This window comes from Pseudomonas sp. PDM04, from assembly GCF_014851765.1.
GTDB lineage: Bacteria > Pseudomonadota > Gammaproteobacteria > Pseudomonadales > Pseudomonadaceae > Aquipseudomonas.
Map to the genome: position 1 here is coordinate 512,774 of NZ_JACVAI010000002.1, position 57,671 is coordinate 570,444.

The window sequence follows — 57,671 nt, forward strand, 5'->3', positions numbered from 1 at the left end:
CACCATGCCCAGGCTCGAGCGGATCCGCACCAATTGCCGGGTGTCGGACACCAGCGGTGCACCGGGGCGTGTGTGGTTGAGTTGAATGCTCTCGCCGTCCACCAGAATGCGCCCCTGGTCGGGCACTTCGAGCATGTTGATGCAACGCAGCAAGGTACTTTTGCCCGAGCCGCTGGCGCCGATCAGCGAGATCACATCGCCTTCACGCGCCGTCAGCGAAACTCCCTTGAGCACCTCGATATTGCCGAAGCGTTTGTGCAACTGGTCGACTTCGATCATGGTCCTGGCCACCGCCGGCTCAGCCGCCGCTGCACTGTGGGTCACCGAAGCAAGGCGCGGTCGCGGCGCTTCGCCGTGCAGCACGCGGACGAAATCGCGAATGCGCTGGCAGGCCTGCGCGAGGCGCTCTTCACCCAGGGTGAACGAGAGCCGGACAAACCCCTGCGCGGGCTCACCGAACGCCGCCGCGTCCAGCACCGAGACCTTGGCCTCGCGCAACAGACGCCAGGCGAACTCCAGCGAGGTCAGCCCGGTGGCGCGCACGTCGATCAGCACGAACATGCCGGCATCGGGGGTCAGCACCGAAATGCCCGGACAATCCGCCAGCCCGGCCACAACCAGATCACGCCGGTGGCGATAGATGTCACGCATGCCGTGGGTGACTTCGTCATGGGCCTGCACCGCCTTCAGCGCGGCTTCCATGACGAATCCCGGCAAGCCGTAGAGCATGCTCAGCACCAGGTTTTCGGCGTGGGCCACCAAGGCCTGGTCGGCAACGATCCAGCCCGTGCGCCAGCCGGTCATAGCATGGGATTTCGACAGGCTGCCGATCACCACGCAGCGTTCCGCCATCCCGGGCAACGCCGCCAGGCTCACGTGTTCGCGCTCGAACGCCAGGCTCTCGTACACCTCGTCCACCACCACCCACAGGTCATGGGCGATGGCGAGGTCGGCGATGCCCTGCAGCTCTTCGCGGCTCAGCACCACGCCGGTGGGGTTGTTGGGGTTGGACAGGAAAATGGCGCGGGTGCGCGGGGTGATGGCCTTGGCGAGCACGGCGGCGTCGAGCCGAAAACCGGCATCCGCCGAACACGGCACCCGCACCAGGGTGGCGCCGGAGGCCTTGAGCGTCGCCTCGTAGGTCACGTACATCGGGTCGAGGGCAATCACCTCGTCGCCCGCGTTGAGCAGGCACATCGACGTGGCGAACAATGCGTTCTGCGCACCGGCGACGATGATCACGTTGGACGCCTGCAACTCACGGTCGAACAGCTTGCCGTAGCGCTCGGCAATGGCCTCGCGCAGCGCCTGGCGACCGGCGATCTCGGTGTAGTGGGTGTCGCCTTCGCGCAAGGCCTGGACCGCTGCCTCGGTGATGAAATCGGGGGTGGGGAAATCCGGGTCGCCCACGCTGAGGATGATCACATCCTCGCCCCGACGCTTGGCTTCGTACGCCGCGTTGTGAATATCCCAGGCGGCAACGCCATCGCCTGCAATCCGCTCAACAAAGGGTGAAAACCGCATGCCAGTGCCTCGTTCGAAGGGAAGAAACGCAAGCCCGCAACCAACCGGGGGGTGGTGGAGCCAACATAGTCGAAGCTGAACACTCGTTCAACAGAAAAGTCCGGCGTGTTCGCGTTCAGCGTAAACAGGTCGTTTTCACGACAGTCGAGCCGTTTTACGCGGAAAACGTAGATCCCCTGCAGGCGCGAGCTGGCCTGCGAATGGTCGTCAATGATGACGCCGGTCGCCTGAGTGCCCGCGTTGTCCGCAGGTATCTGGCGAGCAAGCTCGCTCTTGCAGTTACATCAGCGCGCAGGCGTGCCTGAGCTCGATCAGGGTCACGCCGGCCTGGGCAAAACCACGGCACAGGTCGCGCTCCAGTTCACCGAGGCTCTGCGGCTCGTAAACGGTGCAACCGAAGGCTCGGGCCAGCAGTGCGAAATCGGGGTTGCGGGGCAACACGCCGACCGGCTCGATATCGAGGCTGAGCATGTCGTCGCGGATCTGCCCCAGTGCGTCGTTGTTCCACAGCAGCACTACCAGCGGGCTGTCCAGTTCTTCGACGGCAGTGGCCAGTTCCTGCACGGTGTAAAGGAAGCCGCCGTCCCCCACCAGCACCAGGCCGGGTCGCTGCGGTGCGCCGAACTTGGCGCCGATACCGGCGGGCAGGCCATAACCGAGGGTGCCGTAGCCGGTGGGGTGCAACCAGCTGCGGATGCCCCGGCTGGCAAACGCATAGTTGCCGGTGTAGGCCAGTTGAGTCATGTCGCTGCTGATGAACGTATCGGCGGGCACCGCGGCGGCGATGCGGTCGAGAATGCGCTGGTGCAACGCTTGCAGTTCACCGTGGCCGGCTCGCACGGCGTCTTTCAGACGGGCTACCGCGTCGACCGCTGCGCGGGATTCGCGCGCGGTGTCGGGCAGTCGCGTCAGCAAGGCACCCAGGGTCTGTTGCGCGTCGCCCTGCAAGGCGACGGCACAGGGGTAGAAATCGTTGAACTTGCGCGGATCGATGTCGATGCGGATCACCTCACCGCTCAACGGCAGCCGCTCGCGCCAGTAATCGGTATCGGCCATTTCCGTGCCGACCGCCAGCACCACGTCGGCTTGCGCGATCAGTTCCCAACCCGGTTGAACACACAGACTCGCGCCGGCCAGCAAGGGCGCATCCGACGCCAGGCCTTTGCCGGCGACGCTGGTAAACAGCGGTGCGCCGAGGCGTTCGCTCAGGACCTGCAATTCGGCACCCGCCGCCAATGCCCCGCCGCCGGCGATGATTATCGGCCGCTGACTGCCCAGCAGGCGTCGTGCCGCTTCATCCAGCACTTGGGCAGCGGGCAGGCCGCGTCCAGGACGACGCACCACCTCGCCGCTCCAGTCACGACCGATCGCCCCGGACAACACGTCCAGCGGCACGGAAATATGCACCGGCCGTGGCCGTTCGCTGTCGAACACGGCAAAGGCACGGGCGATCAGCTCGGGCAGATCGTCGGTGCTCAAGGCCACCGCCGAAAACGCGGTGATGGGTGCCGTGATTGCCCGTTGATCCTGGGTCTCGTGCAGGCACCCCCAGCCTTTGCCGAGGCTGGCGGTGTGGTTGACGCTGGAGATCACCAGCATCGGGATCGAGTCGGCGTAGGCTTGACCGATGGCCGTCGCCGCGTTGGTGACGCCAGGGCCGGTGATGACGAAGCACACCCCCGGTTTGCCGCTGATCCGCGCGTAGCCGTCGGCCATGAACCCGGCGCCCTGTTCATGACGGGTCAGCACATGGCGGATGCCGCTGCCGGGCAAGCCGCGATACAGCTCAAGGGTGTGCACACCGGGAATGCCGAACACGGTATCGACCCCGTAGTTGGCCAGCAGACGCACCAGGGCCTGGCCGCCAGTGAGGGTCGTGGATGAAGCTTGCCGGGTCGATTGTGAACTCATGCCAGCCCTCGTCTTGTTGTGCTGTTGAGGTGGAAGATGCTGTCGATATTAAACACTCGTTCAACAGTGAGGCAATCTTTTCCTGTGTCGCGAAAAAATCTCACGAAAGGCAATTAATTCATTGATTTACAAAGGTTTTATAGAAAACAGCAGCACTGCCGGGCGGCGCCTGTTACATCTTCGAACATTCAGGCGGCCAAGGACGCGGCGCCAGTGAACAGGTACCCCGCCCCATGGATGGTGATGATCAACTCGGGTTCGGCCGGGTTGTCATGCAGCTTGCGCCGCAGGCGTCCGACCAGCACGTCGATGGAGCGATCGTTGGGCAGCCATTCGCGGTTGCGCAACTGGTCCATCAACTGGTCGCGGCTCAAGGTCAGGCCACTGTTGCGCATGAACAGATTGAGCAACTGGAACTCGCCGTGGCTGAGCAGGGTTTCGCGACCGTCACCGGCCTGCAGGCGCCGACGATCGGTGTCGAGGGTCCAGCCGGCAAACCGCTTGAGGTGTGAGTCGGGCTGGATCAGCGGCCGTGTCGGCTGCACACGACGCAGCAGGTTGCGGGCGCGGGCCACCAGTTCGCGAGGGAGCACGGGGTGGATCAGGTAATCGTCGGCGCCACCTTCCAGCGCCGCGAGGCGTTCGCCGTCATCGCCCACCAGGATGATCCCGACCTCGGAACGCTCGCGCCACTGGCGCGTCAGGGCCAGGGCGTCCGGCCACTGCGCGTCGAGCAGCACCAGCCCGACCGTGGCCCCATCGAGGCACGCTTCGGCCTGATCGACCGAGCCCGCCACGTGGACCTCGAACCCGTGCGGGTCGAGGCTCATCCGCAACGGTTGGTGGACCTGCGGATCGTCACTCGCAATCAGCACACAACCCGTCATGACCTGGCTCCTGTTCGTATTTTTTTGGAATTTTGCGAAGCAGTGTCTGCACTCTAGCGCTTGCTGAACACTCGATCAACAAGAAACGATCACGCCTGGACGAAGCGTCGATAACCGCCCATTTGCAGGCCATCGACCCATGCCTCGCAAATCTGCACACCCTGGGCCGGGGTGAACGTACTGGGGTTGAGCCCGCATTCCAGCCACAAGCCGTCGAGCAAGGCGCTCAGGCCGATGGCCGCCAGGCCGCTGTCGAAGGCGTCCCAGCCCTCCTCCTGGGCCAACAGGCGTAAAGCGTCTCCCATGATCGTGCGGTACTCGCCATAGGAATGATCGTGGGCGCGGTTGATCGCATCGGCGGTTTTCACCGCACCCCAGAACGCCAGCCAGGCTTCGAGCAGTTCCGGGTCGAGCATGCGCGGGGAGAACGACGCCTCGAAGAACGCCGACAGATGCTGACGTGCACCGTCGCCCGCATTCGCCACCGACTCGCGCAACAGGCTCATCACCTGCCCGGTGATGTGCAGGTAGGCGTCGGCCACCAGTTCATCCTTGCCAGCGTAGTGATGGCTGATCAACCCCACCGACACCCCGGCCTCGGCGCAGATCTTGCGGATCGAGGTGCCGACAAAACCGTACTTTTTCAGACACGTCAGCGTCGCGGCCACCAGATTGGCCTTGCGCAGTTCGGGGTCCATGCGCAGGAAACGCGCTTCCTCAGCCATAGTGTTCCAGCCCTTCAGAAATTCGATGCCTGACGGTACAGCATTGCGTCAGCGCAGGGGATACAACGCCTCGTCGAACTGCGCCAGGCGCGGGAAAACCAGCGGCGAATCCTGTTCCAGATGTGTCAGGCGCCGATGGTAATCGGTCAGGAACTGCTCGCGCGCTGCGGCGCTGATGTAGGGCACGTGCCAGGCCACAAACGGCGCCAGGACGTCCAGGCCGACGTACGCCAGCGTGCCGCGCAGCAGCGGGCGCAGCATGTCTTCCAGTGGCCCGTGGATCGCACCTTCACCGAACATGTGCTCGCGCCCGCCGAGGGTTACGGTGACCAGTGCCTTCTTGCCCGCCAGGCCGCCCTGATCGTAGAAGCGCTTGCCGCCGTAACAGACGCCGGACACCAGCACCCGGTCGATCCAGCCCTTGAGGATGGCCGGCACGGAGAACCAGTAGATCGGAAAATTCAGAATCAGCAGGTCGGCCCACAGCAGCTTGTCCAGTTCCTGCTGGATGTCCGGGGCCAGGCTCTGGCGCTTGACGCTCAGCCGCTGTTCGAGGGCGTACACCAGATAGTCGGGGTTGTCCCGCTCGGAAAAGTCTTCGGCGCTGGCCACCGGGTTCCAGTTCATCGCGTACAGATCGGAGACCTGCACAGTGTGACCCTGAGCCTCCAGGGTCTGTACCGCCTGATCGCGCAACGCGCTGGTGAAGGACTGCGGTTCGGGGTGGGCGTGGAGCATCAGTACATTCATGGGGGCCGCCTTTTGGCATTCGATTTCAGGGTCGTGCATCAGGCCAGGCGGATCAGTGCATCCACCGCCACCGCGCCTTCGGCATTGACCAGCAAAGGGTTCACATCCAGCTCCAGCAAGCGCTCGGCATTCTCGACGGCGTAATCCGCCACCGCCCGGATCGCCCGTACCAGCGCCGGCATATCCACCGCCGGCCCGCCACGAAAACCGCTGAACAACGGCGCGCAACGCAACCCCAGGAGCGCGTCGTGAATGGCCTGATCGGTGGTGGGCAACAACAGGCTGCGACTGTCCTTGAGCAGCTCGACCAGAATCCCGCCGGCGCCGATCACCAGCGCCAGGCCGAAGCCGGTTTCGCGCTTGATGCCGACGATCAGTTCCGCCAGCGGCGCTGGCGCCATGCGCTCGAGCAGTACCTGATCGAAGACCAGGGTCGGTGCCCGCTGCGCCAAGTCGTTGCGCATGCACTCGAGCGCGCAACTCAACGCGTGCTCGTCCTTGAGGTTGAGGGCGACGCCACCGGCTTCGGTCTTGTGCGGCAGGTCGGCGCTGACCACCTTGAGCACCAGCGGATAACCGAGGCTGCGCGCCTGCTCCAGGGCCTGATCAGGGCGGCACAGGCGCGCATCGGGCAACGGCAGGCCGAACGGGCGCAAGGCTTGTTTCGATTGCCACTCATCCAGGCATTTCCCCTCCCCGGGCGACGCTGGCGGACAGATCAGCGCCAGCGCCGATTCGCCACCCTCGAGCACGGCATCGCGGCACGCGCGGTAATGGGCGATGCGTGCCCAGGCGGCCAGCCCGTCCTCGACCCCTTGCAGCGCCGCAATGCCACGGGCATGCAAGCGCTCGCGGGCACTGGCCGGCAGCAGTTCGGGGAACGCCGAGGTGACAAAACCGGTCTTGCCGTAGCGTTGCAGCCCTTCGCAAAACAGCTCCAGCAGCAGGTCGCATTCCTTGCGTTCGCCGGTGAATTCGGCGGGATAGTCGAGCACCAGCAACGCCGCATCAGCCGGGGTACGCAGGACCGTATCGAGCATGTTTCCCAGGGCCTCGCGGTCCCCCCAGATCGCCGTCGTGAAGTCCAGCGGGTTGACCAGGTTGGCGTAGCCGGGCAGTACCTGCGCCAACTCATCACGCTGATGGGCCGCGAGTTTGGGCAAGCTCAGTTGATTGCGTTCGGCGTAGTCGGCGATCAGTCCCGCATCGCCACCGGAGCAGGCCAGCGCGATCAGGCTCGGGCCCTCCGGCAATCGGCCGCAGGCTGCGGCCTTGAGGGTTTCGACAAAACTCACCGGGCCGCTGACGCGGATCACCCCGAGGCGCTCGAACAGGCTGTCGTACAGCGCATCGGAACCGGCCAGCGAGCTGGTGTGGCTGAGCGCAAGCTCGGCGCCGATTTGCGATACGCCGGTTTTCAGGGCAATCACCGGGATGCCTTTTTCCAGTGCCTTGTGCGCGACGCGGGCAAAGCCGGGCACGTTCTTCAGCCCTTCCAGATGCAAACCGATGGCGGTGACCCGGGGCTCGTCGAGCAAGGCATCCATCAGCTCGGCCACCCCCAGTTGCGCCTGATTGCCCACCGACGCCATGTAGGCCAGCGGCAGCGAACGGTCGCTCATCGACAGGTTGTAGGCGAAGTTGCCGCTCTGGGTCAGGATCGCCACGCCCTTCTCTACCGTCTTGCCACCATGGGCCACCGGCCACAGGGCGACGTTGTGCAGGTAGTCGAGCAGGCCGTAGCAGTTGGGACCCAGCAGCGCCATGTCGCCAGCGGCCTGCAACAGCTGCTGTTGCAGCGCCGCCCCTGACTCGCCGATTTCGGCGAACCCGGAGGCATAACAGATCGCCCCGCCCGCGCCCCTGGCGGCCAGCTCAGCGACGCAGCTCAGCGTATGCTCGCGGTGGGTGGCGATGAACACTCCGTCCGGTGCGCACGGCAGTTCGGCAATCGACGCCACGCAAGGAATGCCTTCCAGGCTGCTGTGCTGCGGGTTGACCAGCCACATCGGGCCGGCAAAACCGCCCTCGGCGCAGCGCTTGAGCGCCCGCGCCATGCTGCGTCCGCCCACGAACGCCAGGTGACGCGGCGCGAGCAGGCGCTTGAGGTTGTCTGTGATCGACATGGGATTCTCCTTGGCCAATCAGCGCAGCAGCGGCCGCAGCAGCTCGCGGGAAATGATGTGACGCTGGATCTCCGAGGTTCCCTCCCAGATCCGCTCGATTCGCGCATTGCGCCAGATGCGCTCCACCGGACTCTCGTCCATCAGGCCCATGCCGCCGAAAATCTGCACCGCCTCATCCGCCGCGCGGCCCAGCACTTCGCTGGCGAACAGCTTGGCCATGCCGGCCTCGCCATCGGTCATGGTGCCCTGATCCATTTTCCAGGCCGCGTTCAGGGCCAGCAGTTCGGCGGCGCGGATTTCGGTGGCCATGTCCGCCAGCTTGAAAGAAATACCCTGGTAAGTGCCGATGGCGTGGCCGAACTGTTTGCGATCGGCGGCCCATTGCAGCGCCACGTCCAGCGCCCGTTGCGCCTGACCGACGCAGTTGGCCGCGACCATCACCCGCCCGGCCGTCAGCCAGGCGTTGGCCACGTCCCAGCCCTTGCCGACGTCGCCCAGCACCTTGGAGGCCGGCACCCGGCAATCGTCAAAGAAGATCTCGCTGGTGTGGTAGCCACGGTTGCTCACGCATTTGGGGCCACGGCGAATGGTCATGCCGGGGGTGTCACGGTCCACCAGGAAAGAGGTCACGGCATTGCGCGGGCGGCCGTTGTGCTCGTAGGTGTCGGTGACCGCGAACACGATGGCAAAATCGGCATGCCCGGCGTGGCTGATGAAGTGCTTGCTGCCGTTCAGGACAAAATCATCGCCGTCACGCACGGCGCGGGTCTTGATCGCATTGGCGTCCGAACCGGCACCGGGCTCGGTGAGGGCGAAGCAGTCGATCTTCTCCCCACGCACGCAGGGCAACAGGTAATCCTCGATCTGCGCGCCCTTGCAGGCCATGAGGATTTTCGACGGACGCGCGACGAACACATGCAGTGCCCACGACACCTTGGACAACTCACGTTCGATCAACGCCTGGGACAGGTAATCCAGCCCTCCGCCGCCGACCTCTTCCGGCATGTTGAACGCGTAGAAACCGGCAGCAATCGCCTTGGCGCGGATCTGCGCGGCCAGCTCCGGCGGAACGGTATCGGCGCGGTCGACCGCATCCTCGTGGGGCAGCAGTTCTTTTTCGACGAAGCTGCGCACGGACTCGACCAGCATGTCCTGCTCTTGGGTCAGTTGAAAATTCATGGTGGCGTACCTGCGGTTCGATTACTGGCCGATGAAATGAGGCGTGCGTTTTTCCACGGCAGCCTTGAGGGCTTCCGCGCCATCCTGGCTGCGTCCGCAAAGCAGGCCGGCGGCCTGTTCGGCCTGCAGTTGTTCGGCGAGGCTGCGTCCGGCACCGTCGCGAAGCAGCACCTTGGTCTGGGCGAAGGCGAAGGTCGGGCCGCTGGCCAGTCGCGTCGCCAGCGCCGTGGTATGGGCGAGCAGTGCCTCGTCGGCACAGACCTCGCCGACCAGCCCGGCGGCCAGTGCACGCTCGGCGCTCCACAACTCGTCGAGGAACAGCAGGCGCTTGCTGTGCTCAACGCCGATCAGGCGTGGCAAATGCCAACTGGCGCCGGCATCCGGCGAATACGCCATGCCGGTGTAACCGGCCTTGAAGCGCGCCGATGCGGCAGCGACCCGCAGGTCGCAGCACAGGCTCAGATCCATCCCGGCACCGACCGCGATACCGTTGATGGCCGCGATGGTCGGTTTGCTGAAACCGTGGAGACGGTTCATCAACAGGTGCGCGGTTTCGGTCCAGCCGTAGGTTTCGAGGATCCCGCGCCGCTCGGCATCCGCCCACTCGGCCACGTCCGCACCGGCACAGAAACCCTTGCCGTTGCCGGTCAGCACCAACACCCTGACCGCCGGATCGGCGTCATGGCCGTCGAGTGCAGCGATCAAGGCCTTGAGGGTGGGAATATCCAGCGCGTTGCGTTGTTCGGTGCGGTTGAGGGTGATCCAGGCGATGCCGCTTTCAACCCGGCTGAGCAGTGACGGTTGCAATGTCATGGAAGGTCCTCGTCGTTCTTGTAGTTGGACTGGAGGTACGAGCTGCAGCCGATACTAAACAACTGTTCAGTAACAGGGCAATACCGCGGGATGAGCTGTTACATCTTCGAACAACTCAGGGCCCCTCTTCCCTTATCGAGCCACGCGATTGCCCTTGTGGGAGCGAGCCTGCTCGCGATGCGGATTGTCAATCGACATCCATCTCGATGGCCGAGCGCCATCGCGAGCAGGCTCGCTCCCACGGAGTTCTGCGAGTGCGTGCAAATCCATCAGGCATAAAAAAGCCCCGACTCTCGCAAGCCGGGGCTGTTTGATGGAAATGGTCGCGGTTCAGCAGCACCGTGTCGTGCAACTGCGCTTGCCGTAGCGCGCTTCCTGGCGCTCGCGAAAGAACGCCGAAGGGCTCATCACCGGTTCGCCCGGCTGATTGCGCGCCATCTGCGCGACGTAGTTGTCGTAGTCGGGAACGCCCACCATCAGGCGCGCGCTCTGACTGAGGAACCGGGCGGCATGCTGCAATTTGCGGAACATGGCAGAACTCTCTTTTTGGGCAGTGGACGCTGTATGAAAGCGCATCCATGTATCTGCAATGTGTCCAGCGAAAAAATGATTTATGCCTGCAAGTCGTACGATCTCTTTGACCGCAAAGCGCCACCAAACCTTGTCCGGCCAAACCATTTGCGGTACAAACCCACAAGTCGTACGACAACATAATAATAATCCTGCCGTCGCCAGAGACCCTGCCATGACCCGCCAGACCGCTCCAACGCCCTTCCCCCGTCACCTCGCCGTGTTGATTCTGTTGTGCATGGGCTGCGCCTTTGCCGGCAACCACGTGGCTGCCCGGGTGGCGTTCGACGACGGCGCCGGGGTATTGCTGGCGATTCTGATGCGCTCAGGTGGAACGCTGTTGGTGCTGGCCGCGCTGGTGCTGTGGCAGCGTCAGAGTCTGCGCTTGCCGGCGGGCGCCTGGCGCTGGCAGTTGCTGCTGGGTCTGCTGATCGCGACCCAGAGCCTGTGCCTGTACTCGGCCGTGGCCCGGGTGCCGGTGGCCCTGGCGCTGCTGGTGGCGAACGTGTTTCCGATCCTACTGGCGTTGCTCACCTGGGCATTGGGCGGGCCGCGGCCAACGGCGCGCACCGCCGCGTTGATGGGCCTGATTCTGCTCGGCCTGGTGTTTGTGCTGGACGTGCCGGGACGGCTCTCGGCCAATAGCAATGTCGGCCCCGAGTGGGTGCTCGGGGTCGCGCTGGCGTTCTGCGCCGCCAGTGTGTTCGCCTGTGCGTTGTGGATCACCGATCACAAGCTGTCGCCGGTGCGCGGCTCGGTGCGCAGCCTGCTGACCATTTTCATCGTCTTCAGCAGCGTCAACCTCGCCGGTCTGACCGGTGCCCTGCCCGGCGGCCTGAACCTGCCGGCCAGCGCCACCGGCTGGTGGGCGCTGGCGACGCTGGTGGTGCTCTACGGTACCGGCTTCATCGTCCTGTTCATCTCCGTGCCACGTCTGGACATGCCGCGCAACGCGCCGGTGATGAACATCGAGCCCCTGGCCACGCTATTGATGGGCTGGATCGTGCTGGACCAGATGCTCAGCGCCGGCCAGGTGATCGGCGGCGCCATCGTCGTCACCGGCATTGTCCTGCTGACCTGGCGCAAGGCGCAGCGCACGCCCACCGCCAGCGCCTCCCCGGTTACAGCACCAGGCGCCGGTAATCCGCCAGCACACTGCTCAGATAGGCGTTGAAACGCCCTGCCGCCGCGCCATCGATGACCCGATGGTCCCAGCTCAGGCTCAACGGCAGCAGATGGCGCGTGACCACTTCGCCCTCCTCCAGCGCCAACCGTTCGCGGGTTTTGCCCACCCCGAGGATGGCGACTTCCGGGGCATTGATGATCGGCGTGAAATACGTCCCGCCAATGCCGCCCAGGGACGAAATGGAAAAACAGCCGCCACTCATGTCGGCGACGCTCAACTTGCCCGCCCGGGCCTTCTGCGCCAGTGCCGACATTTCCCCGGCAATGGCCAGCACGCCTTTACGGTCGACGTCCCTGATCACCGGCACGACCAGCCCTTGTGGCGTGTCGGCGGCAAAGCCGATGTGGCAGTAATCCTTCAACACCAGGTCGTCACCCTCGAGGCTGGCATTGAACTCCGGGAATTTTCTCAACGCCGCCGCGCACGCTTTCATCAGCAGCGCGAGCAGGGTCAGCTTGACCCCGCTGCCGGCATTGTCCCGGTTCACCTGCTGGCGAAACTGTTCGAGCTGGGTGATATCCGCATCGTCGTGATTGGTCACGTGGGGAATCATCACCCAGTTGCGGTGCAGGTTGGCACCGCTGAGTTTCCGGATTCGCGACAGCGGCTGGGTCTGCACCGGACCGTATTGGGCAAAGTCCACCACCGGCCAGGGCAGCAGACCGACCATCGGCGGGACGCGGTCGCCTGCCCCCGGGGCGCTCAGCGCCCCTTTGACGTGCGCCAGGACGTCCGGCCGGGTGATGCGCCGACGCAGGCCGGTGCCCTGGATGGCGGCGAGTGACACCCCCAGTTCACGGGCGAACTTGCGTATCGAAGGCGATGCCAGCGGCAAGTCCGTGAGCGGTGCTTTCACCTCGATGCGCGGCAGTGCCGGCGCAACGTCCGGCGATTTTACCGGGCTGACCGCTGGCTCGCTCAGCGAAGCCGTGATCGGCGCTGGCGCGGCGCATTCGATCAAGGCAATCGGCGAACCCTGACTGACCTTGTCATCCAGGCTGACCGCCAGCGATTGCAGCACGCCCGCCTGCGGCGAGGGGATTTCCATGGACGCCTTGTCGGTCTCGACAATGATCAGCGCCTGGCCTTCGAGCACCGCATCGCCGGCCCTGACGAGGATTTCTATCACGCCGACATCCCTGGCATCGCCAATGTCGGGCACCCGCACTTCATACACGTTGTTCATGAGCATTTCCTGAAAATTCGACTCGACCTGAAGCCCGGCTTCAGGCCTCCCAGGGCGCGAGCGCCTCGACATCGATGGCGTACCGCACAATCGCCTCGGTACAGACAGCCGCCTCCAGGCGCCCTGCCTGCACCAGCGATGTCAGCGCGCTCAAGACGATCTGATGGCGGTCCACTTCGAAGAAACGGCGCAGTTGGCTGCGGGTATCGCTGCGGCCGAAACCGTCGGTCCCGAGCACGCTGTAGGGCGCGTCCAGGTCGCTGGCGATCAGTTGCGGCAAGGCACGCACGTAGTCGGTGCAGGCGATGACCGGTGCAGTGGCCGTCAGCGACGCCCGGACATGGCTGAGCCGTGCCGGTTGTCCGGGATGCAGACGGTTCCAGCGTTCGACTTCCCGGGCGTCACGGGCCAGTTCGGTGAAACTGGTGACGCTCCAGACTTCGCTGTCGACGTTCCAGTCGCTGGCCAGCAATTCGGCTGCGGCAATCACTTCCAGCAGGATCGCGCCGCTGCCCAGCAACTGCACGGTGCCCCGCGCATCCTCGACTTCATGTCGGGCGAACAGGTACATGCCCTTGATGATCGCCGCTTCGACGCCTTCGGGCAGGTTGGCTTGCGGGTAGTTCTCGTTCATCAGCGTGACGTAGTAGAACTCGTCGACCTGGCGCTCCAGCATCTGGCGCATGCCGTGGTCCAGGATCACCGCGAATTCTGCGGCGAACGCCGGATCGTAGGCCCGGCAATTGGGCACCATCGACGCCATCAGGTGGCTGTTGCCGTCCTGATGCTGCAAGCCCTCGCCCCCCAGCGTGGTGCGGCCCGCCGTGGCCCCGAGCAGGAACCCGCGCGCCCGCTGATCGGCCGCCGCCCAGATCAGGTCGCCAATGCGCTGGAAGCCGAACATCGAGTAGTAGATGTAGAACGGTAGCATCGGCAGGCCGTGCACGGAATAGCTGGTGGCGGCGGCCACCCAGGAGCTGATTGCCCCGGCCTCGCTGATGCCCTCTTCGAGAATCTGCCCGTCCAGCGCTTCGCGGTAACTGAGGATCGAGCCGATGTCTTCCGGCTCATAACGCTGCCCCACGCTGGAGTAAATGCCGATCTGCTTGAACAGGCTGGCCATGCCGAACGTGCGCGCCTCGTCGGCGACAATCGGCACGATGCGCGGGCCCAGTTGCTTGTCCCGCAACAATCCGCTGAGCAGGCGGACGAAGGCCATGGTGGTGGACATTTCCTTGCCCTCGGCGGCGATGGCAAACCCGGCATAGCTGTCGATGTCCGGCACGGCCAGCGGCGCCGAACGAGTCGGCCGCGAAGGCAGGTAGCCGCCCAAGGCCTGGCGACGCTCGTGCAGGTAACGCATTTCGGCACTGTCGGCAGCCGGCTTGAAGAAGCTCAGGGAGGTCGCCTGTTCATCGCTCAGCGGCAGGTTGAAACGGTTGCGGAAGGCGATCAACGCATCCTTGTCGAGCTTCTTCTGCTGGTGCACGGTCATCTTGCCCTGCCCGGCATCGCCCATGCCGAACCCCTTCTTGGTCTGCGCCAGGATCACCGTCGGCTTGCTGCCCTCGCGCATCGCGCTGTGGTAAGCGGCAAAGATTTTCACCACGTCGTGGCCACCGCGTTTGAGGCGGTCGATCTGTTCATCGGTCAGCCCCTGAGCCAACTGCGCCAGGGCTTCGTTCTGGCCGAAGAAATGATCGCGGTTGAAGCGCCCGTCCTTGGCGGCAAAGGTCTGGAACTGGCCATCGACCGTGGCAGACAAGGCCTTGACCAGTGCCCCGTCGTGGTCCCGGGCAAACAAGCCGTCCCAGTCGGAGCCCCAGACCAGCTTGATCACATTCCAGCCCGCCCCGCCGAACAGCGCCTCCAGTTCGTCGATGATGCGCCCGTTGCCGCGCACCGGACCGTCCAGGCGCTGCAGGTTGCAATTGACCACCCACACCAGGTTGTCCAAGCCTTCGCGCGCCGCCAGCGTCAGGGCCGACATGCTTTCCGGCTCATCCATTTCGCCGTCGCCAAACACCCCCCACACGGTGCGCCCGGCGGTGTCCTGCAGGCCACGGTGTTGCAGATAACGCATGAAACGCGCCTGGTAGATCGAGCTGATCGGACCGATGCCCATCGAGCCGGTCGGGAACTGCCAGAAGTCCGGCATCAACCAGGGGTGAGGGTAACTCGACAGCCCGCGAGCACCCTGGGCGCCGGCGCCGATCTCCTGGCGGTAATGCTGCAGGTCCTGCTCTTCAAGCCGCCCCTCCAGAAACGCCCGTGCATAGACACCGGGCGCCGAATGCGGCTGATAGAACACCAGGTCACCGCCGCTGCTCTCGGTGCGCGCCTTGAAGAAATGGTTGAAGCCCACTTCGAACAGGTCGGCGGCGCTGGCGTAACTGGCGATGTGGCCGCCCAGTTCGCCATAGGCCTGGTTGGCCCTGGCGACCATGACCAGCGCGTTCCAGCGCATGATCGAGGCCAGGCGTTCTTCCATGGCCAGGTCACCGGGAAACACCGGCTGCTGTTCCACGCCGATGGTGTTGATGTAAGGCGTGCCGTGACGCGGCCGCCAGCCGATGTCGGCGGTGCTCGCCAGCGTCACCAGCATGTCCATGATCTGCCGTGCCTGCCCGGCACCGCCGTGGGCGATGACCGACTGCAAGGCCTCTCGCCATTCGGTGAGTTCTTCAGCGTCTTGCGGGGTCTGCCCGGGGAATTGGGCCTGCAGATCGGACGGGTTCATGGGCATCTCCTGCAAAAGGCTGTGTCAGGATCGAGGCGTGGCACCGGGGTGGACCGGGCCAGGCTTTTAACGTGTTCCACCGCTGCGATGACCGAGCGTTCGCTCGGGGCGTGCTCGGCGATCGGATAAATACTGATTCTGCGCCTGGGCAGTTCGCGTAAAAAGCGCTTGTCCAGTTCGCCGGCCACCACCAGGCAGTAATCGCAGGTGGGCAGGCGTGCTTCGAACAAATCGTCGTTCGTGGGCATCGCCTCGACCTGCATCAGGGCGACGTTTTCAAAACAACTGAAGCTGTGGTGAATCAACGCCAGGTGTTCGCTTTCCAGTCCGGCCGTGAACACCACGACCCGCGTTTCGCTGGAGGGCTCACGCATCCATTTCCTGCCTGGATGACGATAGTCGGCAGTTTGGCTCATAGGCTTTGCCTTTCTTGTAATGAAGTTGGATTCAGCACGCTGGGCTAAAGGGCGCAGCGCTCCTGCAGCAGGCTTTTCGCCAGACGACGGGTGGCCGATAGAACGTGCTCCACCTGTCGGTCCATCCCTTCGCTGGAGGTGGCCACGGCACCCAGTTCGACCACCCGCAACGGGTGCCCGCACACCGAGCCGAGCCAGGTCAGCCCAGGCTCCGCGCCGGTTTCGACATCCAGCAGAAAGCTGCCTTTGGCCACGCCGCGCAGCAGATGACCGGCATCGCTCGCGTCGGTGGGCGTCGAGGGTTCGGGACTGGAACCGACCTGCAACCAGTCGAGCATCAGTTGCCGCGAATGCTGGACGGCCAGATAGGCCACCTGGTCCCAATCGTCGATGGCCGCGTGCAACTGGTCGATCATGTAGTGGGGCAGCGCGGCACTGGTCACGATGACCACCCCGACGTCCGCCGAAGGTGCTTTGATCCAGACAGCGGAAGGCGATATCTCATGCATGGCGGTACTCCCGAGGTTTCCAACGATATCCAGCCAACACCCGACCACGGCGCAGGCTCGCTCCTGCAAAAAACACCGCGTGGAGCGAGCCTGCTCGCGATGGACGTGAACGATGATGCGGGCGGCCTGAATGCCCGCGGTGTCCAGTTTTTTTCGCGAGCCACTTCGCTCCCGCAGGATCGGGTCAGCCGTTACGGAACAGGAAACTGTAGGCATTCAGCGCGGGCACCCCGCCGAGGTGGGCGTACAGCACTTTCGAACCTTCGGGGAACTCGCCGCGACGGACCCTTTCGATCATCCCGTGCATGGACTTGCCCTCGTACACCGGGTCGGTCAACACGCCCTCCAGGCGCCCGCACAGGCGAATGGCTTCCAGTGTGCCGTCGTTGGGCAAACCGTACTCGGGATAGGCAAAGCGGGTGTCGAGCACCACATCGTCTTCGGTGATTTCGCGCCCCAACTCCACCAGTTCAGCGGTGTGCCGGGCGATGCGCAGGATCTGCGCCTTGGTCTGGGCGGGCTTGGCCGAGGCGTCGATGCCGATGACATTCTTCGAGCGACCGTCGGCGGCGAACCCCACCACCATGCCCGCCTGGGTACTGCCGGTGACCGAGCACACCACGATGTAGTCGAACTTGAAGCCCAGCGCCTCCTCCTGCTGGCGCACTTCCTCCGCGAACCCGACGAACCCCAGGCCGCCATAAGGGTGTTCGGAACAGCCGGCCGGAATCGGAAACGGTTTGCCGCCCCGCTCCTTGACGTCGCTCATGGCCTTCTCCCAGCTGGGGCGAATGCCGATGTCGAAACCGGCCGCATCCAGCCGCACATCGGCACCCATGATCCGCGACATCTCGATATTGCCCACCCGGTCGTACACGGCGTCGGAGTAGTTGACCCAGTTTTCCTGGACCAGCACGCACTTCATGCCCAGGTGGGCCGCGACGGCCGCCACCTGGCGGGTCTGGTTGGACTGGATGCCGCCAATCGACACCAGGGTGTCGCAGCCCTGCTCGATGGCTTCGGGAATCAGGTATTCAAGCTTGCGTGTCTTGTTGCCACCGAAGGCCAGGCCGCTGTTGCAGTCTTCGCGCTTGGCGTACAGCTCGACCTTGCCGCCCAGGTGTTCGCTGAGGCGCTTCAAGGGGGTGATGGGCGAAGGGCCGAAGGTCAACGGATAGCGCTTGAAACGATTCAGGTTCATGACTCTGCTCCTTGGTGATTGGATATCCAAGCGCCAGGCCTAAAGGCCACAAGACTGCACAGGCAGGCTGTTCGTGGGCGGCTTCGATGAGTTCAATAGTAAGAACAAACCCGAAAATATGTGTTGCAAGTTTCAATCGATTAAAGAAACATAAATCGCCAACTACCAATCAGAACCTTCTTTTATTGTGCAGATATCGCCATGAGCGCAACAAATAGTCGCAACAAAGGCGCGAGCCCAGCCACGGAGCCACCTGCGCTGGATCGCACTGATCGAGCCATTCTCAAGACCCTGCAGCGCGACGCGTCCATCTCCAATGTGGCTCTGGCCGAGAAGGTCAAATTGAGCGCGCCGGCCTGTCTGCGGCGCGTCGAACGCCTCAAGCAGGCAGGCCTGATCAAGGGCATCGTCGCGTTGCTCGACAGCGAAGCGCTGGAGGCAGGGATGGTGGTGTTGATCGGCGTGGTGCTGGATCGCTCGACCCCGGAATCCTTCGCCGCGTTCGAAGCGGCGGCGCAAAAGGTGTCCGGCTGCATGGAATGCCATGTGGTGACGGGGGAATTCGACTACTTCATGCTGTTGCGCACCAAGGACAGCAACAGCTTCAACCGGCTGCACGCCGAGCAGTTGCTGTACCTGCCCGGCGTGCGCCAGATCCGTTCGTTCATGGGCCTGCGCAACGTGTTGTCGACGACGCAGATCCCTCTTTGAGCCAACCGTTGAAGACGACGTCAGTGGGCCGACGTCGCCGCCACGCGCCAGAGCGTGTTGCCGACGTCGTCGGCCACCAGCAACGCTCCGCTGCGATCGAGCATCACGCCCACCGGCCGGCCCTGGGCCTCGCCATCGGCATTGAGGAAACCGGTCAGGAAGTCCACCGGCAGCGCCGAAGGTTTGCCGTCGCTGAATGGCACGAACACCACTTTGTAGCCGGCCTGCGGGTTGCGGTTCCATGAACCGTGTTCGCCAATGAACGCGCCATTGGCGAAAGCCTCCGGCATGCCGCGCGCATCGGAGAACGCCAGGCCCAACGGGGCGACGTGAGTGCCCAGGGCGTAATCCGGGGCAAGGGCCAGTGTCACCTTGTCCGGGCGCGGCGGTTGCACGCGGACATCGACATGATTGCCATAGTAGCTCCAGGGCCAGCCGTAGAACGCGCCGTCCTGCACCGACGTCAGGTAGTCCGGCACCAGGTCGCTGCCGATTTCGTCGCGCTCGTTGACCACCGTCCACAACTGGCTCGAACCGGGTTTCCAGGCCATGCCGTTGGGGTTGCGCAGGCCGCTGGCGTAAAGGCGCTTGCTGGCGCTCTGGACGTCGATCTCCCAGATCGCCGCTCGCCCTTCTTCTGCCTCCAGGCCGTTCTCACCGACATTGCTGTTGGAGCCGACAGTCACGTAGAGCTTGGTGCCCTCGGGATTGGCCAGCACGTTCTTGGTCCAGTGGTGGTTGATACCTGCCGGCAGGTCGGTGACCTTGACCGGGGTCGCACTGATTTCGGTCTGCCCTTCATGGTACGGCACCTTGACCAGTGCATCGGCGTTGGCAATGAACAGCTCTTCCCCCACCAGCGCCATGCCGAACGGTGACGTCAGCCCGCTCATGAACACCGTGCGCAGTTCCGCGTGACCATCACCGTCGGCGTCGCGTAGCAGGGTGATGCGGTTGGCGCTGGGCGCATCGGCACCGACCCGCCCCATCACGATCCCCATCGCCGTGCGGCGCGCCCAGGCCAACGGTCCGCTGCCGCCATCGGTAGCGCCATCAGGCATCGGTGGGTGATTGCTTTCGGCAACCAGCACGTCGCCATTGGGCAGCAGATAGACCCAGCGCGGGTGATCCAGATGCTCGGCAAGCGCCGTCACCTTGAACCCGGCCGGTGCCTTGGGCGCATCGCCGCCCGACCAGCCGACCGCCTTGGAAACCTTCAGTGTGGGGATCAGCGACGTGGTGGGATCGGGCAGTTGCGGGTTCGGGCCGACACTGGCCTGGGGCGGCAGCTTGGACGATTCGCCACAGGCGGCGAGCAGCGCGGTCGTGGTCATCAAGAGCGCCAGTCGGCGGGAGACAGTCATGGTTCAAACCTCGCGATGGCCATCCGGGGCCAATGAGTGGGCAGGCAAAATCCCGTCGAGTATCGCGACCTTGATCCGGCGCAAACACCGTCCCTGTCACAAATCAATTTTTCCTGAATCGCACGAATGCTCGCCCTCGATGGCGGGCAGTATCACAGAGCGGATGTCAGGCGGGATTGAGCAGTGCCTCGCGTAACAGTCGGGCCGCCGGCGAGTCCGGCACGCCCTTGCGCGACACCAGTTCATAGGGTTCGCTGCGCGAGGTGATGGGCAGCGGCAACGTGGTGGTGAAGCCATAGCCGGAGCAGAACTTCGCCACGTCGGTCGAAACCAGTGCGACGAGGGTCGGATTCTCCTGCAACAGCGACAGGGTGGCGAAGGCCGAGGTGGTTTCCAGCAGGTGCACCGGAAAACGCAGGTCTGCCTCATGGAACTCGCGCTCGAGCAGCAGGCGCATGGGCATGTTGGCGCGATAGACGACCCAGCGGTAATCCACCAGGTCCTTGAGCGATAACTGCCGGGCATAGGCGAAGGGATGTTGGGTACTGGCGATCACCGCCAGGGTTTCTTCCACGAACGTTGCGCTTTCGTACAGGTACGGAGTGTTGCTGATGGTGGTCCGGCAGATCGCCAGGTCCAGGCGTCCGGCGTCGAGCTGGCTGAGCAGCGCGGCGCTGGTGTCTTCGACGATCTCGATGGACAGCTTGGGGTGGTCGCCGATCACCCGGCTGATGGCCGTGGTCAGCAACGGCACGGCGCCCATGATGGTGCCCACCGACACGCGCCCGCCCTCGCCGCTCATGATGCCGATGATCTCTTCGCGCAGGTGCGCCAGGTCGGTCTGAATCAAGCGCGCGTAACGGATGACCGAACGTCCGGCATCGTTCGGTTCAAGCCCGCGGTTAGTCCGGGTGAACAACGACGTACCGAAGGTGGTTTCAATTTCCTGCAGCGCCTTGCTGGCGCCAGGTTGGGTCAGCGCGACCTGTTTGGCCGCGCCGAGCAAGGAGCCGTGATCATCAAGAGCGATCAGCAAACGCAGTTGCTTGATGTGCAGGCGGGACATGATCGAGTTCAGTGAGGGCGTCATCAGGATTAACTAAAAGTTATAGAGGTATCGAAAGTTGTCAGTATCGAGGCTGGCCAGGACGGCCCTATAGTCCACCCCACAACCAGGCAATGCAACGAGTTTGACCAGAGAGCGAAAGCCCTCCCGCCCATGACCGGTTGCAACAATAACAATCCTGTATAACTTGTGGTGAATCATGTCACTCATCAATTACATCACCAAAATTCAGTTCGGCTATGACAGCCTGCAACACCTGGCGGCAGAAGCTGAACGTGCCGGCATCACTCGCCCCCTGATCGTCACCGACATCGGTGTACGCAACGCCGGCATCGTCGACAAAGTCATCGCCGCCCTGGGCGCCGACCGCGCCCCATCGATTTTCGACGCCACCCCACCCAACCCGAACGAACACGCCGTGCGTGAAGCCGTGGCGCACTACCACCTCGGCGAGTGCAACGGCATCATCGCCGTCGGCGGCGGTTCGTCCATCGACCTGGCCAAGGGCGTGGCCGTCTGCGCCACCCACGACGGCCCCCTGCAGAGCTTCGCCGTGATCGAAGGCGGCCTGGATCGCATCACTGCGGCCACCGCTCCGCTGATTGCGATCCCGACGACGGCGGGCACCGGCAGCGAGGTCGGGCGCGGCGCCATCCTGATTCTCGACGACGGGCGCAAGGTCGGCGTGATCTCTCCTCATGTTGTGCCCCGGGTGGCCATCTGCGATCCGGAACTGACCCTCGGCCTGCCGGCCATGCTGACCGCCGCCACCGGCATGGACGCGATTGCCCACTGCATCGAGACCTTCATGGCCCCGGCCTTCAACCCCGCTGCGGATGGCATCGCCCTCGACGGCCTGCGCCGGGCCTGGGAACACATCGAGCGCGCCACCGCCGAACCCGGCGACCGCGACGCGCGGATGAACATGATGAGCGCATCGATGCAGGGTGCACTGGCTTTCCAGAAAGGCCTGGGTTGCGTGCACAGCCTGTCCCACGCCCTGGGCGGGATCAATCCGAAGCTGCACCACGGCACCTTGAACGCGATTTTCCTGCCGGCGGTGGTCGACTTCAACGCCGAGGCCCCGACCGTTCGTGACGAACGCAAGCTCGAACGCCTGCGCCACGCCATGGGTCTTGCCGCCAACGCCGACATCGGCCTGGCCATCGAGGACCTGACCCGGCGCCTCGGCCTGCCGACCCGCCTGAGCCAGATCGGAGTAGACCCGAGTCTGTTCGCCGGCATCGTCGAAGGCGCCCTGCACGATCACAGCCACAAAACCAACCCACGCGAAGCGTCCGGCGCGGACTACCTGTCGATGCTTGAACAATCGCTGTAAGCCGCTGCTGCCCAACAACAATAAAACAGGAGGCATCCGTGTCGTCAGCCACGCTGGCGCCAGCGGAACCATCATGAAGCCCACCGTCCTTATCGAACGGCAAGATGCCATTGCCATCGTCACCCTCAGTCATCCAGGCAAGATGAATGCCCTTACCCTGTCCATGTGGCAAGACCTGGGCGACGTCATGACCGAACTGTCCGCCGACCTCAGCGTGCGCTGCGTGGTGTTGCGAGGTGCCGGCGAACAGTCCTTCGCCGCCGGCGCCGACGTCGGTGAATTCCCCACGGTCCGCGCCAACTCGGCGCAGGCTCGCCACTATGCCGAGGTGACATCGGCCGCCATGCGCGCGGTCGCCGACTGCCCGCACCCGGTGATCGCAATGATCCACGGCGTGTGTGTCGGTGGCGGCCTGGAAATCGCCGCGCTGTGCGACCTGCGCATCTGTGGCACGTCCAGCCGCTTCGGCGCGCCGGTCGGCAAGCTCGGGCTGGTCATGTCCTATGACGAAATGGCCGGCCTGGTGGCGCTCGCCGGACGCTCGACGACGCTGGAGATCCTGCTCGAAGGACGGATTCTCGATGCCCAGGACGCCTACGTGAAAAACCTCGTGACCCGCGTGGTCGCCGATGCCGAGGTGCAGGCCGAGACCCTCGCCACCGCCCGACGCATCAGCCAGGGCGCCCCGCTGGTCGCCCGCTGGCATCGCCAGGCAGCGCGACAACTGGAAGCCAACGTGGCGCCCACCGCCGAGCAGATCGACGACAGCTACGCCTGCTATGACACCAACGATTTCCAGACCGGCCTGAACGCGTTCATCGCCAAGACCAAACCACAATTCGAGGGCAAATGACATGGGACCGCTGACAGGAATGCGCGTGGTAGAACTGGCTCACATCATGTCCGGGCCGGTGTGCGGCATGATGCTCGCAGACATGGGCGCGGACGTGGTGAAGGTCGAGAAAGTTCCGGACGGCGACGACTCGCGGCGCTTTTCGCCGATCATGGCCAGTGGTGAATCGGCGTCGTTCATGGTAGTCAACCGCAACAAGCGCGGCATCGGCCTGAACCTCAAGACTGACGGCGGACGTGATGTGTTGCGCCGCCTGCTGATGGAGGCGGACGTGGTCACGGAGAACTACCGCGCCGGCACCATGGAAAAATTCGGCCTGGGTTACGACACCCTCAAGACCCTCAACCCCGGGCTGATCTACTGCGCGATTTCCGGTTACGGACGCAGCGGGCCGTTCGGCGACAAAGGCGGCTTCGACCTGATCGCCCAAGGCATGAGCGGCATGATGAGCATGACCGGTGAAGCCGGACGCGAGCCGGTCAAGGCCGGCTCGCCGGTGGCCGACATCAACTCCGGCATTCTCGCCGCCCTGGGCATCTGCGCCGCCTACGCCGCGAAACAGCGGACCGGGCTGGGGCAGATGGTCGACACCTCGTTGTTCGAGGCCGGCCTGCAACAAATGTACTGGCCGGCAGCGGCGTATTTCGCCGACGGCACCATCCTGCCCAAGATGGGCTCGGCCAACTCCACCAGTGCGCCGTATCAAGTGTTCCGCACGGCGGACGGCTGGATCAACATCGGTGCCGCCAACCAGGCCAACTACGAACGACTGGTCGAGGCGCTGGCCGTGCCGCAACTCAAGGCCGACCCACGCTTTGCCAGCAACGCCTTGCGCATGGAACACCGCCTGGCCCTGGTGGAAATCCTCAATGAAGTGCTGGTCGCGCGTACCACCGATCAATGGATGGTGTTGTTCGACAGCCTCGGCCTGCCGGCCGGACCGGTGCTGGACATCGCGGCGGCACTGGCGCATCCGCAAACCCAGGCGCGCGGCATGGTGGTTGAAACCGATCACCCCACCGAGGGCAAGGTCCGGGGCATGGGCTTGCCCATCCACTTTTCCGACATGGACAACGCCGCGCCAGCGACCAGCCGCCCGGCTCCGCTGCTCGGCGAACACACCCGCGAGGTGCTCAAGGAAAGCGGCTACGCGCAGGACGAAATCGACGAACTGATCCGCACCCAGGCCGTCGTGGCACTCGCGTCGTAAACGCCACCGGCAGGAGCGAGCTCGCTCGCGATCAGTTGTGTCAGGCGACCCCGTGCTGATGGACACACCGCATCGCGAGCTAGCTCGCTCCTACAGGCATCAGAACAACAACAAAAACAAGAAGGTGAACATCATGAGCCGTATCTTGACCGAGTCCGTCAGCCGCCGATCCTTCCTGGTTTCTGCCGGCGCTACCGTGGGTGGCGCGTTTGCCGCCAGCCTGCTGCCATCCGGCGTCTTCGCCGCGACCAAACCCATCGTGCTGCGTTACACCAGCAGCCTGCCCGACAGCCACCCGTTGAACCAGCAAATGAAAGCCGCCTCGCAAGCCATCAAGACGGAAACCAATGGCGCGGTCGACCTGCAGGTGTACGCCAACGGCGCCATGGGTGGCGACACCGACATGCTGTCCCAGGTACGGGCCGGCGCCATCGACTTCATTCCGCTGCCCGGCGCGATTCTGTCGACGCTGGTGCCGGTGATGTCGATCGAAAGCATGCCGTTCGCCTTCAAGGACTACGACAGCGTCTGGTCGGCCCTGGACGGCAAGCTCGGCGAGCACCTGCGCGCGAAGACCGCCAAGGTCGGGCTGATTCCGATGGAGAAAGTCTGGAACAACGGCTTCCGCCAGATCACCAGCTCGACCCGGCCGATCAACACGCCGCAGGACCTCGCGGGCTTCAAGCTGCGCGTCCTGGTCAGCCCGTTATGGACGTCGATGTTCAGCGCCCTGGGCGCCTCGCCCACCGGCATCAGCATCAACGAAACCTATTCGGCCTTGCAGACCAAAGTGGTCGACGGCCAGGAAAACCCGCTGGTGGTGGTCGAGTCAGCACGCTTCTACGAAGTGCAGAAGTTCTGCTCCATGACCGACCACATCTGGGGCGGGTTCTGGATCGTCGCCTCCGGCAAGACCTTTCCCAAGCTACCTGCGGACGTGCAGGAAATCGTCTCACGGCAGATCAACGCCGCCGCCCTGGTCCAGCGTCAGCAGGTGATCGACCTCAACGCCAGCCTCGAGCCGTCTCTGACCGCCCACGGCATCACCTTCAACAAGGTCGACCGCTCACTGTTCAGGACCGACCTGCAATCCAAGGGTTTCTATAGCCAGTGGAAGGAAAAATACGGTGCAGAAGCCTGGAGCCTGCTCGAGCAGTACGCAGGTCAACTGTCCTAAGCCGGAGACACAGTCATGAAAAACGAGATACCAATGACGGACGTTCCCCCTGCTGAAGGACTCAGCCCGCGCCAGGCCACCTTTCGCCTGGGACGCGCACTCGATACCGGACTGCGCTGGCTGACCGAAGGCAGCGCGGCGTTGCTGGTGGTGATCGAAGTCGCCCTGCTGTTCTGCAACGTCTTTTCGCGCTACGTGCTCAACCAGCCGATCGTCTGGGGTGACGAACTGGCTTCGCTGCTGTTCCTGTGGCTGGCGATGCTCGGCTCGGTGGTGGCGATGCGGCGCGGCGAGCACATGCGTCTGACCTCGTTCATCGCGCGGCTCTCAGTGGAAAAACGCGAATTCGTCGACACCCTCGGCGCGGTGATCGTCATCACCTTCATCGGGCTGCTGTTCACCCCTGCCTGGGAGTACGTCACCGACGAATGGATCATCACCACCGCCGCCCTGGAAATCCCCAATGCGTTTCGCGTATCGGCAATTGCCGTCGGCCTGAGCCTGATGCTGATGACCTGCGTCGCCCGCCTGCTGACGCGGGCGCGATTGATCGACTTTTCGGTGTCGGTGGCGATGCTCGCGTCCCTGGGAGCGCTGTTGTGGGTCGGCGAAAGCTCGATGCTGTTGATGGGCAACTGGAACCTGGTGATTTTCTTCATGATCGGGGTGATGGCGATGATCGTTATCGGCGTGCCGATCATGGTCGCGTTCGGCCTGGCGACGGTTGCGTACCTGTCGAGCATGACCAGCACACCACTGACCCTGGTGGTGGGGCGGATGGACGAAGGCATGGCCAGCCTTATTCTGCTGGCCATCCCGCTGTTCGTGTTCCTCGGCGCGCTGATCGAGGCCATGGGCATGGCGCGGGCGATGATTCGCTTCCTGTGCTCGTTGATCGGCCACGTGCGTGGCGGTCTGTCGTACGTGCTGATCGGCGCGATTTACCTGATCTCGGGCATTTCCGGCTCGAAAGCGGCGGACATGGCGGCCATCGCCCCGGCGCTGTTTCCGGAAATGAAGAAGCGTGGCGAAGATGAAAACGAACTGGTGGCGATGCTCAACGCCTCCGGCGCCATGTCGGAAACCATCCCGCCAAGCCTGGTGCTGATTACCATCGGCTCGGTGACCGGCGTGTCGATTTCCGCACTGTTCACCGGCGGCTTCATGCCGGCGGTGGTCGGGGCGATTGCCATGGCGGCGGTGATCTGGTGGAAAAACCGCAAGGGCCAGGCGTCCAAGGGCAAACGCGCGTCGGGCAAGGAAATCGGCCACTCGCTGCTGTTGGCCGTGCCCGCACTGGCCCTGCCCTTCGTGATCCGCACGGCGGTGGTCGAAGGCGTGGCCACCGCCACCGAAGTCGCGGCCATCGGCGTGGCCTACACCTTCATCGTCGGCCTGCTGTGCTACCGCTGCTTCGACTGGCGCCGGCTGTACCCGATCCTGGTCAGCACCGCGTCGCTGTCCGGGGCGATCCTGATCATCATCGGCAGCGCCACGGCCATGGCCTGGGCTCTGACCCAGTCGGGCTTCTCGCACCAACTGGCGCAAGTCATGGCCACGGTGCCCGGCGGCGCCATGGGCTTCCTGATCATTTCCGCAGTGGCCTTCATCCTGCTCGGCAGTTTCCTGGAAGGCATCCCGGCCATTGTGCTGTTCGGCCCGTTGCTGTTTCCGATTGCCAAGACCCTGGGCATCAACGATGTGCACTACGCGATGGTGGCGATCTTCGCCATGGGCCTGGGCCTGTTCGCGCCGCCGTTCGGCGTGGGCTTCTATGCCGCATGCGCCATTGCCAAGGTCGACCCCAGCGGCGCCATGCGGAGGGTCTGGCCGTACCTCGGTGCACTGGTAGTCGCCCTCGGGGTGCTGATCGCCGTGCCGTGGATCTCCATCGGTTTCCTGCCCAACAAGTGATTTCGACCACTCAACCACGAGGTTTGCCATGAATTTCTCCACACTCCAGACCGGCACGGCCACCGAGCGCCGACTGACCGTCGACACACCGCGCACCATCTCGTTTCTTGGCGAGGACCTGCGCATCTACGCCACGCCGCGACTGGTGGACGACATCGAACAGACCTGCCTCGACTACCTGCTGACCTTCCTCGACGAAGGCGAGAACACCGTCGGCGCAGCGGTCGATATTCGCCACGTCGGTGCGACGCTGTTGGGCATGTCGGTGAGCATCACCGCTACCGTCACCCGCGTTGAAGGTCGCAGCGTCACCTTCAATGTCGAAGTGCGCGATGAGGTCGAACTGGTCGCCACCGCCGCGCACACCCGGGTCGTGGTCAACGTCGCCAAGCTGCGCGGTCGCGTCCGGGCCAAGGCCGACGCTGCGGCAGCGGGCGAAGTCGAGGACGGCGTGCTCAGCCCCTCGCAATTCGCCGCGTCGCGCTGAGCCGGGCTGCCGCCATGATCACGCTCCATGAACGCAACGGTATGCCCAGCCTGGCCGCCGAGGATGCGCTGCCGTTGATCGACGCTCATCACCACCTCTGGGACCTGGGCAACGGCCGTTATCCCTGGCTGCAGGAGGAATACCACGAGGACTTTTTCCTCGGTGACTATCGCCACCTGCGCAAGGATTTCCTGCCCGGACATTTTCTCGCCCTGAGCCAGCGCCAGCGCCTGGTCGGCACGGTGCACGTCGAAGCCGAGCGCGCCCGTGACGAACAGCTCGCCGAGACCCGCTGGCTGGAGCAGGTGCACGCCCGCTTCGGCTTCCCGAACGCGATCGTCGCGCATGCCTGGTTCGACCGCGAGGACAGCGCCGACATCCTCGCCGCCCAGGCCGCCCACCCGCTCGTCAAGGGCATCCGCTCGAAACCGGTGACCTCGGCGTCGCCGCATGTCAGTGTCGCCGGGGCCCGGGGGACCCTGCAGGACCCACGCTGGCTCGAAGGGTTTTCGCGGCTGGCCGATCATGATCTGTCGTGGGACCTGCGGGTGCCGCCCTGGCACCTGGTCGAGGCCGCGGAGGTGGCGGCGATGTTTCCCCGGATTCAAATCGCCCTCAATCACACCGGTTTTGCCTGGGACCGCAGCCCCGAGGGCATGGCCCGCTGGCGCAAAGGTCTGGAGGCACTGGCCTTGCAGCCCAACGTACATATCAAGCTGTCTGAGTTCGGGCTCAAAGATTCACCCTGGCACTACGAGGACAACCGGTTGGTGGTGCTGACCGCGCTGGAGATTTTCGGTGCCAGGCGCTGCATGTTCGCCAGCAATTTCCCGGTAGCGGGGTTGCGCGCTTCCTACGACACGATTGCCGATGGCATGGCCAGGATGCTCGCGCCCATGGGCCGCGCCGTGCAGGAAGCCGTGTTCGCCGGCAACGCCCGGCGCTTCTATCGGTTGGAGCCAGACCATGAATGACCTTGCAGCCATCGACTGGCGTGCGCGTTTTCTCGCCAGCGGCGACGACGCGGACCTGCCCATCATCGACGCGCACCAGCATTACTTCGACGTCGAAAACCATTACTACCCCTGGTTGAACGACCGCCCGTTGCGGCCCTTCCGCTATGGCGATTACTCGTCGATCTGCCGCAATTTCCTGCCAGCGGACTATCGACGCCTGGCCGGCCATCATCGCGTGGTTCAGACGGTGGTCATCGAAGGCGAATGGGACCCGGCGACCCCGGCCGATGAAGTGGCTTTCGTCGACGCCCTGGCGCAGGAGGAATCCAGCGTAGGCGCCATGGTGGCGCAGGCCTGGCTCGATCGCGAGGACATCGGCGAGCTGCTGCGCCTGTACGGCGCTCACCCGTTGGTGCGGGGCATTCGCCACAAGCCGGCGGTGACGACCCGCGAGCACTGGCGGGCAGACTATGCCGCCGCCGGCTCTATGCGTGATCCGCGCTGGCGCGACGGTTACGCGCAGCTGGCACGGCACGGCCTGCACTTCGAATTGCAGGCACCGTGGTGGCACCTCCCGGAAGCCGCCGAACTGGCGCGGGATTTTCCCGACGTGCCCATTGTGGTCAATCACACCGCTTTGCCGGCTGATCGCTCCGAAGCCGGTCTGGCCGGCTGGCGCGACAACCTGGCGCTGCTGGCGCGGGAGGCAAATGTCGTGCTGAAAATTTCCGGTATTTGCATCCCCGGCCAAGCGTGGCCCGTCGAAGCGAACCGCCGGGTGGTCGACGACGCGATCTCGATCTTCGACGTCAGGCGCTGCGCCTTCGCCAGCAACTACCCGGTCGATGGCGTGGTGAACAGCCTCAGCGAGGTGTTCGACGGATTCAAGACCCTGGTCATGTCGCGCCCCCGCAGCGAGCGGCTCGCCCTGTTTCATGACAACGCCCGGCGCATCTACCGGCTCGCTTGAGCCGATCTGCAGTCTTTATCAGGAGTTCAACATGTTTGAAGTTTCAGGCCATAACTACATTGCCGGCAGCCGTTCGGCCAAGGGCAGCCACACCCTGCAAAGCCACGACGCCAGCACCGGCGAAGCCCTGCCCTATCGTTTCCATCAGGCGACGAACGAGGAGGTGAATGCCGCTGCCGAAGCCGCCGCCATGGCTTATCCGACGTACCGCCACTTTTCCGCCGAGCGTCGTGCAGGCTTCCTCGATGCCATTGCTGCCGAACTGGACGCCCTGGACGCGTCGTTCATCCACCTGGTGTGCCGGGAAACTGCCCTGCCCGCCGCACGAATCCAGGGTGAGCGGGCTCGCACCAGCGGCCAGATGCGTCTGTTCGCAACCTTGCTGCGGCGGGGGGATTTCTACGCTGCACGCATCGACCGCGCGTTGCCGGACCGGCAGCCATTGCCTCGCCCGGACTTGCGTCAGTACCGCACCGGACTCGGCCCGGTCGCGGTGTTCGGCGCCAGCAACTTCCCGCTGGCCTTCTCCACCGCCGGTGGTGACACCGCCTCGGCCCTTGCCGCCGGCTGCCCGGTGGTGTTCAAGGCCCACAGCGGGCACATGGCGACGGCCGATTACGTCGCCGATGCGATTACCCGCGCCGCGCAAAAAACCGGTATGCCCAACGGCGTGTTCAGCCTGCTCTACGGCAGCGTCGGTGAGGCGCTGGTCAAGCATCCGGCGATCCAGGCGGTCGGTTTCACCGGTTCGCTGCGCGGCGGCCGGGCCTTGTGCGACATGGCCGCAGCCCGAGCGCAACCGATCCCGGTGTTCGCCGAGATGAGCAGCATCAACCCGGTGTTGCTGATGCCCGAAGCGTTGAACGCCCGCGGTGAACAGATCGCCGCCGAACTGAGCGCGTCGGTCGTGTTGGGCGCCGGCCAGTTCTGCACCAACCCCGGTCTGGTGCTGGGCATTCGCTCGCCGCAGTTCACTGGGTTTTTGCAACGCTTGAGCACGTTGTTCGATCAACAACCGGCGCAGACCATGCTCAACGCCGGTGCCCTGAACAGTTACTGCCAGGGTCTGGAGCACCTGCACGGGCACCCTGGCATCACCCACCTGGCCGGCAACCCACAGCAGGGCAATCAGGCACGGGCGCAGCTGTTCAAGGCCGATGTCAGCCTGCTGATCAACGGCGATGAGCGGCTTCAGGAGGAAGTGTTCGGCCCCGCCACCCTGGTCGTCGAAGTCGCCGACCACGCCGAACTGCTGCAGGCGTTACACGGCTTGCGCGGCCAGTTGACCGCCACGCTGATTGCCGAAGACGCTGACCTGGCCGGCCTGGACCCGATCCTGTCACTGCTGGAACAGAAAGTCGGACGCGTGCTGTTCAACGGTTACCCCACCGGCGTGGAAGTCTGCGATGCCATGGTGCATGGCGGGCCTTACCCGGCCACATCGGATGCGCGCGGCACATCGGTCGGCACCCTGGCGATCGACCGCTTCCTGCGCCCGGTGTGTTTCCAGAACTGCCCCGACCGCCTGTTGCCGGACGCCCTGAAGAACGCCAACCCGCTGGGCATCACCCGGCTGGTCGATGGCGTCAGTCACCGCCAGGCGCTGTAACCCACCGCCCGTTTCAACCCACATCCGCGCGCCTGTCGAGTGACAGGCGCCGGGTTCGCTCGCCCTGAAATCGGTTTTACCCCGCTCAATCGCTCACAACAACAATAACCGAGGAAGCACCATGCACGTTCCACGTCAACCGAAACACCGCTTGGGTAAATTGATGCTCGCCATGAGCGTCGCCTGGCTGGTCGGCACCTCCGACACACCAAAGGCCCTGGCCGAAACCACACCTTCCGCGACGACAACGCCCATGCAATGCGCCACCGAAACCACAACCCGCTACACCCGCACACCCACCGGTTACCTGATGGTGCTGCGCATGGGTGACAACGCCTTCAAGGAGCTGACCAAACTGGCCATCGCCGAAAAGATCCCCAGCGCCTCGATCAGCGGGATCGGCTTCGGCAACGTCAAGTTCGGGTTCTGGAACAAAGACAAGAAAGACTTCGACCCAAAAGTCCTGAACAACGTCGAGATGGCCAGCATCACCGGCTCGCTGGCCTGGAAAAACGATCAGCCGTCGATCCACATGCACGGTGTCGCCGGCGATGCCACGTTTCAGGCCTACGGTGGCCACATCCTCGATTTCGAGGTGACCACCGGCTCGATGGAGATCACCGTGATCGTCCACCCGCGTCGCCTGGAACGCGGCATTGATCCGTGCATCGGCGCCAACGTGCTGGGGATCTGAGCCGAACACCTCGCTCCCGCCGTCCGCGCATCGGCCGGCGGGAGTCACCCTCGCGAATCCAACTACAAGAAAATGGGGCGTTTTACATGAGCAGCAAGTACACCGTTATCACCCTGGCTTTGGGCGCCATGACCTTCGGCAGCCAGGCGCACGCGGACTTTTTGCGCGACAGCAAGGCGACACTGGGGCTGAAAAATTTCTACTTCAACAACGACAACCGCGACGGGACGGCGGTGCCGTCGAAAACCGAAGAATGGGCCCAGGGATTCCTGCTGGATTTCAAGTCGGGCTACACCGACGGCATCATCGGTTTTGGCGTCGATGCGCTTGGGCTGATGGGCGTGACCCTGGACAGCGGCAAGGGGCGCCATGTCGGCAGCAGCATGATCCCATCGGACAGCGACGACAGCGCCGTGGATGAGTGGAGCCGCCTGGGCCTGACCGGCAAGGTCAGGGTGTCGAAAACCGAGCTGCGCCTGGGTACGCTGATGCCGAAACTGCCGATTCTGGTGGCCAACGACGGCCGCCTGCTGCCCCAGACGTTCGAGGGTGGGCAGATCACCTCCAGCGAGTTCAAGGACCTGACCCTCATCGGCGGGCGCATCGAACACGCCACCGGCCGCGGTTCCAGCGACCAGACGGGCCTGGCGGCGACCGGAGGCACCCGGGAAAGCAACGCATTCGATTTTGCCGGTGGCGACTGGAAAATCACCCGCGACCTGACTGCCCAGTATTACTACGCCCACCTGGATGACTACTACAGCCAGCAGTTTTTCGGCCTGCTGCACACATGGACGATCACGGACAATCAATCGCTGAAAACCGACCTGCGCTACTTCAAGACCGATTCGTCCGGCAAGAACGGTTCGGGCACCTCGGGCTACCGGATCAGCGGCTATACCGACGGCAATGATGGCGAAATCGACAACCGCACCTGGAGCGCCGCGTTGATTTACAGTCTCGGCGCCCATGCTTTCACCGCAGGCTACCAGAGCGTGTCCAGCGGCAGCGGCTTCACTCAACTCAACCAGGGTGGCCTGCCGGACAAGGGCGCTGGCGGTGTCAGTCTTTACCTGTATACCGATCGCCTGATCCAGACCTTCACCCGCGCCGGCGAGCGCACCGCGTTCGGCCAGTATGCGTATGACTTTGCAGCGCTTGGCGTGCCGGGTTTGAAGGCATCCGTCATTTACCTCAGCGGCGACAACATCAAGACCGCCACGGGCAACACCCAGAAGGAGTGGGAGCGCGACTTCAGCCTGGACTACACGATCCAGTCGGGTGCACTCAAGGGGGTGGGGCTTGGCTGGCGCAATGGCAAGTCCAACAGCGAGGCGAGCCGCAACCAGGACCAGAATCGCCTGATCGTCAGCTACAGCATCCCGCTGATGTGACAGCAGAGAACGGAGGCGGCGGCCGACGCAACCTCCGTCCTCGACTCAATCCTTGAACTGGGTCAGTTGCTGGTTCAAGGAACCCGCCTGATCGCGCAATTGCACCGACTGATCGAGCAGGCTGCGGATCGCCTGGTCATTCTGCTCGGAAATCCGGCTGACGCCCTGGATGGCCACCGACAGTTGCTCACCCGTCGCCGCCTGGCTTTGGGTCTGGCGCGCCACTTCGCTGATGCGCGTCAGGATGTCCTGGGCATGCTGGCGAATCTGCTCGACACCCTGGGCCGAGGTGGTCAGTTGCACCACCCCCTCACGCACCGCTTCGCCGACCTGCTGGACGTTGGCCACCGTGTTGCGCACGTCCGAACCGATGGCGCCGATCATCTCGCCGATTTCACCGGTCGAACGGCTGGTGCGTTCCGCCAACTGCCGTACTTCGTCGGCCACCACCGCGAACCCGCGCCCCTGCTCCCCTGCCCGCGCCGCTTCAATCGCCGCGTTGAGCGCCAAGAGGTTGGTCTGATCGGCAATGCTGCGGATCACGGCGATGATCCCGGCAATCTGCTGCGAGCGTTTTTCCAGGTCGCCCACGGTGTCGGCAACGACGTCCATGGTCTGGTCGATGTGGGTGATACCCGCCAGTGTCTGGCTCATGTCGCCTGAGATGTGCTGGGTCAGCTTCTCGGTGTTGCGCGCCAGTTGCTCGACGTCTTCGGCCTGTTGCGACATCTCGGTCACCGAGTGCGCCAGCGCCGTGACGCCACTGGCCATTTCTTCGGTGGCGGTGTGCTGCGACGTCGCCCGTTCGGCCACGGCCTGGGTGGTCTCGCCCAGGTGATCGGAGATCTGGATCAAGGCGCCGCTGCTGTGGCGGATCGAGCCCACCAGGTCGCCCAGGCGCTGGATGAACTGATTGAACGCGCCGGCCAGCTTGCCGGTTTCATCGCCACTGCGTTGCTCGAAACGCAAGCCCAACTCGCCGCCCCAGGCTTGGATGCCGGTGGTCAAACCCGACAGCGGACGGATCTGCCACGCCAGCAGATGCCACAGCACGATGGCCAGCACCAGCAGTGCCACCCAACCGATGATCACCGCCGTCCAGAGAAACTGATTGATCCCGGCCATGGCCTCGGCCAGCGGGTACGCCACCATCAACGCCCAGGTGTTGGGCGACTTGCCGATGTGCACCGGTTGCAGCATGTAACCCCAGCCCTCGTGCTGGAAGCTATAGGGCTGGCCCGCCTTGATCGCGTCCCTGGCCGCCGCTGGTAAATCGTCGGCCGGCTGGCTCAAGCGCTTGTCGTCAGGGTGGCTGGCGTACAGGCCATTACTGGAAATCAGCGCGCCATAGCCTTTGTAGGCATCGATCTTCGCCAGTTGCTGCCTGATGCTTTCAAGCGGGATATCGACCCCCGCCACGCCCATCGCCTTACCCCCTTGCAGCAGCGGCGCCATGATCGACACCAGCATGACTTTCTGGCCATTGCCGGTGCTGTAGACGTAGGGCTCCGACGCCCAGGGCTGTCGGCTGTGCAGCGGTTGGTAGTAATACTGGTTATCGGCATTCTCCGGCGCATACCCCACCAGGACTTCGGACTTCACCGAACCATTCGCACGGTTCCAGTAGGTCAGAAAGCGGCCCGTCCCGTCGTGGTTCGGCTGGTTGACGAACTCACTGTCCTTGCCGTCGAACGCGTTGGGTTCCCAGTATTGTCCCAGCCCCAGCAATTGCGGGTTGGCTTCCAGCAGTTGGCGGGTCACGGCGTCGGCAGTCTTGCGCTCGGCCTGCTGTTGTTGCAAAGCCGTTGCGGCGCTGGCCAACGATTCGGCCACGGTAAAACCGACACCCAGTTCAACTTCGACCTCCTTGGCGTTGGCCTTGACGATGGTGTCGACCAGCGCCGCGGTTTCCCTGACTGACGAGCCGTAGGCGATGTAAGCGATGGAGCCCAGTAACAGCGCCATCACAACGACGGCTCCGATCAGCGCCGTCCAGAACAACTTGAAGTGCAAAGAGCGATTAGGCATGGACTTTCTCGAGAAGAAAAAACTTCACCAGCGCGGTCCGTTCAACGTTGTGCACGCCGGCCCCGCTGGCACTTTATTTATAATTGATATTATTTTGCCATTATCTAGAAGCGCGCTGTCAAAAGCACTTTATCTCAAGGTATTAGACGAAAGATTCTGTCTATGGCCATGCAACACTGAGGCTATTAGCTGACTCCCCGACTCGGGTCTACCCTTAGTCTGCGCTGGCGCCATAAGCCGGCCGGATTAGCATTGAAAAGGAGACAGGAATGCGCCCGAAGCTTGACTAGGCCCCCCGACCGCATCGGCCACTCGGTTGCCGCTGTTCCCGTTGCCTGTGTGGTCCAACGCTGGCCTTGAAGCCTGTGGCATTCATTCCGCTCGTCGCTGTTTAACGCCCTTTCGGGCCCGATAGCCGGATGAACACGACCAAAGGTAGCTCGCACATGGCAAATGAATCGAAATGCCCTTTCAATCACGCCGCTGGCGGTGGCACGACCAACCGCGACTGGTGGCCGAACCAGCTGAACCTGAAGATCCTGCACCAGCACTCGTCCCTGTCCGACCCCATGGACGAGGGTTTCGACTACGCCAAAGCCTTCAAGGAACTTGACTTCGCGGCGGTCAAGCGCGACCTGACGGCACTGATGACCGACTCGCAAGACTGGTGGCCCGCCGACTTCGGCCATTACGGGCCCCTGTTCGTGCGCATGGCCTGGCACGCGGCCGGCACCTACCGCACCGGTGACGGACGTGGCGGTGCCGGTTCCGGCCAGCAACGCTTCGCCCCGCTCAACAGCTGGCCGGACAACGTCAGCCTCGACAAGGCGCGCCGGCTGCTCTGGCCGATCAAGCAAAAATACGGGCGCAACCTGTCCTGGGCGGACCTGATCGTCCTGACCGGTAACGTCGCGCTGGAATCCATGGGCTTCAAGACTTTCGGCTTTTCCGGTGGACGGCCCGACGTCTGGGAACCGGACGAAGACGTGTACTGGGGCTCGGAGAACACCTGGCTGGGTGGCGACACCCGTTACGGCAAAAGCAAAGAACCCGTGCAGGAACCCGGCGATGTACCGCTGGTGGCCGAGCCCGGACGAAACGAGGACAGCCGTACCGACCACGGACGCAACCTTGAAAACCCGCTGGCCGCCGTGCAGATGGGCCTGATCTACGTCAACCCGGAAGGCCCTGAAGGCAACCCGGACCCGGTGGCGTCGGCCCTGGACATCCGTGAAACCTTCGGCCGCATGGCCATGAACGACGAGGAAACCGTGGCCCTGATCGCCGGGGGGCACGCCTTCGGTAAAACCCACGGCGCGGGGCCTGCCGACAATGTCGGCCCCGAACCGGAAGCGGCGGGCCTCGAGCAACAGGGTCTGGGCTGGAAAAACAGTTTCGGCACCGGCAAGGGGCCGGACACCATCACCAGCGGCCTGGAAGTGACCTGGACCACCACGCCCACGCAGTGGAGCAACAACTACTTCGAAAACCTGTTCGGCTTCGAGTGGGAGCTGACCAAGAGCCCGGCCGGCGCCCATCAGTGGGTGGCCAAGGACGGCGCCGGTGCCGGGACCATTCCCGATGCCCACGACCCGAGCAAGCGCCACAGTCCCACCATGCTGACCTCGGACCTGGCCCTGCGCTTCGACCCGATCTACGAGCCGATTTCGCGGCGCTTCCTGGAGAATCCCGATCAGCTCGCCGACGCCTTCGCCCGCGCGTGGTTCAAGCTGATCCATCGCGACATGGGCCCGCTCTCGCGTTATCTGGGCCCGGAAATGCCCAGTGAGGAGTTGCTGTGGCAAGACCCGATCCCCAAGGTCGACCATCCTCTGGTTGACGACGCCGACGTGGCCGCGCTCAAGGGCAAGATCCTCGCCTCCGGTCTGAGTGTTTCGCAGCTGGTGTCGACGGCCTGGGCGGCGGCGTCGACCTTCCGTGGCTCCGACAAACGCGGCGGGGCCAATGGTGGCCGCCTGCGCTTGGCACCGCAGAAATTCTGGCAGGCCAACCAACCCGACCAACTGGCCGGCGTGCTGGCGAAACTCGAAGGTATCCAGGCCGAATTCAATGGTGCGCAAGGCGGTGGCAAGAAGATCTCGCTGGCCGACCTGATCGTGCTGGCCGGCAGCGCCGGCGTCGAACAGGCCGCGAAAAACGCCGGGCACAGTGTGACGGTTGCGTTCACTCCGGGAAGGATGGACGCCTCGCAAGCGCAAACCGATGTGCAGTCCTTCGGGTTCCTCGAACCCATTGCCGACGGCTTTCGCAACTACAGCAAAAACGCCTTCAGCGTGTCCCAGGAACATTTGCTGATCGACAAGGCGCAACAGCTGACCCTCAGCGCCCCCGAGATGACCGCGCTGATCGGCGGCCTGCGGGTCTTGGACACCAACGTAGGACAAACCCGGCATGGCGTGTTCACCACCGAAAAGGAGAAATTGACCAACGACTTCTTCAGGAACCTGCTCGACATGGGGGTGGAATGGAAACCCACGTCGGCGAGCAACGAGACGTTCGAAGCACGGGATCGCAAAACCGGTCAGGTGAAATGGACCGGTACGCGGGTTGACCTGGTCTTCGGCTCCCATGCGCAGTTGCGCGCCCTGGCCGAGGTCTATGCCAGCAACGATTCCAAGGAGAAATTCGTCAAGGACTTCGTCGCGGCCTGGACCAAGGTGATGAACCTGGACCGCTTCGACCTGAAGTGATGATTTGACCCCACGCTACACCTTGTGGGAGCGGGCTTGCTCGCGAATACGTCAGCACAGGCAACCAACAGGGTGTCAGTGCCGGCCTCTTCGCGGGCAAGCCCGTTCCTGCGAGAGATTCAAAGCCACAGATAACCTCAAACCGGGGAAATCGTCGCCAATGCACCGATCAACAGGGTCAACACCAGAAATCCACCGAGGAAAAGGGACATCTTGGCCATGGGGGCCTCCTAGAAAACAGGTGTGCGGTGCAAGGGCTGCAGCGCATCTGAACCGTGCGTTCATTGTGAGCTTCAGCGCCTGTACATAACAGGCGCAGATCACGCCGAAAAATACGGATCAGATAACCTGCGCTAGAGCATCGGCGAGCTGCTGACCACCCGCAGTGCCAGCCCTTCATAGGCATCCAGGGTGATGGTGAAGTCGCCCTCGGGCGTGAGGTCGCCTTCGACCCGCTCGTTGATGATGTCGACCACCGGCCCCGGCGCAATGCTGGGCAGGTGCAGGGTTTCGGTGATGGCGCTCGCGCCGAAGTTCAACGCGGTGATTTGCGTGCCTTTGCCGGCCGGCAATTCGTGGACCATGATCAGCAGCCCTGGATGCTCGACGTCCGGGATCAGGATCTGGCGGCTGGCGGCAATGTCGTAGGCGCGGCGCGCGGCGAGGATTCGCTGGAGCTGCGAAGCAAAGGAGTCAGGGTCCTGCAACTGTTCGGTCAGGCTGCCGTACAAGGTTTGCGCCCGGGGCATCTGCCCTTCGGAATGCTGCGCTTGCGGGTTGAGGTCCACCAGGTCGTAGGCGCCCCGATGAATCCAGCGGGTATCGCCATCGAGCATCAGGTCCGCCACCTGTTCCGCCGGCAGCGGCAGTGCCCCCACCAGATCCCAGCCGGACAGGGCGAACACCCCCGGCTGCATCGCGTTGTACATCACCAGCAGCAGGTGAATCTGGCGAATCTGCTGGACATCCGCCGGGGTGATGGCCTCAAGGTCACGAATCCCCAGCGCGGCAGTGATGATGCTGGCGGTGGTGCACGACACCCCGTTGGTGACGAACTTCAGGTTATAGGGCGCGTGCTCGCCGGCCAGGCGCTCGTACATCTGCTCGCGAATGTGTTCACGCAGGATGTTTCCGGGGAAGGTCTGCCCCTGATAGAGGAAAGTGTCGTGAGCGTGCAGGGTCCAGAAATGCACCAGTTCCAGGGTCAGTTCGTCGTGGTTCTGCAACGCATGGATCAGCGATCCCGGATCGATGCCCTGGGTGTGCATCTGCCGCAGCATCAGGCGCAGGAACTCGGTATCGCCCATCAACAACGCGTGCTGGTAGGCCGGCCGGGTGATGAAGTCATAGGACAGGTCCGCCCCGCCGTGGGACATGGCGGCGATGTCATCGATGGTCAGGTTGAGTTCCTGGAAACTGAAACCGCCGGCCTTGCGAATCGCACCGGCCAGCAACTGGTTGCCGGTGATCGACAGCGGATGGCTTTCGGACCAGGCCGTGCCGTCGAGCTTGCGCTCCACGCCGAGGAAACCGTTGGCATCCAGGCGCAGAATTTTCGCGCCCATGACATCGATGGCGTGCAGCGCATCGCCGATGATCATCTGTTGCGCGGCGAAGCTGGGGTCCAGCCAGTTCAACGAGGGCTGGCCTTCCTTGAAATAATGCAGGTAGACCCAGCGCCGTGGTTTGCCGTCGACGCCCACCACGATCGGGGTCACGCTCCAGTCGGTTTCCTTGATCCCGGGCTCGAAGAAGATCACGCGCTGCAACTGGCCAACGATGTAATGCTTGTCGCGCAGCACATCGACCTGCTGCGGGCTGAGGTTTTGCGCGTCACGCCCCTCGGCCACCTCAGGCAGCAACGGCCAGTCTTCTTCGCGGATTTCCACCATGTGGTAAAGCCCCGGATAGTCTTCGTACGCCATTTCGGCCAGGCGAAAATCCGCGCCCTTGCCGGTGTGCGACGGAATCACATCGTCGACGATCACCGCATTGTGCGCAGCGGCCATGCGCGTCAACGCCTGGAGCTGGGCCTCGGTGCCCAGTTGCGGATCGAGGTCGAAACTGATGCGGTCAAAGTTGCCGTCGATGGTCGGCGTGTGCCGGGTGCCGCGAAGGCCGCCGGACTTTTTCAGCGGGCCGTTGTGAATGCCCTGGATACCGATTCTCGACAGCGCGTGCCACAGGGTTTCGTCGCCCAGCGCCTCGAGCACGGTGCCATTTTCGCGGGTGATGATGGACGCCGGGTACGCGGTGAACCACACCGACGCCAGGGCCGAGGCATCGCGGGGACGGGTCTGCGCATACGGCTGTTGCCACAAGCGGCCTTGCCCGCCATAAAGCCGGGCCCGCTGCCTGGCCATGTGCAGCATCGATTGCCCGACCAGCCAGTCCACGTGGTTTTTCTGCGCTGCCGTCATGCCCACCTCTCGTCTTGAATACCCGCACCCTGCTCCTGCAAAGCGCCGCTGGTTTTCATATGAGGCCCTGACGTGGCATTCGTTGCATCGTGCTGCGTTATGCCGGCCCCGGCTGCACCTGGCAGCGCTCGCCCAGCGCATCGATCCGCGGCCGACCGAACAGATAACCCTGCCCCCACTCGCTGCCACAGGCGGTGGCGAGGGCGCGGTCGGCTTCGGATTCGATCCCTTCGATGATCACGCAAGGCGCCAGCGTCTTGCACAGCTGCACCAGATGGCCGAGGGTCTGGGCGTTGTTGGTCTCCAGGCGAGCGCGCTGCAGGTAGCCCTGGTCGATCTTGACGATGTCCGGCCGGGTTTTGCGGATGAACTCCAGGGTCCCCAGGCCGGCACCAAAATCATCGATGGCCACCCGGCAACCCAGTTCGCGCAAGCACAGGACAAACTCGATCGCCGCCGAAGTGCTGGGTGGCGTGGCGCTTTCGGTGATTTCGATCACCAGTCGCGCCGCCACCGACGGCGACTCGCGCAACTGCGCAAGGATCGGCTGCCAGAAGTGGTCGATGATCGCGCTTTGCGCCGAGATGTTGCAGCCCAGTCGCAGGTGTTCGTTCTGCAGCAGACGGGCAATCACGCAGTCCACCACACTTCGGTCGAGCTCTCGCATCGATTGCAGTCGTTCGAGCATGGCCAAGGGATAGACCCCCTCTCCCCGGGCATCGATATGACGCAACAGCCCTTCCTGATACAGCACCCGATGGCTGTCGGGCAGCCAGACCACCGGTTGGAACGCCAGCACCAGTTTGCCCTGGGCCAATTCGTTGTAGAAATTCTTGACTCTGTGCATGTCACATCCATAGACAAGACGGGGTCCTGCCGCCGATTGAAGTGGGCGCTTAACTGGCTTTATGCCACCAACTACTGACTGGCGGCCATAATCGACGCTCCCCCACGGCTCAGGAAGTGTTCCCGGATACCTTTCGCTTGTCCTTGGAAACGTGTCAGTTGTGTTATTCGACTGTGAGCATTTGTTTATTGCGATCATGCGCCGGCTCCGCGACATCACTTAGCCATTACGCCGGGAACAAGCATGCACAGAATGACCAGCACCGGTTTTCGGGTGCTCGCCGACGTCTTGACGGACGCGGGTGCCAACGTAGAAGCCTTGCTCAAAGAATTCGACAGCAGCCACGAGGAAGTCTGGGCCAACCCCAACGGCGTTCGGCTGGAGCTGGTCTACAAAGTCATGGCGCAGGCTGCACAACGAACCGGCAACCCGGATATCGGCCTGCTGGCTTATGCCCGCGCCCATCCGGCCAACCTGGAAGTGCTGGGTTACGCCGTGATGTCCTGCCCCACCCTGGGCAGCGCGCTGCAACGCCTGGTGGATTACCAATCGCTGATCTGCAACGGTTTCTACATGTGCCTGGACCACGAACCCGGGGCGGTGAAACTGATCGGCCTGGACGTCAGTACCCAACCCTCACTGACGCCCCGCGCCTTCATCGATGCCGGCGCCGCGCAGACCCTGGGGCTGGTTCACTGGCTGCTGCCCAAGCGCAGGCCCGACCCGGTGGCGGCGACCTTCACTTACCCAAGGCCGGCGGACACCACGCAATTGGAACGCTTGCTCGGCAGCAACCTGTCCTTCGGCGCGTCGTACAACAGCCTGAGCTTCAGCACCGAGGATTGCGCGACAGCGCTGCCCACCGCCGACCCGGCGCTGGATGTCCTGCATGTCGAATACGCCCGCACACGCCTGAACCTGGTGCTCAACGGCTCGATGACCGAGCGGGTACGCCGGGTGCTGTCCGAAAGACTGGCCCAGGGCGTGCCCAGCGACCTGAACCGGATCGCCCAGGCGCTGGGCGTCAGTGCACGCAGCCTGCAACGGCGCCTGAGCAATGAGGACACGCACTTTTCGGCGTTGCAGGACGAAGCGCGATTGATGCTCGCGCACAATTTCCTGCGCAACTCGGCACGTAGCGTGAAGTACATCGGCGCGCTGCTGGGGTTTCGCGACCAGAGCAGCTTTCACAAAGCCTGCATCCGCTGGTTCGGCATGACGCCCGGGTGTTATCGGAATGATGCCTGAGACCGGCTATTCGGCGACCGCCACCTGATTACGTCCACGGGCCTTGGCGCGATACAAAGCCTTGTCCGCGTTGTTCATCAGGCTGTGCAGATCGTGATCATCGGCCGAGATCGCCGCGACCCCGACGCTGGCCGAAATGCGGTGCACCGGCCCGCTCATCAGGCCGGCGAGCGAGTGCAGGAGTTCTTCGGCGATGTGGCGGGCCACGTCAATCGACGTATCCGGCAGCAGGACGGCGAACTCTTCGCCGCCCAAACGGCCGTAAACGTCGGTGTCGCGAAACGACGTGCTGATGACCAGGCCCATTTGCCGCAGCACCTGATCCCCGACCTGGTGCCCGTGCGTGTCATTGATGTGCTTGAAGTGATCCATGTCCAGCATCACCGCGCACAGGGGCCGCTGGTTTTTCCGGCAGGAGCCGAACAATTGCTGGGCCTCTTCGAAAAACGCCCGGCGATTCTTCAGACCGGTGAGTTCGTCGGTCTGCGCGGCACGGGTGGAAAGGCTGTGGGCGTGTTCCATTTCACGGGTCAGTCGAAAGGCGGTTTCCAGGGCGTCGGACAGGCTGCGCGTGGCGCTGAATACAAACGAGGCGAACACCATCACCGCCACCCCCATGCCGACCTGCAGGGATGAAGGCTGGAACAGCAGCCACAGCGTGCAAGGCAGCAGCACCAGGACAATCGACACCACCGTCATGTAGCGGTAGGCCGAATAACAGGACACGGCGCTCACCGACATGCCGACGCAAAACAGCATGACCAGGGTCTGGGCCAACAGGTCATCGGCCGGGATCACCGCCAGCGCGCCACCGCCCCAGATGCCGGCGGACAGAATCAGCGTAATCCAATAAATGCGTTCCCAACGTTGCGGGGTGCGCTCGCGGTCCGGGCTGCGGAAATAGGCCACAAACATGCAGATGCGCACCAGCGAGGACGCGGTCAGCAGCGCGATCCATACGCCGACGACCTGGTGATCGAAACGGTCCCAGCACAGCCAGCACAACATCGCCACCGCAAGAAGACTGCCGAACACCGCTAAAACCGACTGGCGAAACAGTTGGTGCAATCGGTCCGATTGCACCAGTTTTACGATGAAGTCTTCCTGTGGGTACCGCAATCCAGGGCCATCCATTCAAGCCGCCTGATAGTGATGCTGCGCAAGGGCTCTATTCTGGCACTTTGCTAGCAATGCTCACAACCGCGCCCGGCATTCATCCATGGGAGCGGGCCTGCTCGCGATGATCGCGAACGATAACAGCGGCAGACGACAGCCCGGTGACATCCGCACGGCCATCGCGAGCAGGCCCGCTCCTGACACTGTAGATCATGTCTGGCAGGCATTTTGTCGCCTTCCCCACAGAAACCCGTTTCGGGCTCTTGCGTTGCCGGTATTATGGTATACCATCATACGCACAGACATCCTTCATCCCGTACGGAGCAGCTCATGAGTTTCGAAATCCGCAAGATCGTCAGCTATGTCGAGCAAACCTTTATCGAAGGCGGCAAAGCCACCGACACGCCGGTCACCATGATCGGCCTGGCCGTCGTCATGAAGAACCCATGGCTGGGTCGCGGCTTTGTCGAAGACCTGAAACCGGAAATTCGTGCCAACTGCTCCGATCTCGGTGCACTGATGGTCGAGCGCCTGGTGGGCCTGATCGGCGGTGCCGACAAGATCGTGGCCTACGGCAAGGCGGCAGTGGTCGGTGCCGATGGCGAAATCGAACACGCCTCGGCGGTCATCCATACCCTGCGCTTCGGCAACCACTATCGCGAAGCGGTCAAGGCCAAGAGCTACCTGAGCTTCACCAACAAGCGCGGCGGCCCGGGCACGTCGATCCAGATCCCGATGATGCACAAGGACGACGAAGGCCTGCGTTCGCACTACATCACCCTGGAAATGCAGATCGAAGACGCCCCGCGCGCCGACGAAATAGTCGTGGTCCTGGGTTGCGCCGACGGTGGCCGCCTGCACCCACGCATTGGCAACCGTTACATCGACCTGGAAGAACTGGCGGCCGAAAAAGCCCAGTAAGACGGGCCGGTCACAACAACAAAAAGGTATGCAGGAGCGCTCCATGATTCGGCTCACCGCTGAACGTACCCCGGCTGGCACCAGTTATCTGGCGACCGGCCAAGGCCAGCCCGTGGTATTGATCCACGGCGTGGGCCTGAATAAAGAAATGTGGGGCGGCCAGGTCGTTGGCCTCTCCACGAAGTACCGCGTGATCACTTACGACATGCTGGGTCATGGCGCCAGCCCGCGCCCGGAAAGCGGCACGCCGCTGCTGGGCTATGCCGACCAGTTGCTGGAACTGCTCGATCACCTGCAATTGCCCAGGGCTTCGGTGATCGGCTTTTCCATGGGCGGGCTGGTGGCGCGGGCGTTCGCCCTGCATTACCCGCAACGCCTGCAAGGCCTGGTGGTGCTCAACAGCGTGTTCAATCGCACCGCCGAGCAGCGCGCGGGCGTCATTGCCCGCACCGCCCAGGCGGCCGAGCACGGCCCGGATGCCAATGCCGAAGCAGCGCTGTCGCGCTGGTTCAGCCGTGAATACCAGGCGGCCAATCCGGCGCAGATCGCCGCCTTGCGCCAGACCCTGGCCCAGAATGACCCGCAGGGTTACCTGACCACCTATGAACTGTTCGCGACCCAGGACATGTACCGCGCCGATGACCTGGCGAGTATCCAGGCACCGACGCTGGTCGCCACCGGCGAGCTGGACCCCGGCTCCACCCCGGAAATGGCCCGGCAACTGGCCGAGCGCATTCCCGGCGCGACGGTTGCCGTGCTCGCCGAACAACGGCATATGATGCCCGTAGAATCGCCGCGCCTGGTCAACCAGCTGTTGCTGGAGTTTCTCGATACCGCGCACTCCCGACAAAACCATATAAAGGGGATCGTTGCATGACACTCGCACGCTTCCAGATGTGCATCGGCGGTGAATGGGTCGATGCCCTCTCGGGCAAGACCTTCGAAAGCCTGAACCCGGCCCTGGCCGAAGCCTGGGCCGAACTGCCCGATGCCGACGAAGCCGATGTCGAGCGCGCCGTGCAGGCGGCACAGAGCGCCTTCGACAGCCCGGCCTGGCGCGGCCTGAGCGCCACCGCCCGCGGCAAATTGCTGCGACGCCTGGGCGACCTGATCGCCGACAACAAGGAAAAACTGGCCCAGCTGGAAAGCCGCGACAACGGTAAGCTGATTCGCGAAACCCGTGGCCAGGTCGGCTACCTGCCGGAGTTTTTCCACTACACCGCAGGCCTGGCGGACAAACTCGAAGGCGGCACCCTGCCGCTGGACAAGCCGGACCTGTTTGCCTACACGGTGCACGAAGCCATGGGCGTGGTCGCCGCGATCATTCCCTGGAACAGCCCGCTGTACCTGACGGCAATCAAGCTGGCGCCGGCCCTGGCCGCGGGCAACACCATCGTGATCAAGCCCTCGGAGCATGCCTCGGCGACCATTCTCGAACTGGCGCGCCTGGCCCTGGAAGCCGGCATTCCGCCGGGCGTGGTCAACGTCGTCACCGGCTATGGCCCGAGCGCCGGCGCCGCCCTCACCCGTCACCCGCTGGTACGCAAAATCGCCTTCACCGGCGGTGCGGCCACGGCGCGACACGTGGTGCGCAGCAGCGCAGAGAACTTCGCCAAGCTGTCGCTGGAACTGGGCGGCAAATCGCCAAACATCATCTTTGCCGACGCCGACCTCGACAGCGCGATCAACGGCGCCATCGCCGGGATCTATGCCGCCTCCGGGCAGAGCTGCGTATCCGGTTCACGCCTGCTGGTGCAGGACGAGATCTACGACGAATTCGTCAACCGCCTGGTGGAACGTGCCCGGCGCATCCGCATCGGCAACCCGCAGGACGACAGCAGTGAAATGGGCCCGATGGCCACCGCACAGCAACTGGCAGTGGTCGAAGGCCTGGTGGCCGATGCCGTCGCCGAAGGGGCACGCCTGCGCCTTGGCGGCAAGCGCCCGACCGGCGTGGGTGACGGCTGGTTCTATGAACCGACGCTGTTCGAGTGCGACCGCAATTCGATGAAGATCATGCAGGAAGAAGTCTTTGGTCCGGTGGCCTCGGTCATCCGTTTCAAGGACGAAGCCGAGGCACTGGCGATCGCCAACGACTCGCAGTTCGGCCTCGCCGCCGGCATCTGGACCCGCGACCTGGGTCGCGCCCACCGCCTCGCGCGGGACGTGCGCTCGGGGATCATCTGGGTCAACACTTACCGTGCGGTCTCGGCCATGGCGCCGATCGGCGGTTTCAAGAACAGTGGCTATGGACGCGAAAGCGGCATCGATTCGGTGCTGGCCTACACCGAACTGAAAACGGTGTGGATCAACCTCTCACAGGCACCGATGCCTGACCCGTTTGTGATGCGTTAGGAGACCACCGACATGATCGAACCCGGCATTTACAAAGACGTCATGAGCTCCTTTCCTTCCGGGGTCACGGTGGTCACCACCCTGGACCCGGACGGCGGCATCGTCGGCATCACCGCCAGCGCGTTCAGCGCGCTGTCGATCGACCCGGCCCTGGTGCTGTTCTGCCCCAACTATGCCTCGGACACCTACCCGGTCCTGCGTGACAGCAAGCAGTTCGCGATTCACCTGCTGTCCGCCGACCAGACCGCCGAAGCCTATGCGTTTGCCAGTAAGGGCAAGGACAAGGCCAAGGACATCGAGTGGCACCTGAGCGCCCTGGGCAACCCGTTGCTGGGCAAGGCCACGGCGATCATCGAGTGCGAGTTGTGGCGCGAATACGACGGTGGCGATCACGCCATCATCGTCGGCGCGGTGAAGAACCTGATCCTGCCCGAGCAGCCCGTCACGCCCATGATCTATCACAAAGGCAAGCTGGGCCCGCTGCCCACCCTGGCCTGACGTTTTCTTCACTGTGGGAGCGAGCCTGCTCGCGAAGCGGTGTGTCACTCACATTGATACCGAATGTGCCACCGTCTTCGCGAGCAGGCTCGCTCCCACAGGGAACTGCGTTTCTCACCACTTTTCAGGAGCCCGCATGAGCCCTGCAGCCTCGCAACTGTTCCGCCAGCAGGCCTACATCAATGGCCAATGGCTGGATGCGCCGGATGGCGCTTACCACGACATCTTCAACCCGGCCACCGGCGAACGGATCGGCCAGGTGCCGAACCTGGGCGCCGCGCATGCCCGGCAAGTCATCGCCGCCGCCAACGACGCCTGGCCGGCCTGGCGCGCCCTGACCGCCAAGGCGCGCAGCAACCTCCTCAAGCGCTGGCATGCGCTGATGATCGAGCAGGCCGATGCGCTGGCCGAGATCCTCACCCTCGAACAGGGCAAGCCGCTGGCCGAAGCCAAGGGCGAAATCCTCTACGCCGCCAGTTTCATCGAGTGGTTTGCCGAAGAGGCCAAGCGCATCTATGGCGACACCATTCCCAGCCATAGAGGCGATGCGCGCATCGTCGTCAGCAAAGAGCCGATCGGGGTGGTCGCGGCCATCACACCGTGGAATTTCCCGGCGGCGATGATCACCCGCAAGGCGGGCCCGGCATTGGCGGCTGGCTGCCCCTGCATCGTCAAGCCGGCACCGGAAACGCCGTTCTCGGCACTGGCCATGGCCGCCCTGGCGGAACAGGCCGGCATCCCGCCGGGCATCTTCAACGTGATCACCGGCGACGCCGTGGCCATCGGCGGCGAGCTGACCAGCAGCCCGTTGGTGCGCAAGCTGTCGTTCACCGGCTCGACCGGGATCGGCAAGCTGCTGATGGCGCAATGTGCGCCAACCCTGAAAAAAGTCTCCCTGGAACTGGGTGGCAACGCGCCCTTCATCGTGTTCGACGACGCCAACCTGGAGCGTGCCGTGGAAGGTGCGCTGATCGCCAAGTTCCGCAATGCCGGGCAGACCTGCGTGTGCGTCAACCGCTTCCTGGTGCAGGCGGGCATTCACGACGCATTCGTCGCTCGCCTGGCCGAACGCGTGGCGCAACTGAACGTCGGCAATGGCTTTGATCAGGGGGTGACCCAGGGGCCGCTGATCAACGAACGCGCGGTGGCCAAGGTCGAAGACCACGTGCAAGACGCCCTCGCCCACGGCGCGCAACTGTTGTGCGGCGGTGAACGACATGCCCTTGGCCACGGCTTTTTCCAGCCGACCGTGCTGGCCGGCCTGACGTCATCGATGAAGGTCGCCCGCGAAGAAACCTTCGGTCCGCTGGCCGCCGTGTTCCGCTTCGACAGCGAAGCCGAGGCGATCCACCTGGCCAACGACACCGAGTTCGGCCTGGCCGCTTACTGCTACACCCGCGACCTCGGCCGCGCCTGGCGCATGAGCGAAGCGCTGGAGTACGGCATGGTCGGGATCAACGAAGGGCTGATCTCCACCGAAGTGGCGCCGTTCGGTGGCATCAAGTCCTCGGGCCTTGGCCGGGAAGGATCGAAGTACGGCATCGAAGATTACCTGGAGCTCAAATACACCCTGATGGGCGGGCTCGATGACGTTGGGAGCACCCGTTGATGAAAAACGAAAAGTACGAACAGGGCCTGAACATCCGCACGCAGGTGCTCGGTGAAGCCTACGTCAAGCGCTCCATCGAGAACGCCGACGACTTCACCCGGCCCTTGCAGGAAATGGTCACCGAGTACTGCTGGGGCCATGTCTGGGGCCGCGAGGGTTTGTCGCTTAAAGAGCGCAGCATGATAAACTTGGCCATGATTTCGGCCCTCAATCGGCCGCACGAACTCAAGCTGCATGTACGCGGCGCCTTGCGTAACGGGCTGAGTCGTGAACAAATACGCGAAATTCTGCTTCAGGTCGGTATTTATTGCGGTGTCCCCGCTGCGGTGGACAGTTTCCGGCTCGCCCGTGAAGCGTTCGCCGAAGCCGACGCCGAGGCCTCCAGTTAACCTTGCTGTTTTGATTGATCGAGCACGATGATCCACGGGTCGAAGTGCTCTTTTTGCATGGACAGCCACACTCAGAGCGGACCCCATGAAACGCCTGCCACTCGACGACAGCTTCAAGGTCAATCGCAACCCCGTTACCCTGCGCGAAATCGTGCTGGATAAACTGCGAAGCGCCATCATGAACTTCCAGCTCATGCCGGGAGACCGTCTGGTCGAGCGTGACCTGTGCGATCGCCTGGGGGTCAGCCGTACCTCCGTTCGCGAAGCCTTGCGCCACCTGGAATCCGAAGGCCTGGTGGAGTTCGCCGACGCCAAGGGCCCACGGGTCGCGATCATCACCCTGGCCGATGCCGTCGACATCTACGAATTGCGTTGCGTGCTCGAAGGCCTGATCGTCCAGCTGTTCACCCTGCGGGCCAAGGCCAAGGACATCAAAGCCCTGGAAAAAGCCCTGGAGGAAAACCGCAAGGCCCTCAAGGAAGGCGAACTGCAACAGGTGATCGACTCGGTCCAGGGGTTCTACGACGTGTTGCTCGAAGGCTCCGGCAACCACGTGGCGGCGACCCAGCTGCGTCAGTTGCAGGCACGCATCAGCTACCTGCGGGCGACCTCGGTGTCCCAGGAAAACCGCCGGGGTGCGAGCAACCAGGAAATGGAACGCATGGTCGAGGCGATCAAGGCGGGCGACCCGCTGGTGGCGCACCAGGCCTGCGTCGATCACGTCCGCGCCGCAGCGGCGGTGGCGCTGGAGTACCTCAAGCGCAAACAGGAAGAGACCGGGGACATCCCCGAGATCACCCTGCCCATCGCGCTCAAAGAACCGCGCATAGGTCGCTGATCATGTTCAGCCCGAGCTTTTGCCCACGGTGTGGCGGCAACGACCTCAAGTCGCAGCGGCCACCGGGTGATACGCACGAGCGCCTGATGTGCTGCGGTTGCGGCTACATCCACTACGTCAATCCGAAGATCATCGCCGGCTGCATCATCGAGCAGGACGGCAAGTACCTGTTGTGCCAGCGCGCCATTCCGCCACGACCCGGCACCTGGACGCTGCCGGCCGGCTTCATGGAAGGCGGCGAAACCACCGAACAGGCGGCGCTGCGTGAAGTCTGGGAAGAAAGCGGCGTGCGTGCGGAAATCCACTCGCCGTACTCGATCTTCAGCGTGCCGAAAATCAGCGAGGTGTACATCATCTATCGCGCCATCGCGCTGGAGATCACCGGCCAGTACGGGCCGGAAACCCTCGACTACAAATTCTTCGCACCCGAGGACATCCCCTGGGACAGCATCTACTACCCGGCCATCCGGCAGATCCTCGAACGCTACATCGAAGAACGCCAGGCCGGGGTCTATGGCATCTACATCGGTAACGACGACACCGGGAAGATTCATTTTATTCGGTGAATCCCCAATTCCCTGTGGGAGCGAGCCTGCTCGCGATGGCGTCAGCAAGGTCGACATCCATGGCGCCTGACACACCGTCATCGCGAGCAGGCTCGCTCCCACAACGTTTTTTAGTGTTGATCAGAGCGGCGCCACGCCCTCGACAATGATCACCTCCGCCCGCGCCACGCCTTCGCGGTGCCCTTTGGCCTCCTGATACTCACTGGACTGGTAGCACGCCAGCGCCTGCTCGTAGGAATCGAACTCGATGACCACGCTGCGCTGCGGTGTCGGTCGACCTTCCATCGCCTGGCTGCGCCCGCCCCGGGCCAGCAACCGGCCACCGTACAGCGCGAAAGCCGCTGGCGCCCGCTGGGTGTAGTGACTGTATTGATCGGGATCGGTGACATCCACGTGAGCTATCCAGTACGCCTTCATAGTGACCTCTCGGTTTATTTTGTATTATGGTATACCACAAAGTATCCCCATCAAACATCGAGAGTTCAACATGGCGTTCAACAGCATCGAAGAAATCATCGAAGACTATCGCCAAGGCAAGATGGTGCTTCTGGTGGACGACGAAGATCGGGAAAACGAAGGCGACCTGCTGCTCGCGGCCGACTGCTGCACGGCCGAGGCCATCAGCTTCATGGCGCGGGAAGCGCGCGGCCTGATCTGCCTGACCCTGACCGACGATCACTGCCAGCGCCTCGGCCTGGAGCAGATGGTGCCGAGCAACGGCAGCGTGTTCAGCACCGCTTTCACCGTGTCCATCGAAGCCGCCGTCGGCGTGACCACCGGCATCTCCGCCGCTGACCGCGCGCGCACGGTTGCCGCGGCCGTCGCGGCGGGTGCCGGCCCCGCCGACCTGGTGCAACCGGGGCACATCTTCCCGCTGCGCGCCAAGGAAGGCGGCGTGCTGACCCGCGCCGGCCACACCGAAGCCGGTTGCGACCTGGCGCGCCTGGCCGGGTTGACCCCCGCCTCGGTGATCGTCGAAGTGATGAACGACGACGGCACCATGGCCCGCCGCCCCGACCTGGAGGTGTTCGCGCGCAAACACGGGATCAAGATCGGCACCATCGCCGACCTGATCCACTATCGCCTCAGCACCGAACACACGGTGGTGCGCATCGGCGAACGCGAATTGCCGACGGTGCACGGCACCTTTCGTCTGATTACGTTCGAGGACCGCATCGAAGGCGGTGTCCACATGGCCATGGTGATGGGTGAGCTGCGCCGGGACGAACCCACGCTGGTGCGCGTGCACGTCATCGACCCGCTGCGCGATCTGGTGGGCGCCGACTACAGCGGCCCCAGCAACTGGACGCTGTGGGCCGCCCTGCAACGGGTGGCCGAGGAAGGTCGCGGCGTGGTGGTGGTGCTGGCCAATCACGAATCATCCCAGGCGCTGCTCGAACGGGTGCCGCAACTGACCCAGCCGCCCCGGCAGTTCAGCCGCTCGCAATCGCGGATCTATTCTGAAGTGGGGACGGGCGCGCAGATCCTGCAAAACCTCGGCGTGGGCAAGCTGCGGCACCTGGGCCCGCCACTGAAGTATGCCGGTTTGACCGGATATGACCTGGAAGTGGTGGAGAGTATTCCTTTCACGGGATGACGCTACGCCACCCGTTGCGGGAGCGATTCTGCTCGCGATAAGGGACTGCCGTCGGTACGGCTTCGTCTGAGACACCGCGATCGCGAGCAGGCTCGCTCCCACGGAGATTGGGCGTTTCAAGGCAATACAGATCGAAGATAAAAAACCGGCCCAGCAGATAGCCGGTAAGGCAAAATGCTTGCACAAAGTTTGGAATACCATAATATGATATTCCATAGACCGGACGATCCTTCAGGGGCCGCACGGACCTACTGCTCCCGATAGGCGGGCATAAAAGCCCCGCTCATAAACACAACAATGAGGGCGTGAAAATGGTGTTGAACAAACGTGCAACCGCAGTACTTTTTGCGGGACTGCTGAGCGTGACCAGCCAGGCGTCGATGGCGGCCGAAAGCGTCAACTTCGTCAGCTGGGGCGGTAGCACCCAGGATGCACAGAAGCAGGCCTGGGCCGACCCGTTCAGCAAGGCCACCGGCATCACCGTGGTCCAGGATGGCCCGACCGACTACGGCAAACTCAAAGCCATGGTCGAAAGCGGCAACGTGCAGTGGGACGTGGTGGACGTCGAAGCCGACTTCGCCCTGCGCGCCGCCGCCGAAGGCCTGCTCGAACCCCTCGACTTTTCTGTCATCCAGCGCGACAAGATCGATCCACGATTCGTTTCCGACCACGGCGTCGGCTCGTTCTTCTTCTCCTTCGTCCTCGGCTACAACGAAGGCAAGCTCGGCGCCAGCAAACCCCAGGACTGGTCCGCGCTGTTCGACACCAAGACCTACCCCGGCAAACGCGCCCTCTACAAATGGCCAAGCCCTGGCGTGCTGGAACTGGCGCTGCTGGCCGACGGCGTCACCGCCGACAAGCTCTATCCGCTGGACCTGGACCGCGCCTTCAAGAAACTCGACACCATCAAGAAAGACATCGTCTGGTGGGGCGGCGGCGCGCAGTCGCAGCAACTGCTGGCCTCGGGCGAAGCGAGCATGGGCCAGTTCTGGAACGGCCGCATCCACGCCTTGCAGGAAGATGGCGCGCCGGTGGGCGTGAGCTGGAAACAGAACCTGGTCATGGCCGACATCCTGGTCGTGCCCAAGGGTTCGAAGAACAAGGACGCGGCCATGAAATTCCTGGCCAACGCGAGCAGTGCCAAGGGACAGGCTGACTTCTCCAACCTGACCGCCTATGCCCCGGTCAACGTCGACAGCGTGGCGCGCCTGGATTCGGTGCTGGCCCCTAACCTGCCGACCGCTTATGCCAAGGATCAAATCACTCTCGATTTCGCGTACTGGGCCAAGAACGGTCAAGCCATCGCGACACGGTGGAACGAATGGCTGGTCAAATGAAAATGACGGCATCCACGCCGACCCGGGGCGCCGCTGGCGCCCTCGGGGCCGTACCCGGCAAAGCGGCGATGGCCAATCAAAGCCCAAGCCTGGCCCAGCGCTGGCGCGGCTCGAGCAACCTGATCCCGGCGCTGCTGTTCCTCGGCCTGTTCTTCCTCGCACCGCTGATCGGCCTGCTGCTGCGCGGCGTGCTCGAACCGGTGCCGGGCCTTGGCAACTATGAACAACTGTTCGCCAACTCCGCGTACGCCCGGGTATTGATCAATACCTTCTCGGTGGCCGGGCTGGTGACCCTGTTCAGCCTGCTGCTGGGCTTTCCGCTGGCCTGGGCGATCACCCTCGTGCCCCGTGGCTGGGGGCGCTGGATCCTCAACATCGTGCTGCTGTCGATGTGGACCAGCCTCCTCGCCCGCACCTATTCCTGGCTGGTGCTGCTGCAAGCCTCCGGGGTGATCAACAAGGCGTTGATGGCGATGGGCATCATCGATCAACCGCTGGAGATGGTGCACAACCTGACCGGCGTGGTGATCGGCATGAGCTACATCATGATCCCGTTCATCGTACTGCCCCTGCAGGCGACCATGCAGGCCATCGACCCGATGATCCTGCAAGCCGGCTCGATCTGTGGCGCCAGCCCGTGGACCAACTTCTTCCGGGTGTTCCTGCCGCTGTGCCGGCCGGGGCTGTTCTCCGGCGGCCTGATGGTGTTCGTGATGTCGCTCGGTTACTACGTCACCCCGGCCCTGCTGGGCGGTGCGCAGAACATGATGCTGCCCGAGTTCATCATTCAGCAGGTGCAATCGTTCCTCAACTGGGGGCTGGCCAGCGCCGGCGCCGCGTTGCTGATCGTCATCACGCTGGTGCTGTTCTACTTCTACCTGAAGCTTCAGCCGGAATCCCCGGTTGGCGCCAGCAACGCGAGGTAAGCCGTCATGCTCCTGACTCCCAATGCGATGAGCCGGCGCATGCGCTTCGGCCTGTATTTCACCACGGGCCTGATCGCACTGTTCCTGCTGTTGCCCATCGTGTTCATCGTGCTGCTGTCGTTCGGCTCCTCCCAGTGGCTGGTGTTCCCACCGCCGGGCTGGACGCTGAAATGGTACGGCCAGTTCTTTTCCAATGCCGACTGGATGAACGCGGCCATGGCCAGCCTGAAGGTCGCGGTGCTGACCACGTTCTTCGCCGTGGCGCTTGGCCTGCCCACCGCGTTTGCCCTGGTGCGCGGACGCTTTCCCGGACGGGAAATGCTCTACGGCCTGTTCACCCTGCCGATGATCGTGCCACTGGTGATCATTGCAGTCGCGGTGTACGCGCTGTTCCTCAAGCTGGGCTACACCGGGACGATGTTCGCCTTCGTGGTCAGCCATGTGATCGTGGCGCTGCCGTTCACCATCATCTCGATCATCAACTCGCTGAAACTGTTCGATCAGTCGATCGAAGACGCGGCGGTGATCTGCGGCGCCTCGCGCCTGCAAGCGGTGTTCAAGGTGACCTTCCCGGCGATCCGTCCCGGCATGGTGGCCGGCGCCCTCTTCGCCTTCCTGGTCTCGTGGGACGAAGTGGTGCTGAGCGTGATGATGGCCAGCCCGACCCTGCAAACCCTTCCCGTGAAAATGTGGACCACCCTGCGCCAGGACCTGACGCCTGTGATCGCCGTCGCCTCGACGCTGCTGATCGGCCTCTCGGTCCTGGTCATGGTGATCGCCGCCGCCCTTCGCCGGCGCAATGAAATCAGCGTTTGAGCGCCAGGAGAACGACATGAGTGCAGTGATCAAAGATGCCGCGCAGGCAAATGACCAACCCTTGGTCAGCCTGCGCAACCTGAACAAGTACTACGGCGAATTCGCCGCCGTGGACAACATCGCGCTGGACATCAAGGAGGGTGAATTCCTCACCTTCCTCGGCTCCAGCGGCTCGGGCAAAAGTACCACCCTGTCGATGCTCGCCGGCTTTGAAACGCCCAGCAGCGGCGAAATCCTGGTCGACGGCAAATCCCTGGTCAACGTGCCGCCGCACAAACGCGACATCGGCATGGTGTTCCAGCGTTATTCGTTGTTCCCGCACCTGTCGGTGCGCGACAACATCGCCTTCCCGCTGGCGATCCGCAAGCTGGACAGCGCCGAACGCGAACGCCGGGTCGATGCCATGCTCAGGCTGGTGCAACTCGAACCCTTCGCCCATCGCCGCCCTTCGCAATTGTCCGGCGGCCAGCAGCAACGCGTCGCCATCGCCCGGGCGCTGGTCTATGAGCCACGTATCCTGCTGATGGACGAACCGCTCGGTGCGCTCGACAAGAAGTTGCGTGAAGACCTGCAGGACGAATTGCGTCAGTTGCACCGGCGCCTTGGCATCACCATCGTCTACGTGACCCACGACCAGGAAGAAGCCATGCGCCTGTCCCAGCGCATTGCGATTTTCAGCCACGGCAAGATCGTCGGCCTGGGCAGTGGCTATGACCTGTACCAGAACCCGCCGAATGCGTTTGTGGCGTCGTTCCTGGGCAACTCGAACTTCCTCAAGCTCAAGGCCCAGGGCAATGCCGTGGCATCGTTCGAAGGCCAGTCGCTGTCCATCCGCCTGACGCCCGGGCTGCAGACCGATCAGGATGTGCTGCTGATGGTGCGCCCGGAAAAGGCGCTGGCGCTGAGTGTCGAACAAGCCGCCCAGGAACCGCTGGCGGCAGGCTGGAACCAGGTGTCGGCGATTGTCGGCGAAGTGTTGTTCCTGGGCGAAAGCCAGACCTGCACGGTGAAAACCCTGGGCGGCACCTCGATGACGGTCAAGGCGCTGTCAGCGGCGGGCATGCCGCTCAAGGCTGGCGATCCGGTGCGCGTGCGCTGGGCCACGACCGATGCCTGCGTGTACACCGAGTGGGCCGAAAGCGACTTGAACAAGGCCGCTGGCGCCCATTGATCACAGCGTCCCCCTCGGGCCGCCACAACGTCGGGTTGTGGCGGCCTTTTTTTTCAATCCGACTGCCCCTGGCTTTCACCGCAAAACCTGTGGGCGCTGGCCTGCTCGCGATGAATGTGCAGTCACCACAGACGGCCAGACAAGCCGTCTGATCATTGACAACACGAGCAACACTTCGGAAAAACCGAATGACTGCGACGAAATAAACGATTTTTCTCCCGCACAACCCTTTCGCTAGCATGGCGCCGTCTACCCACAAACGGTTCAGTCAGGGAGAGCGCCATGCCAGCCACGCACATCAGTATCGGTGAGCCCTGGATGTGGGGCGCCTTCATCGTCTTCGTACTGGCGATGCTGGCCCTGGATCTGTTTGTCTTCGGTGGTCGCAAGGCCCATCGGGTGTCCGTCCGCGAAGCCGGGGGCTGGGTGATTGCCTGGTGCCTGCTGGCCCTGGCATTTGCAGGTCTGCTCTGGTGGTATCTGAACGCTGAGTTCGGCGCCGAGATTGCCCGCGACAAAACCCTCGAATTCCTCACCGGTTACCTGATCGAACAGTCGCTGTCGATCGACAACATGTTCGTGTTCGTGATGATCTTCGGTTATTTCGCGGTGCCCCCGCCGTTACAGCGTCGCGTGCTCCTGTACGGCGTACTCGGGGCAATCGTGATGCGCGCGGCAATGATCTTCGCCGGCGTTTGGCTGGTCTCGCAGTTCACCTGGCTGCTGTATGTGTTCGGCGTGTTCCTGATCATTACCGGGATCAAGATGCTGATGTTCGCCGACAAGCAACCGGACCTGGACAACAATCCGT

Annotated in this window: 48 protein-coding genes and 4 pseudogenes (2 of these 52 running past the window's edge); 29 read left to right on the forward strand and 23 right to left on the reverse strand. The window is 63.6% G+C overall.

Annotation, left to right across the window (positions count from 1 at the left end; genetic code table 11):
* The 9 genes from IB249_RS30000 to IB249_RS09245 all read right to left on the reverse strand — a co-directional run.
* Positions 1-1,524, reverse strand: the 5' portion of a protein-coding gene (locus IB249_RS30000) for an aminotransferase class I/II-fold pyridoxal phosphate-dependent enzyme (protein WP_192303776.1). The gene continues 483 nt to the left of window position 1, outside the view; only the first 1,524 of its 2,007 coding nucleotides appear in the window; its start codon is at positions 1,522-1,524; its stop codon lies beyond the left edge, outside the window.
* Between the two features lie 279 nt (positions 1,525-1,803).
* A complete protein-coding gene (locus IB249_RS09210; RefSeq protein WP_192303778.1) occupies positions 1,804-3,435 on the reverse strand; it encodes a 5-guanidino-2-oxopentanoate decarboxylase in 1,632 nt (543 codons plus the stop codon).
* A 188-nt stretch (positions 3,436-3,623) separates the two neighbouring features.
* A complete protein-coding gene (locus IB249_RS09215) occupies positions 3,624-4,322 on the reverse strand; it encodes a response regulator transcription factor (RefSeq protein WP_192303780.1) in 699 nt (232 codons plus the stop codon).
* An 89-nt stretch (positions 4,323-4,411) separates the two neighbouring features.
* A complete protein-coding gene (locus IB249_RS09220; protein WP_192303782.1) occupies positions 4,412-5,047 on the reverse strand; it encodes a TetR family transcriptional regulator C-terminal domain-containing protein in 636 nt (211 codons plus the stop codon).
* A gap of 48 nt (positions 5,048-5,095) precedes the next feature.
* Entirely contained in the window at positions 5,096-5,797 is a 702-nt protein-coding gene (locus IB249_RS09225) for an NAD(P)H-dependent oxidoreductase (RefSeq protein ID WP_192303784.1), read from the reverse strand.
* Positions 5,798-5,835: 38 nt separating this feature from the next.
* Entirely contained in the window at positions 5,836-7,923 is a 2,088-nt protein-coding gene (locus tag IB249_RS09230) for an acetate--CoA ligase family protein (protein WP_192303786.1), read from the reverse strand.
* 18 nt (positions 7,924-7,941) lie between these two features.
* Positions 7,942-9,102 (reverse strand): acyl-CoA dehydrogenase family protein, encoded by a 1,161-nt coding sequence (locus IB249_RS09235; protein WP_192303788.1) that lies wholly within the window; start codon positions 9,100-9,102, stop codon positions 7,942-7,944.
* A gap of 21 nt (positions 9,103-9,123) precedes the next feature.
* Complete coding sequence (locus IB249_RS09240; RefSeq protein ID WP_192303790.1) at positions 9,124-9,915, reverse strand: enoyl-CoA hydratase/isomerase family protein; 792 nt, start codon at positions 9,913-9,915, stop codon at positions 9,124-9,126.
* Positions 9,916-10,245: 330 nt separating this feature from the next.
* A complete protein-coding gene (locus tag IB249_RS09245; RefSeq protein ID WP_192303792.1) occupies positions 10,246-10,446 on the reverse strand; it encodes a YbdD/YjiX family protein in 201 nt (66 codons plus the stop codon).
* Between the two features lie 214 nt (positions 10,447-10,660).
* On the opposite strand from IB249_RS09245, the gene IB249_RS09250 reads away from it, so the two are divergent.
* Complete coding sequence (locus IB249_RS09250; RefSeq protein ID WP_192303794.1) at positions 10,661-11,659, forward strand: EamA family transporter; 999 nt, start codon at positions 10,661-10,663, stop codon at positions 11,657-11,659.
* Here IB249_RS09250 and IB249_RS09255 read toward each other — a convergent pair.
* The 5 genes from IB249_RS09255 to IB249_RS09275 all read right to left on the reverse strand — a co-directional run bounded on the left by IB249_RS09255 (position 11,607) and on the right by IB249_RS09275 (position 17,723).
* Positions 11,607-12,857, reverse strand: a complete 1,251-nt coding sequence (locus IB249_RS09255; RefSeq protein WP_192303796.1) for a dihydrolipoyllysine-residue acetyltransferase — start codon at positions 12,855-12,857, stop codon at positions 11,607-11,609. The genes IB249_RS09250 and IB249_RS09255 overlap by 53 nt on opposite strands.
* A gap of 40 nt (positions 12,858-12,897) precedes the next feature.
* Positions 12,898-15,597: an alpha-ketoglutarate dehydrogenase gene (gene mdeB / locus IB249_RS09260; RefSeq protein ID WP_192303798.1), complete on the reverse strand. Its 2,700-nt coding sequence runs from the start codon at positions 15,595-15,597 to the stop codon at positions 12,898-12,900.
* Positions 15,594-15,971, reverse strand: a complete 378-nt coding sequence (locus IB249_RS09265; protein ID WP_192303800.1) for a hypothetical protein — start codon at positions 15,969-15,971, stop codon at positions 15,594-15,596. Before IB249_RS09265 ends, mdeB begins: the two co-directional genes overlap by 4 nt.
* Before the next feature lie 86 nt (positions 15,972-16,057).
* Complete coding sequence (locus tag IB249_RS09270; RefSeq protein WP_192303802.1) at positions 16,058-16,522, reverse strand: transketolase; 465 nt, start codon at positions 16,520-16,522, stop codon at positions 16,058-16,060.
* Between the two features lie 184 nt (positions 16,523-16,706).
* Positions 16,707-17,723, reverse strand: coding sequence for a 1-aminocyclopropane-1-carboxylate deaminase (locus IB249_RS09275; protein ID WP_192303804.1), 1,017 nt, complete (start codon positions 17,721-17,723; stop codon positions 16,707-16,709).
* 201 nt (positions 17,724-17,924) lie between these two features.
* On the opposite strand from IB249_RS09275, the gene IB249_RS09280 reads away from it, so the two are divergent.
* Entirely contained in the window at positions 17,925-18,434 is a 510-nt protein-coding gene (locus IB249_RS09280; RefSeq protein ID WP_192303806.1) for an Lrp/AsnC family transcriptional regulator, read from the forward strand.
* 20 nt (positions 18,435-18,454) lie between these two features.
* On the opposite strand, the gene IB249_RS09285 is transcribed toward IB249_RS09280, so the two are convergent.
* Together IB249_RS09285 and IB249_RS09290 are read right to left on the reverse strand one after the other, a co-directional pair.
* A complete protein-coding gene (locus tag IB249_RS09285; protein ID WP_192303808.1) occupies positions 18,455-19,798 on the reverse strand; it encodes a PQQ-dependent sugar dehydrogenase in 1,344 nt (447 codons plus the stop codon).
* 166 nt (positions 19,799-19,964) lie between these two features.
* Positions 19,965-20,888, reverse strand: a complete 924-nt coding sequence (locus IB249_RS09290) for a LysR family transcriptional regulator (RefSeq protein WP_192303810.1) — start codon at positions 20,886-20,888, stop codon at positions 19,965-19,967.
* A 175-nt stretch (positions 20,889-21,063) separates the two neighbouring features.
* Here IB249_RS09290 and IB249_RS09295 point away from each other — a divergent pair, with 175 nt between their 5' ends.
* From IB249_RS09295 to IB249_RS09345, 11 genes are all read left to right on the forward strand, one after another.
* Positions 21,064-22,203, forward strand: coding sequence for an iron-containing alcohol dehydrogenase (locus tag IB249_RS09295; RefSeq protein WP_192303812.1), 1,140 nt, complete (start codon positions 21,064-21,066; stop codon positions 22,201-22,203).
* Positions 22,204-22,276: 73 nt separating this feature from the next.
* Positions 22,277-23,056 carry an enoyl-CoA hydratase-related protein gene (locus tag IB249_RS09300; RefSeq protein ID WP_192303814.1) on the forward strand — a complete coding sequence of 260 codons (780 nt, stop codon included), beginning with the start codon at positions 22,277-22,279 and terminating at the stop codon, positions 23,054-23,056.
* A 1-nt stretch (position 23,057) separates the two neighbouring features.
* Positions 23,058-24,266, forward strand: coding sequence for a CaiB/BaiF CoA transferase family protein (locus IB249_RS09305; protein WP_051097664.1), 1,209 nt, complete (start codon positions 23,058-23,060; stop codon positions 24,264-24,266).
* 133 nt (positions 24,267-24,399) lie between these two features.
* Positions 24,400-25,443, forward strand: coding sequence for a TRAP transporter substrate-binding protein (locus tag IB249_RS09310; protein WP_192303816.1), 1,044 nt, complete (start codon positions 24,400-24,402; stop codon positions 25,441-25,443).
* Between the two features lie 33 nt (positions 25,444-25,476).
* Positions 25,477-27,357: a TRAP transporter large permease subunit gene (locus IB249_RS09315; protein WP_225606892.1), complete on the forward strand. Its 1,881-nt coding sequence runs from the start codon at positions 25,477-25,479 to the stop codon at positions 27,355-27,357.
* A 28-nt stretch (positions 27,358-27,385) separates the two neighbouring features.
* Positions 27,386-27,844, forward strand: a complete 459-nt coding sequence (locus IB249_RS09320) for a thioesterase family protein (protein WP_192303820.1) — start codon at positions 27,386-27,388, stop codon at positions 27,842-27,844.
* 14 nt (positions 27,845-27,858) lie between these two features.
* The gene (locus IB249_RS09325; protein ID WP_192303822.1) at positions 27,859-28,818 is read left to right on the forward strand and encodes an amidohydrolase family protein; all 960 of its coding nucleotides are present in this window, start codon (positions 27,859-27,861) and stop codon (positions 28,816-28,818) included.
* Entirely contained in the window at positions 28,811-29,770 is a 960-nt protein-coding gene (locus IB249_RS09330) for an amidohydrolase family protein (RefSeq protein WP_192303824.1), read from the forward strand. Before IB249_RS09325 ends, IB249_RS09330 begins: the two co-directional genes overlap by 8 nt.
* Positions 29,771-29,801: 31 nt before the next feature.
* On the forward strand, positions 29,802-31,379 hold the full coding sequence (locus tag IB249_RS09335; RefSeq protein ID WP_192303826.1) for an aldehyde dehydrogenase (NADP(+)): 1,578 nt from the start codon (positions 29,802-29,804) through the stop codon (positions 31,377-31,379).
* Positions 31,380-31,500: 121 nt separating this feature from the next.
* Entirely contained in the window at positions 31,501-32,073 is a 573-nt protein-coding gene (locus IB249_RS09340; protein ID WP_192303828.1) for a PPC domain-containing DNA-binding protein, read from the forward strand.
* Between the two features lie 86 nt (positions 32,074-32,159).
* Positions 32,160-33,467, forward strand: a complete 1,308-nt coding sequence (locus tag IB249_RS09345; protein ID WP_192303830.1) for an OprD family porin — start codon at positions 32,160-32,162, stop codon at positions 33,465-33,467.
* A 45-nt stretch (positions 33,468-33,512) separates the two neighbouring features.
* Here IB249_RS09345 and IB249_RS30090 read toward each other — a convergent pair.
* Together IB249_RS30090 and IB249_RS30095 are read right to left on the reverse strand one after the other, a co-directional pair.
* Positions 33,513-34,049 (reverse strand): annotated as a pseudogene (locus tag IB249_RS30090) (methyl-accepting chemotaxis protein); the annotation flags it as partial.
* 324 nt (positions 34,050-34,373) lie between these two features.
* Positions 34,374-35,495 (reverse strand): annotated as a pseudogene (locus IB249_RS30095) (methyl-accepting chemotaxis protein); the annotation flags it as partial.
* A 446-nt stretch (positions 35,496-35,941) separates the two neighbouring features.
* Between IB249_RS30095 and katG the strand changes: the two are divergent.
* The gene (gene katG, locus IB249_RS09355; protein WP_192303833.1) at positions 35,942-38,206 is read left to right on the forward strand and encodes a catalase/peroxidase HPI; all 2,265 of its coding nucleotides are present in this window, start codon (positions 35,942-35,944) and stop codon (positions 38,204-38,206) included.
* Between the two features lie 353 nt (positions 38,207-38,559).
* Here the strand turns inward: katG and treS are convergent, their stop codons facing one another.
* Complete coding sequence (treS, locus tag IB249_RS09360) at positions 38,560-40,626, reverse strand: maltose alpha-D-glucosyltransferase (protein WP_192303835.1); 2,067 nt, start codon at positions 40,624-40,626, stop codon at positions 38,560-38,562.
* Positions 40,627-40,723: 97 nt separating this feature from the next.
* Positions 40,724-41,473, reverse strand: coding sequence for an EAL domain-containing protein (locus IB249_RS09365; RefSeq protein ID WP_192303837.1), 750 nt, complete (start codon positions 41,471-41,473; stop codon positions 40,724-40,726).
* Positions 41,474-41,716: 243 nt separating this feature from the next.
* Here IB249_RS09365 and IB249_RS09370 point away from each other — a divergent pair, with 243 nt between their 5' ends.
* Complete coding sequence (locus IB249_RS09370) at positions 41,717-42,721, forward strand: AraC family transcriptional regulator (protein WP_192303839.1); 1,005 nt, start codon at positions 41,717-41,719, stop codon at positions 42,719-42,721.
* A gap of 6 nt (positions 42,722-42,727) precedes the next feature.
* On the opposite strand, the gene IB249_RS09375 is transcribed toward IB249_RS09370, so the two are convergent.
* On the reverse strand, positions 42,728-43,855 hold the full coding sequence (locus tag IB249_RS09375; protein ID WP_192303841.1) for a sensor domain-containing diguanylate cyclase: 1,128 nt from the start codon (positions 43,853-43,855) through the stop codon (positions 42,728-42,730).
* A 312-nt stretch (positions 43,856-44,167) separates the two neighbouring features.
* On the opposite strand from IB249_RS09375, the gene IB249_RS09380 reads away from it, so the two are divergent.
* The 8 genes from IB249_RS09380 (at position 44,168) to IB249_RS09415 (ending at position 51,013) form a co-directional block, all read left to right on the forward strand.
* The gene (locus tag IB249_RS09380; RefSeq protein WP_192303843.1) at positions 44,168-44,758 is read left to right on the forward strand and encodes an amino acid synthesis family protein; all 591 of its coding nucleotides are present in this window, start codon (positions 44,168-44,170) and stop codon (positions 44,756-44,758) included.
* A 43-nt stretch (positions 44,759-44,801) separates the two neighbouring features.
* On the forward strand, positions 44,802-45,635 hold the full coding sequence (locus IB249_RS09385; RefSeq protein WP_192303845.1) for an alpha/beta fold hydrolase: 834 nt from the start codon (positions 44,802-44,804) through the stop codon (positions 45,633-45,635).
* Positions 45,632-47,113: an aldehyde dehydrogenase gene (locus IB249_RS09390; RefSeq protein ID WP_192303847.1), complete on the forward strand. Its 1,482-nt coding sequence runs from the start codon at positions 45,632-45,634 to the stop codon at positions 47,111-47,113. Before IB249_RS09385 ends, IB249_RS09390 begins: the two co-directional genes overlap by 4 nt.
* Before the next feature lie 12 nt (positions 47,114-47,125).
* Positions 47,126-47,611 (forward strand): flavin reductase family protein, encoded by a 486-nt coding sequence (locus tag IB249_RS09395; RefSeq protein ID WP_192303849.1) that lies wholly within the window; start codon positions 47,126-47,128, stop codon positions 47,609-47,611.
* 136 nt (positions 47,612-47,747) lie between these two features.
* Positions 47,748-49,220, forward strand: a complete 1,473-nt coding sequence (locus IB249_RS09400) for an NAD-dependent succinate-semialdehyde dehydrogenase (protein ID WP_192303851.1) — start codon at positions 47,748-47,750, stop codon at positions 49,218-49,220.
* Positions 49,220-49,609 (forward strand): carboxymuconolactone decarboxylase family protein, encoded by a 390-nt coding sequence (locus tag IB249_RS09405; protein ID WP_192303853.1) that lies wholly within the window; start codon positions 49,220-49,222, stop codon positions 49,607-49,609. The genes IB249_RS09400 and IB249_RS09405 overlap by 1 nt, the downstream gene beginning before the upstream one ends.
* Before the next feature lie 85 nt (positions 49,610-49,694).
* Positions 49,695-50,447, forward strand: coding sequence for a GntR family transcriptional regulator (locus IB249_RS09410; RefSeq protein ID WP_192303855.1), 753 nt, complete (start codon positions 49,695-49,697; stop codon positions 50,445-50,447).
* A gap of 2 nt (positions 50,448-50,449) precedes the next feature.
* Positions 50,450-51,013, forward strand: coding sequence for an NUDIX hydrolase (locus tag IB249_RS09415; protein WP_192303857.1), 564 nt, complete (start codon positions 50,450-50,452; stop codon positions 51,011-51,013).
* Positions 51,014-51,133: 120 nt separating this feature from the next.
* Here the strand turns inward: IB249_RS09415 and IB249_RS09420 are convergent, their stop codons facing one another.
* Positions 51,134-51,430 carry a DUF1330 domain-containing protein gene (locus IB249_RS09420; protein WP_192303859.1) on the reverse strand — a complete coding sequence of 99 codons (297 nt, stop codon included), beginning with the start codon at positions 51,428-51,430 and terminating at the stop codon, positions 51,134-51,136.
* A gap of 70 nt (positions 51,431-51,500) precedes the next feature.
* Here IB249_RS09420 and ribBA point away from each other — a divergent pair, with 70 nt between their 5' ends.
* The 5 genes and pseudogenes from ribBA to IB249_RS09445 all read left to right on the forward strand — a co-directional run.
* Positions 51,501-52,610 (forward strand): bifunctional 3,4-dihydroxy-2-butanone-4-phosphate synthase/GTP cyclohydrolase II, encoded by a 1,110-nt coding sequence (gene ribBA / locus IB249_RS09425; RefSeq protein WP_192303861.1) that lies wholly within the window; start codon positions 51,501-51,503, stop codon positions 52,608-52,610.
* Positions 52,611-52,921: 311 nt separating this feature from the next.
* Complete coding sequence (locus IB249_RS09430) at positions 52,922-53,947, forward strand: ABC transporter substrate-binding protein (protein WP_192303863.1); 1,026 nt, start codon at positions 52,922-52,924, stop codon at positions 53,945-53,947.
* Positions 53,944-54,873, forward strand: coding sequence for an ABC transporter permease (locus IB249_RS09435; RefSeq protein WP_192303866.1), 930 nt, complete (start codon positions 53,944-53,946; stop codon positions 54,871-54,873). Before IB249_RS09430 ends, IB249_RS09435 begins: the two co-directional genes overlap by 4 nt.
* Before the next feature lie 6 nt (positions 54,874-54,879).
* Positions 54,880-55,689 carry an ABC transporter permease gene (locus tag IB249_RS09440; protein ID WP_192303868.1) on the forward strand — a complete coding sequence of 270 codons (810 nt, stop codon included), beginning with the start codon at positions 54,880-54,882 and terminating at the stop codon, positions 55,687-55,689.
* A gap of 16 nt (positions 55,690-55,705) precedes the next feature.
* Positions 55,706-56,794, forward strand: a pseudogene (locus tag IB249_RS09445) (ABC transporter ATP-binding protein); the annotation flags it as partial.
* Here the strand turns inward: IB249_RS09445 and IB249_RS30100 are convergent.
* Positions 56,716-56,886, reverse strand: a pseudogene (locus IB249_RS30100) (hypothetical protein); the annotation flags it as partial. The pseudogenes IB249_RS09445 and IB249_RS30100 overlap by 79 nt on opposite strands.
* Before the next feature lie 256 nt (positions 56,887-57,142).
* Between IB249_RS30100 and IB249_RS09450 the strand changes: the two are divergent.
* Positions 57,143-57,671, forward strand: partial view of a TerC family protein gene (locus tag IB249_RS09450; protein WP_192303872.1) — the 5' portion only. 449 nt of this gene lie beyond the right edge of the window; 529 of the gene's 978 nt are visible here — the first part of the coding sequence; the start codon lies at positions 57,143-57,145; its stop codon lies beyond the right edge, outside the window.

Bases quoted from the DNA above. Each gene is read 5' to 3' on its own strand.
- IB249_RS09210 (WP_192303778.1), bottom strand. From the start codon at position 3,435: ATGAGTTCACAATCGACCCGGCAAGCTTCATCCACGACCCTCACTGGC.
- IB249_RS09215 (WP_192303780.1), bottom strand. From the start codon at position 4,322: ATGACGGGTTGTGTGCTGATTGCGAGTGACGATCCGCAGGTCCACCAA.
- IB249_RS09220 (WP_192303782.1), bottom strand. From the start codon at position 5,047: ATGGCTGAGGAAGCGCGTTTCCTGCGCATGGACCCCGAACTGCGCAAG.
- IB249_RS09225 (WP_192303784.1), bottom strand. From the start codon at position 5,797: ATGAATGTACTGATGCTCCACGCCCACCCCGAACCGCAGTCCTTCACC.
- IB249_RS09230 (WP_192303786.1), bottom strand. From the start codon at position 7,923: ATGTCGATCACAGACAACCTCAAGCGCCTGCTCGCGCCGCGTCACCTG.
- IB249_RS09235 (WP_192303788.1), bottom strand. From the start codon at position 9,102: ATGAATTTTCAACTGACCCAAGAGCAGGACATGCTGGTCGAGTCCGTG.
- IB249_RS09240 (WP_192303790.1), bottom strand. From the start codon at position 9,915: ATGACATTGCAACCGTCACTGCTCAGCCGGGTTGAAAGCGGCATCGCC.
- IB249_RS09245 (WP_192303792.1), bottom strand. From the start codon at position 10,446: ATGTTCCGCAAATTGCAGCATGCCGCCCGGTTCCTCAGTCAGAGCGCG.
- IB249_RS09250 (WP_192303794.1), top strand. From the start codon at position 10,661: ATGACCCGCCAGACCGCTCCAACGCCCTTCCCCCGTCACCTCGCCGTG.
- IB249_RS09255 (WP_192303796.1), bottom strand. From the start codon at position 12,857: ATGAACAACGTGTATGAAGTGCGGGTGCCCGACATTGGCGATGCCAGG.
- mdeB (WP_192303798.1), bottom strand. From the start codon at position 15,597: ATGAACCCGTCCGATCTGCAGGCCCAATTCCCCGGGCAGACCCCGCAA.
- IB249_RS09265 (WP_192303800.1), bottom strand. From the start codon at position 15,971: ATGCGTGAGCCCTCCAGCGAAACGCGGGTCGTGGTGTTCACGGCCGGA.
- IB249_RS09270 (WP_192303802.1), bottom strand. From the start codon at position 16,522: ATGCATGAGATATCGCCTTCCGCTGTCTGGATCAAAGCACCTTCGGCG.
- IB249_RS09275 (WP_192303804.1), bottom strand. From the start codon at position 17,723: ATGAACCTGAATCGTTTCAAGCGCTATCCGTTGACCTTCGGCCCTTCG.
- IB249_RS09280 (WP_192303806.1), top strand. From the start codon at position 17,925: ATGAGCGCAACAAATAGTCGCAACAAAGGCGCGAGCCCAGCCACGGAG.
- IB249_RS09285 (WP_192303808.1), bottom strand. From the start codon at position 19,798: ATGACTGTCTCCCGCCGACTGGCGCTCTTGATGACCACGACCGCGCTG.
- IB249_RS09290 (WP_192303810.1), bottom strand. From the start codon at position 20,888: ATGACGCCCTCACTGAACTCGATCATGTCCCGCCTGCACATCAAGCAA.
- IB249_RS09295 (WP_192303812.1), top strand. From the start codon at position 21,064: ATGTCACTCATCAATTACATCACCAAAATTCAGTTCGGCTATGACAGC.
- IB249_RS09300 (WP_192303814.1), top strand. From the start codon at position 22,277: ATGAAGCCCACCGTCCTTATCGAACGGCAAGATGCCATTGCCATCGTC.
- IB249_RS09305 (WP_051097664.1), top strand. From the start codon at position 23,058: ATGGGACCGCTGACAGGAATGCGCGTGGTAGAACTGGCTCACATCATG.
- IB249_RS09310 (WP_192303816.1), top strand. From the start codon at position 24,400: ATGAGCCGTATCTTGACCGAGTCCGTCAGCCGCCGATCCTTCCTGGTT.
- IB249_RS09315 (WP_225606892.1), top strand. From the start codon at position 25,477: ATGACGGACGTTCCCCCTGCTGAAGGACTCAGCCCGCGCCAGGCCACC.
- IB249_RS09320 (WP_192303820.1), top strand. From the start codon at position 27,386: ATGAATTTCTCCACACTCCAGACCGGCACGGCCACCGAGCGCCGACTG.
- IB249_RS09325 (WP_192303822.1), top strand. From the start codon at position 27,859: ATGATCACGCTCCATGAACGCAACGGTATGCCCAGCCTGGCCGCCGAG.
- IB249_RS09330 (WP_192303824.1), top strand. From the start codon at position 28,811: ATGAATGACCTTGCAGCCATCGACTGGCGTGCGCGTTTTCTCGCCAGC.
- IB249_RS09335 (WP_192303826.1), top strand. From the start codon at position 29,802: ATGTTTGAAGTTTCAGGCCATAACTACATTGCCGGCAGCCGTTCGGCC.
- IB249_RS09340 (WP_192303828.1), top strand. From the start codon at position 31,501: ATGCACGTTCCACGTCAACCGAAACACCGCTTGGGTAAATTGATGCTC.
- IB249_RS09345 (WP_192303830.1), top strand. From the start codon at position 32,160: ATGAGCAGCAAGTACACCGTTATCACCCTGGCTTTGGGCGCCATGACC.
- katG (WP_192303833.1), top strand. From the start codon at position 35,942: ATGGCAAATGAATCGAAATGCCCTTTCAATCACGCCGCTGGCGGTGGC.
- treS (WP_192303835.1), bottom strand. From the start codon at position 40,626: ATGACGGCAGCGCAGAAAAACCACGTGGACTGGCTGGTCGGGCAATCG.
- IB249_RS09365 (WP_192303837.1), bottom strand. From the start codon at position 41,473: ATGCACAGAGTCAAGAATTTCTACAACGAATTGGCCCAGGGCAAACTG.
- IB249_RS09370 (WP_192303839.1), top strand. From the start codon at position 41,717: ATGCACAGAATGACCAGCACCGGTTTTCGGGTGCTCGCCGACGTCTTG.
- IB249_RS09375 (WP_192303841.1), bottom strand. From the start codon at position 43,855: ATGGATGGCCCTGGATTGCGGTACCCACAGGAAGACTTCATCGTAAAA.
- IB249_RS09380 (WP_192303843.1), top strand. From the start codon at position 44,168: ATGAGTTTCGAAATCCGCAAGATCGTCAGCTATGTCGAGCAAACCTTT.
- IB249_RS09385 (WP_192303845.1), top strand. From the start codon at position 44,802: ATGATTCGGCTCACCGCTGAACGTACCCCGGCTGGCACCAGTTATCTG.
- IB249_RS09390 (WP_192303847.1), top strand. From the start codon at position 45,632: ATGACACTCGCACGCTTCCAGATGTGCATCGGCGGTGAATGGGTCGAT.
- IB249_RS09395 (WP_192303849.1), top strand. From the start codon at position 47,126: ATGATCGAACCCGGCATTTACAAAGACGTCATGAGCTCCTTTCCTTCC.
- IB249_RS09400 (WP_192303851.1), top strand. From the start codon at position 47,748: ATGAGCCCTGCAGCCTCGCAACTGTTCCGCCAGCAGGCCTACATCAAT.
- IB249_RS09405 (WP_192303853.1), top strand. From the start codon at position 49,220: ATGAAAAACGAAAAGTACGAACAGGGCCTGAACATCCGCACGCAGGTG.
- IB249_RS09410 (WP_192303855.1), top strand. From the start codon at position 49,695: ATGAAACGCCTGCCACTCGACGACAGCTTCAAGGTCAATCGCAACCCC.
- IB249_RS09415 (WP_192303857.1), top strand. From the start codon at position 50,450: ATGTTCAGCCCGAGCTTTTGCCCACGGTGTGGCGGCAACGACCTCAAG.
- IB249_RS09420 (WP_192303859.1), bottom strand. From the start codon at position 51,430: ATGAAGGCGTACTGGATAGCTCACGTGGATGTCACCGATCCCGATCAA.
- ribBA (WP_192303861.1), top strand. From the start codon at position 51,501: ATGGCGTTCAACAGCATCGAAGAAATCATCGAAGACTATCGCCAAGGC.
- IB249_RS09430 (WP_192303863.1), top strand. From the start codon at position 52,922: ATGGTGTTGAACAAACGTGCAACCGCAGTACTTTTTGCGGGACTGCTG.
- IB249_RS09435 (WP_192303866.1), top strand. From the start codon at position 53,944: ATGAAAATGACGGCATCCACGCCGACCCGGGGCGCCGCTGGCGCCCTC.
- IB249_RS09440 (WP_192303868.1), top strand. From the start codon at position 54,880: ATGCTCCTGACTCCCAATGCGATGAGCCGGCGCATGCGCTTCGGCCTG.